Origin of the sequence: Streptomyces sp. BoleA5, from assembly GCF_000373665.1 — a bacterium.
Taxonomy (GTDB): Bacteria; Actinomycetota; Actinomycetes; order Streptomycetales; family Streptomycetaceae; genus Actinacidiphila.
Genome location: NZ_KB892146.1, coordinates 229,727 through 282,205, shown reverse-complemented (window position 1 = coordinate 282,205; position 52,479 = coordinate 229,727). Strand labels below are relative to the sequence as shown.

53 protein-coding genes (1 of these 53 running past the window's edge) are annotated in these 52,479 nt (G+C 73.1%); 20 read left to right on the top strand and 33 right to left on the bottom strand.

Features of this window, described 5'->3' with window-relative positions; all coding sequences use genetic code 11:
• Both B085_RS0136955 and sodN read right to left on the bottom strand, forming a co-directional pair.
• A partial coding sequence (locus tag B085_RS0136955) for a helix-turn-helix domain-containing protein (protein WP_018563335.1) occupies positions 1-353 on the bottom strand: 353 nt, incomplete at its 3' end.
• Between the two features lie 384 nt (positions 354-737).
• A complete protein-coding gene (sodN, locus tag B085_RS0136950) occupies positions 738-1,133 on the bottom strand; it encodes a superoxide dismutase, Ni (protein WP_018563636.1) in 396 nt (131 codons plus the stop codon).
• Positions 1,134-1,272: 139 nt separating this feature from the next.
• Between sodN and sodX the strand changes: the two genes are divergently transcribed.
• Positions 1,273-1,707 carry a nickel-type superoxide dismutase maturation protease gene (gene sodX / locus B085_RS47850; protein ID WP_078620231.1) on the top strand — a complete coding sequence of 145 codons (435 nt, stop codon included), beginning with the start codon at positions 1,273-1,275 and terminating at the stop codon, positions 1,705-1,707.
• Here the strand turns inward: sodX and B085_RS0136945 are convergent.
• A complete protein-coding gene (locus B085_RS0136945) occupies positions 1,611-2,240 on the bottom strand; it encodes a CGNR zinc finger domain-containing protein (RefSeq protein ID WP_018563635.1) in 630 nt (209 codons plus the stop codon). The genes sodX and B085_RS0136945 overlap by 97 nt on opposite strands.
• A gap of 79 nt (positions 2,241-2,319) precedes the next feature.
• Between B085_RS0136945 and B085_RS0136940 the strand changes: the two genes are divergently transcribed.
• Positions 2,320-3,084, top strand: a complete 765-nt coding sequence (locus B085_RS0136940; protein WP_018563634.1) for a class I SAM-dependent methyltransferase — start codon at positions 2,320-2,322, stop codon at positions 3,082-3,084.
• A 68-nt stretch (positions 3,085-3,152) separates the two neighbouring features.
• On the opposite strand, the gene B085_RS0136935 is transcribed toward B085_RS0136940, so the two are convergent.
• From B085_RS0136935 to B085_RS0136925, 3 genes are read right to left on the bottom strand one after another with little or no spacing between them, the layout of a single operon-like run.
• Positions 3,153-3,941: an amino acid ABC transporter ATP-binding protein gene (locus tag B085_RS0136935; protein ID WP_018563633.1), complete on the bottom strand. Its 789-nt coding sequence runs from the start codon at positions 3,939-3,941 to the stop codon at positions 3,153-3,155.
• Complete coding sequence (locus tag B085_RS0136930) at positions 3,938-4,891, bottom strand: amino acid ABC transporter permease (RefSeq protein ID WP_018563632.1); 954 nt, start codon at positions 4,889-4,891, stop codon at positions 3,938-3,940. Before B085_RS0136930 ends, B085_RS0136935 begins: the two co-directional genes overlap by 4 nt.
• Positions 4,892-4,917: 26 nt before the next feature.
• The gene (locus B085_RS0136925; protein ID WP_018563631.1) at positions 4,918-5,859 is read right to left on the bottom strand and encodes an ABC transporter substrate-binding protein; all 942 of its coding nucleotides are present in this window, start codon (positions 5,857-5,859) and stop codon (positions 4,918-4,920) included.
• 496 nt (positions 5,860-6,355) lie between these two features.
• Here B085_RS0136925 and B085_RS0136920 point away from each other — a divergent pair, with 496 nt between their 5' ends.
• Together B085_RS0136920 and B085_RS0136915 are read left to right on the top strand one after the other, a co-directional pair.
• Complete coding sequence (locus B085_RS0136920; RefSeq protein ID WP_018563630.1) at positions 6,356-7,603, top strand: NAD(P)-dependent malic enzyme; 1,248 nt, start codon at positions 6,356-6,358, stop codon at positions 7,601-7,603.
• A 133-nt stretch (positions 7,604-7,736) separates the two neighbouring features.
• The gene (locus B085_RS0136915) at positions 7,737-8,699 is read left to right on the top strand and encodes a zinc-binding dehydrogenase (protein WP_018563629.1); all 963 of its coding nucleotides are present in this window, start codon (positions 7,737-7,739) and stop codon (positions 8,697-8,699) included.
• Between the two features lie 9 nt (positions 8,700-8,708).
• Here the strand turns inward: B085_RS0136915 and B085_RS44960 are convergent, their stop codons facing one another.
• The 3 genes from B085_RS44960 to B085_RS0136900 form a co-directional block, all read right to left on the bottom strand.
• Entirely contained in the window at positions 8,709-9,047 is a 339-nt protein-coding gene (locus B085_RS44960; RefSeq protein ID WP_018563628.1) for a hypothetical protein, read from the bottom strand.
• An 87-nt stretch (positions 9,048-9,134) separates the two neighbouring features.
• Positions 9,135-10,037, bottom strand: coding sequence for a PadR family transcriptional regulator (locus B085_RS0136905; protein ID WP_018563627.1), 903 nt, complete (start codon positions 10,035-10,037; stop codon positions 9,135-9,137).
• 1 nt (position 10,038) lies between these two features.
• Positions 10,039-10,908 (bottom strand): DUF4097 family beta strand repeat-containing protein, encoded by an 870-nt coding sequence (locus B085_RS0136900; RefSeq protein ID WP_018563626.1) that lies wholly within the window; start codon positions 10,906-10,908, stop codon positions 10,039-10,041.
• Positions 10,909-11,166: 258 nt separating this feature from the next.
• Here B085_RS0136900 and B085_RS0136895 point away from each other — a divergent pair, with 258 nt between their 5' ends.
• On the top strand, positions 11,167-11,730 hold the full coding sequence (locus B085_RS0136895) for a DUF4232 domain-containing protein (RefSeq protein WP_158689905.1): 564 nt from the start codon (positions 11,167-11,169) through the stop codon (positions 11,728-11,730).
• 24 nt (positions 11,731-11,754) lie between these two features.
• Here the strand turns inward: B085_RS0136895 and B085_RS0136890 are convergent, their stop codons facing one another.
• A complete protein-coding gene (locus B085_RS0136890; protein ID WP_018563624.1) occupies positions 11,755-11,934 on the bottom strand; it encodes a DUF6104 family protein in 180 nt (59 codons plus the stop codon).
• Between the two features lie 294 nt (positions 11,935-12,228).
• Between B085_RS0136890 and B085_RS0136885 the strand changes: the two genes are divergently transcribed.
• On the top strand, positions 12,229-12,516 hold the full coding sequence (locus B085_RS0136885) for a hypothetical protein (protein WP_158689904.1): 288 nt from the start codon (positions 12,229-12,231) through the stop codon (positions 12,514-12,516).
• Between the two features lie 160 nt (positions 12,517-12,676).
• Here B085_RS0136885 and B085_RS0136880 read toward each other — a convergent pair whose 3' ends face one another.
• From B085_RS0136880 to B085_RS0136840, 9 genes are all read right to left on the bottom strand, one after another.
• On the bottom strand, positions 12,677-16,546 hold the full coding sequence (locus B085_RS0136880; RefSeq protein WP_051102255.1) for a multifunctional oxoglutarate decarboxylase/oxoglutarate dehydrogenase thiamine pyrophosphate-binding subunit/dihydrolipoyllysine-residue succinyltransferase subunit: 3,870 nt from the start codon (positions 16,544-16,546) through the stop codon (positions 12,677-12,679).
• A gap of 204 nt (positions 16,547-16,750) precedes the next feature.
• On the bottom strand, positions 16,751-17,848 hold the full coding sequence (locus tag B085_RS0136875; protein WP_018563621.1) for a HAMP domain-containing sensor histidine kinase: 1,098 nt from the start codon (positions 17,846-17,848) through the stop codon (positions 16,751-16,753).
• Positions 17,845-18,591 (bottom strand): response regulator transcription factor, encoded by a 747-nt coding sequence (locus B085_RS0136870; protein ID WP_018563620.1) that lies wholly within the window; start codon positions 18,589-18,591, stop codon positions 17,845-17,847. Before B085_RS0136870 ends, B085_RS0136875 begins: the two co-directional genes overlap by 4 nt.
• A 61-nt stretch (positions 18,592-18,652) precedes the next feature.
• A complete protein-coding gene (locus tag B085_RS0136865; protein ID WP_018563619.1) occupies positions 18,653-19,336 on the bottom strand; it encodes a hypothetical protein in 684 nt (227 codons plus the stop codon).
• Positions 19,337-19,377: 41 nt separating this feature from the next.
• Entirely contained in the window at positions 19,378-19,989 is a 612-nt protein-coding gene (locus B085_RS0136860; RefSeq protein ID WP_018563618.1) for a hypothetical protein, read from the bottom strand.
• A 32-nt stretch (positions 19,990-20,021) separates the two neighbouring features.
• Positions 20,022-21,338 (bottom strand): hypothetical protein, encoded by a 1,317-nt coding sequence (locus B085_RS0136855; protein WP_018563617.1) that lies wholly within the window; start codon positions 21,336-21,338, stop codon positions 20,022-20,024.
• Positions 21,335-22,120: an ABC transporter ATP-binding protein gene (locus tag B085_RS0136850; RefSeq protein ID WP_018563616.1), complete on the bottom strand. Its 786-nt coding sequence runs from the start codon at positions 22,118-22,120 to the stop codon at positions 21,335-21,337. The genes B085_RS0136855 and B085_RS0136850 overlap by 4 nt, the downstream gene beginning before the upstream one ends.
• Entirely contained in the window at positions 22,117-22,965 is an 849-nt protein-coding gene (locus tag B085_RS0136845) for a zf-HC2 domain-containing protein (protein WP_018563615.1), read from the bottom strand. The genes B085_RS0136850 and B085_RS0136845 overlap by 4 nt, the downstream gene beginning before the upstream one ends.
• Complete coding sequence (locus B085_RS0136840; RefSeq protein WP_018563614.1) at positions 22,959-23,525, bottom strand: RNA polymerase sigma factor; 567 nt, start codon at positions 23,523-23,525, stop codon at positions 22,959-22,961. Before B085_RS0136840 ends, B085_RS0136845 begins: the two co-directional genes overlap by 7 nt.
• Positions 23,526-23,723: 198 nt before the next feature.
• On the opposite strand from B085_RS0136840, the gene lon reads away from it, so the two are divergent.
• Both lon and B085_RS0136830 read left to right on the top strand, forming a co-directional pair.
• Positions 23,724-26,192, top strand: a complete 2,469-nt coding sequence (gene lon / locus B085_RS0136835) for an endopeptidase La (RefSeq protein WP_018563613.1) — start codon at positions 23,724-23,726, stop codon at positions 26,190-26,192.
• Positions 26,193-26,438: 246 nt separating this feature from the next.
• Positions 26,439-26,867 (top strand): MarR family winged helix-turn-helix transcriptional regulator, encoded by a 429-nt coding sequence (locus B085_RS0136830; protein ID WP_078620235.1) that lies wholly within the window; start codon positions 26,439-26,441, stop codon positions 26,865-26,867.
• 39 nt (positions 26,868-26,906) lie between these two features.
• Here B085_RS0136830 and B085_RS0136825 read toward each other — a convergent pair whose 3' ends face one another.
• A complete protein-coding gene (locus B085_RS0136825; RefSeq protein ID WP_018563611.1) occupies positions 26,907-27,752 on the bottom strand; it encodes a hypothetical protein in 846 nt (281 codons plus the stop codon).
• 357 nt (positions 27,753-28,109) lie between these two features.
• Between B085_RS0136825 and B085_RS44955 the strand changes: the two genes are divergently transcribed.
• The 6 genes from B085_RS44955 (at position 28,110) to B085_RS0136795 (ending at position 35,205) form a co-directional block, all read left to right on the top strand.
• The gene (locus tag B085_RS44955) at positions 28,110-30,749 is read left to right on the top strand and encodes a nitrate- and nitrite sensing domain-containing protein (RefSeq protein WP_158689903.1); all 2,640 of its coding nucleotides are present in this window, start codon (positions 28,110-28,112) and stop codon (positions 30,747-30,749) included.
• Positions 30,749-31,267 (top strand): roadblock/LC7 domain-containing protein, encoded by a 519-nt coding sequence (locus B085_RS0136815; protein WP_018563609.1) that lies wholly within the window; start codon positions 30,749-30,751, stop codon positions 31,265-31,267. Before B085_RS44955 ends, B085_RS0136815 begins: the two co-directional genes overlap by 1 nt.
• Positions 31,267-31,692 carry a DUF742 domain-containing protein gene (locus tag B085_RS0136810; RefSeq protein WP_018563608.1) on the top strand — a complete coding sequence of 142 codons (426 nt, stop codon included), beginning with the start codon at positions 31,267-31,269 and terminating at the stop codon, positions 31,690-31,692. Before B085_RS0136815 ends, B085_RS0136810 begins: the two co-directional genes overlap by 1 nt.
• A 1-nt stretch (position 31,693) precedes the next feature.
• Positions 31,694-32,296 (top strand): GTP-binding protein, encoded by a 603-nt coding sequence (locus tag B085_RS0136805; RefSeq protein WP_018563607.1) that lies wholly within the window; start codon positions 31,694-31,696, stop codon positions 32,294-32,296.
• Positions 32,297-32,370: 74 nt separating this feature from the next.
• Positions 32,371-33,606 carry a styrene monooxygenase/indole monooxygenase family protein gene (locus B085_RS0136800; protein ID WP_018563606.1) on the top strand — a complete coding sequence of 412 codons (1,236 nt, stop codon included), beginning with the start codon at positions 32,371-32,373 and terminating at the stop codon, positions 33,604-33,606.
• Positions 33,607-33,780: 174 nt separating this feature from the next.
• On the top strand, positions 33,781-35,205 hold the full coding sequence (locus B085_RS0136795; protein WP_018563605.1) for a selenium-binding protein SBP56-related protein: 1,425 nt from the start codon (positions 33,781-33,783) through the stop codon (positions 35,203-35,205).
• A 198-nt stretch (positions 35,206-35,403) separates the two neighbouring features.
• Here B085_RS0136795 and B085_RS0136790 read toward each other — a convergent pair whose 3' ends face one another.
• The 5 genes from B085_RS0136790 to B085_RS0136770 all read right to left on the bottom strand — a co-directional run bounded on the left by B085_RS0136790 (position 35,404) and on the right by B085_RS0136770 (position 39,536).
• Entirely contained in the window at positions 35,404-35,988 is a 585-nt protein-coding gene (locus B085_RS0136790) for a TetR/AcrR family transcriptional regulator (protein ID WP_037733211.1), read from the bottom strand.
• Positions 35,989-36,117: 129 nt separating this feature from the next.
• Positions 36,118-37,266, bottom strand: a complete 1,149-nt coding sequence (locus B085_RS0136785; RefSeq protein ID WP_037733176.1) for a C40 family peptidase — start codon at positions 37,264-37,266, stop codon at positions 36,118-36,120.
• Positions 37,267-37,549: 283 nt separating this feature from the next.
• Complete coding sequence (locus B085_RS0136780) at positions 37,550-37,816, bottom strand: hypothetical protein (RefSeq protein WP_018563602.1); 267 nt, start codon at positions 37,814-37,816, stop codon at positions 37,550-37,552.
• A 34-nt stretch (positions 37,817-37,850) separates the two neighbouring features.
• Positions 37,851-38,603 carry a TetR/AcrR family transcriptional regulator gene (locus B085_RS0136775; RefSeq protein ID WP_018563601.1) on the bottom strand — a complete coding sequence of 251 codons (753 nt, stop codon included), beginning with the start codon at positions 38,601-38,603 and terminating at the stop codon, positions 37,851-37,853.
• Positions 38,604-38,633: 30 nt separating this feature from the next.
• Positions 38,634-39,536 carry an AurF N-oxygenase family protein gene (locus tag B085_RS0136770; protein WP_026251831.1) on the bottom strand — a complete coding sequence of 301 codons (903 nt, stop codon included), beginning with the start codon at positions 39,534-39,536 and terminating at the stop codon, positions 38,634-38,636.
• A 52-nt stretch (positions 39,537-39,588) separates the two neighbouring features.
• On the opposite strand from B085_RS0136770, the gene B085_RS0136765 reads away from it, so the two are divergent.
• Positions 39,589-40,671 (top strand): ferritin-like domain-containing protein, encoded by a 1,083-nt coding sequence (locus tag B085_RS0136765; RefSeq protein WP_018563599.1) that lies wholly within the window; start codon positions 39,589-39,591, stop codon positions 40,669-40,671.
• A gap of 18 nt (positions 40,672-40,689) precedes the next feature.
• Here the strand turns inward: B085_RS0136765 and B085_RS0136760 are convergent, their stop codons facing one another.
• Positions 40,690-42,153 carry a penicillin-binding transpeptidase domain-containing protein gene (locus B085_RS0136760; RefSeq protein ID WP_018563598.1) on the bottom strand — a complete coding sequence of 488 codons (1,464 nt, stop codon included), beginning with the start codon at positions 42,151-42,153 and terminating at the stop codon, positions 40,690-40,692.
• Positions 42,150-43,559: an FtsW/RodA/SpoVE family cell cycle protein gene (locus tag B085_RS0136755; RefSeq protein WP_018563597.1), complete on the bottom strand. Its 1,410-nt coding sequence runs from the start codon at positions 43,557-43,559 to the stop codon at positions 42,150-42,152. The genes B085_RS0136760 and B085_RS0136755 overlap by 4 nt, the downstream gene beginning before the upstream one ends.
• Positions 43,560-43,646: 87 nt before the next feature.
• On the opposite strand from B085_RS0136755, the gene B085_RS0136750 reads away from it, so the two are divergent.
• The 3 genes from B085_RS0136750 (at position 43,647) to B085_RS0136740 (ending at position 46,407) form a co-directional block, all read left to right on the top strand.
• A complete protein-coding gene (locus B085_RS0136750; RefSeq protein WP_026251830.1) occupies positions 43,647-44,342 on the top strand; it encodes a pentapeptide repeat-containing protein in 696 nt (231 codons plus the stop codon).
• 70 nt (positions 44,343-44,412) lie between these two features.
• Positions 44,413-45,000, top strand: coding sequence for a pyridoxamine 5'-phosphate oxidase family protein (locus B085_RS0136745; protein WP_018563595.1), 588 nt, complete (start codon positions 44,413-44,415; stop codon positions 44,998-45,000).
• A gap of 135 nt (positions 45,001-45,135) precedes the next feature.
• Positions 45,136-46,407: a transglycosylase family protein gene (locus B085_RS0136740; RefSeq protein ID WP_026251829.1), complete on the top strand. Its 1,272-nt coding sequence runs from the start codon at positions 45,136-45,138 to the stop codon at positions 46,405-46,407.
• Between the two features lie 90 nt (positions 46,408-46,497).
• Here B085_RS0136740 and B085_RS0136735 read toward each other — a convergent pair whose 3' ends face one another.
• Together B085_RS0136735 and B085_RS0136730 are read right to left on the bottom strand one after the other, a co-directional pair.
• Positions 46,498-46,938 (bottom strand): SRPBCC family protein, encoded by a 441-nt coding sequence (locus tag B085_RS0136735; RefSeq protein ID WP_018563593.1) that lies wholly within the window; start codon positions 46,936-46,938, stop codon positions 46,498-46,500.
• A gap of 47 nt (positions 46,939-46,985) precedes the next feature.
• Entirely contained in the window at positions 46,986-48,035 is a 1,050-nt protein-coding gene (locus tag B085_RS0136730; RefSeq protein ID WP_234018732.1) for an ATP-grasp domain-containing protein, read from the bottom strand.
• Between the two features lie 250 nt (positions 48,036-48,285).
• Here B085_RS0136730 and B085_RS0136725 point away from each other — a divergent pair, with 250 nt between their 5' ends.
• The gene (locus B085_RS0136725; protein WP_018563591.1) at positions 48,286-49,272 is read left to right on the top strand and encodes an alpha/beta fold hydrolase; all 987 of its coding nucleotides are present in this window, start codon (positions 48,286-48,288) and stop codon (positions 49,270-49,272) included.
• An 85-nt stretch (positions 49,273-49,357) separates the two neighbouring features.
• On the opposite strand, the gene B085_RS0136720 is transcribed toward B085_RS0136725, so the two are convergent.
• Together B085_RS0136720 and B085_RS0136715 are read right to left on the bottom strand one after the other, a co-directional pair.
• The gene (locus B085_RS0136720; RefSeq protein ID WP_018563590.1) at positions 49,358-50,062 is read right to left on the bottom strand and encodes a 4'-phosphopantetheinyl transferase family protein; all 705 of its coding nucleotides are present in this window, start codon (positions 50,060-50,062) and stop codon (positions 49,358-49,360) included.
• Positions 50,059-50,484 carry a RidA family protein gene (locus tag B085_RS0136715; protein WP_037733209.1) on the bottom strand — a complete coding sequence of 142 codons (426 nt, stop codon included), beginning with the start codon at positions 50,482-50,484 and terminating at the stop codon, positions 50,059-50,061. The genes B085_RS0136720 and B085_RS0136715 overlap by 4 nt, the downstream gene beginning before the upstream one ends.
• Positions 50,485-50,627: 143 nt before the next feature.
• Here B085_RS0136715 and B085_RS0136710 point away from each other — a divergent pair, with 143 nt between their 5' ends.
• Positions 50,628-50,843: a DUF6296 family protein gene (locus tag B085_RS0136710; protein WP_018563588.1), complete on the top strand. Its 216-nt coding sequence runs from the start codon at positions 50,628-50,630 to the stop codon at positions 50,841-50,843.
• A 315-nt stretch (positions 50,844-51,158) separates the two neighbouring features.
• Here B085_RS0136710 and B085_RS0136700 read toward each other — a convergent pair whose 3' ends face one another.
• Complete coding sequence (locus B085_RS0136700; RefSeq protein WP_018563586.1) at positions 51,159-51,788, bottom strand: alpha-ketoglutarate-dependent dioxygenase AlkB; 630 nt, start codon at positions 51,786-51,788, stop codon at positions 51,159-51,161.
• A 34-nt stretch (positions 51,789-51,822) separates the two neighbouring features.
• A protein-coding gene (locus B085_RS0136695; RefSeq protein WP_018563585.1) for a sigma-70 family RNA polymerase sigma factor crosses the window boundary here: on the bottom strand, positions 51,823-52,479 show its 3' portion. 234 nt of this gene lie beyond the right edge of the window; the window shows 657 of its 891 coding nt (coding positions 235-891); its start codon lies beyond the right edge, outside the window — the gene reads right to left on this strand; it ends in the stop codon at positions 51,823-51,825.

Here is a 52,479-nt window from a genome sequence, read left to right as displayed (position 1 = left end):
AGGAGGGATTCGACGAGGGCGGTGACGTGTCGGCGGTCGGCTTCGGAGAGCTGCTGGACGCTGGCGATGAGGGTGGCGACCTCGGGGTCGGGGGTGGTGCCGGTGCCGTCCTCGACGTACAGGTGGATCCCGCAGGCCTCGGCCGCGGCCCGGCGTACCGCCTCCAACGGCAGTTCCAGGCCCCGTGACAGGCCCTCCAGCGTGGACTGCTGCGGCATCCGGGTCACCCGCGCGGTCGTGGCCAGGTGATGCACCGTCGACCGCGGGACACCACCGCGCCGTGCCACCTCGCCGTACGACCAGCCCCGCTGCTCCAGCCGGCGCTTGATCAGTTCCTGCAGTGCGTTCACCACGGGATGGATTCTTCCTGCTAGCACGTCGGTTGACCCGTCCGAGTGAGGCCGAGTCTACAGCGGCCCCACCCACCCGGCCCGGACCCACACCCTCCCACCTGCACCTTCACCCCGGGCCCCGGGAGCGGTTCCGCCACGGGGGCGAGTCCATCAAAACCGGGTCGCCCCGCACACGGACTTCCGCGGTTTTGCCCCCGCTCTTCCGCAGCGCGTGCGTCCGCGCGCGCGGGAGCGCGAGTGACGGCTCGGGACGGCGCGCCGGTACTCCGCGGAAGCGCCCCCGGGCCGTCACTTGCCTCCGGCCCGGGGGCGCATACGACCGCGCCCGGTCCGGGACGGCCCTCGCGGGGCCGCCCGGCCCGGGCGCGTATCGCCGACGGCAGGTCAGGCCTTCTTCGTCTCCTGGAAGATGGCGTCGATCTGGTCGATCAGGTCGAGCAGCTTCTGGCCGGTCGCCGGGTCGGTCGAGGCCTTGGCGGCGCTGCCCGCCTTCAGCGCGTCGTTGAAGAGCTGGTGCAGCTGCGGGTACTTCTCGAAGTGCGGGGCCTTGAAGTAGTCGCTCCACAGCACCGACAGGTGGTGCTTGACGAGCTCCGCGCGCTGCTCCTTGATGACGATGGCGCGGGCCCGGAAGTGCGGGTCCTCGTTGGCCTGGTACTTCTCCTGGACCGCCTTGACGGACTGCGCCTCGATGCGGGCCTGGGCCGGGTCGTAGACACCGCAGGGCAGGTCGCAGTGAGCGCTGACCTTGACCTTGGGCGCGAACAGGCGAGCGAGCATGACTGTCCTTCCTCGTGATCGTCTTTCCACCAGGGAGATTACTCCCCTGTCGAGTGGTTTTCTCGGGTGCCCCTTGGTGCTTAGGACAAAAGTCTGGTGTCACCCTGAGGCTGATGGAGGATGGAGAGGGAGGCCGAGCATGCGCGAGGCTTGGGCCGGGCAGAGGAGGAGCGTGCCGTACCAGCTGGTCGAGGTGACAGGGCCGTCGATGGTGCCGACGCTGCGGAACGGCGACTGGCTGCTGGTGCAGCACGTCAGGAGCGCCGCCGAGGTCCGCGAGGGCGACGTGGTGGTGCTGCGCCATCCGCTCCAGCAGGACCTGCTGATCGTCAAACGCGCCGTGGAGCGGCGCGAGGGCGGCTGGTGGGTGCTGGGTGACAACACCTTCGTGGAGAACGACAGCAGGGAGTTCGGCACCGTCCCGGACGAGCTGGTGCTCGCCCGGGGGCGGGGGCGCTTCCGGCCGCCGCGCGAGGTTCAGCGCTCGGTGGCGGGTGTGGCGGGCTGGCTGGCGTCCTGCGTCAGGCCGCTCAGGGCCGACCGCTCGTTCTCCAGGCGCTTGCGGGCGCGGTAGGCCGCGACGTTGGCGCGGGTCGCGCAGCGGTCCGAGCAGTAACGGCGGGACCGGTTGGTCGAGGTGTCGATGTAGGCGTTGCGGCACGTGGTGGCCTGGCAGATGCCGAGCCGGTCGACGCCGAGGTCGGTGAGCTGGAAGGCCAGGCCCATGCAGGCCGTCGCGGCGTACGAGGCGGTCGCCGTGGCCGCGTGCTCCGCGAGGTGCATGTGCCAGTCGGGCCGGCCGCTCTCGTCGAGGTACTCGTGGCCGGAGACCTGGGGGCTGACCGGGAACTCCAGCAGCAGCGCGTTCAGCAGGTCGACGGCGCGTACCTCGTCGCCCTCGGAGGCGGCCTCGAAGACGCCGCGCAGCCGGGTGCGGACGGTGCGCAGCCGCTGTACGTCGGCGTCGCCCGCGCGGCCCGCGGCCAGGCTGGACGGACCGAACAGCTCGCGTACGGCGTCGACCGAGGTCAGATTGTCGATGCCGCGTTCGGGCTCCTCGCTGTTCACCAGGCGCACGGCGTAGTCGGAGTAATAGGCGAGTTCCACTTGTAGTCCTTACGCGTGCGCTCTAAGGTCGGTAATGACTGCTCTTGCTCTAAGGGTATTACGACTGGAGGGGAACCGTATGTCCGACACCACCGCGGCGGAGACCGACTGGCAGGCCTGGCAGGACAGCTGGGACCGGCAGCAGGAGTGGTACCTGCCGGACCGCGAGGAACGGTTCCGGGTGATGCTCGACATGGTGGAGGCGCTGGCCGGCCCCGAGCCCCGCGTGCTGGACCTGGCCTGCGGCACCGGCAGCATCTCCGACCGGCTGCTGCGGCGCTTCCCGGGGGCCCGCTCGACCGGCGTCGACCTCGACCCGGCGCTGCTGACGATCGCCCGCGGCCACTTCGCCGGCGAGCACAGGATCGAGTTCGTCACCGCCGACCTGCGCGACCCGCACTGGCCGAGCGCGCTGCCGTACGACTCGTACGACGCCGTGCTGACCGCGACCGCCCTGCACTGGCTGAAGCCCGGGCCGCTGAAGGCCCTGTACGGGACGCTGGCCGGCCTGCTGCGCGACGGCGGGGTCTTCCTCAACGCCGACCACATGCCCGACGCCTCGACGCCGCGACTCAACGCGGCCGTGCGCGAGCTGGACCGGGCCCGCCGCGAGCGGCAGCGGGCGGCGGGCGGGCTGGACTGGGAGCAGTGGTGGGCCACCGCCAAGGCCGACCCGGTGCTGGCCGGTCCCACCGAGGAGCGGTTCGTGATCTACGGCTCCCACGCCGACGGCGACGAGCTGCCCCCGGCCTGGCACGCCGCGGCCCTGCGGGAGGCGGGCTTCGGGGAGGCGCGGGAGGTCTGGCGTTCGGTGTCGGATGCGATCGTCCTCGGGCTGAAGTGATCCGTACCCCGTCGCGGGGGAACGCGTGAGGGGCGGCGCCGACGGCGCCGCCCCTCACGCACGCGCGTTCAGAGGACCTTGGAGAGGAAGGCCTTGGTGCGGTCGTGCTGCGGGTCGGTGAGCACGTCGCGCGGGTGGCCGGTCTCGACGACGACGCCGTCGTCCATGAAGACCAGGGCGTCGCCGACCTCGCGGGCGAAGCCCATCTCGTGGGTGACCACGATCATCGTCATGCCGTCCTCGGCGAGGCCCCGCATGACGTCCAGGACGTCGCCCACCAGCTCGGGGTCGAGCGCGGAGGTGGGCTCGTCGAAGAGCATCAGCTTGGGCTCCATCGCCAGCGCGCGGGCGATGGCCACCCGCTGCTGCTGGCCGCCGGAGAGCTGGGCGGGGTAGTGCCCGGCCTTGTCGCGCAGGCCGACCCGGTCCAGCAGGGCCAGCGCCCGCTCGCGGGCCACCGCCTTGGCCTCCTTCTTCACCCGCACCGGGGCCTCGATCACGTTCTCGATCGCGGTCATGTGCGGGAAGAGGTTGAAGCGCTGGAAGACCATGCCGATGTCGCGGCGCTTGGCGGCGACCTCGCGGTCCTTGAGCTCGTAGAGCTTGTCGCCCTTCTGCCGGTAGCCGACCAGCTCGCCGTCGACCGAGAGCCGGCCGCTGCTGATCTTCTCCAGGTGGTTGATGCACCGCAGGAAGGTGGACTTGCCCGAGCCCGACGGGCCGATCAGGCAGAACACCTCACGCGGGGCGACCTCCAGGTCGATGCCCTTGAGGATGTGGGCCAGGCCGAAGTGCTTGTGCACCGCCTCGGCCTTGACCATCGGGTGGGCGCCGGTGCCCTTGCTGAAGTCGGTCATCGTGCCACCTCCGGGCGGCGGAAGGTGCCCAGGTTCTGCTTGATCCGCTGCCACGGGGTGGGCGGCAGGTTGCGGGTCGTCCCACGGGCGTAGCGGCGCTCCAGGTAGTACTGGCCGACCGAGAACACCGAGGTGAGGACCAGGTACCAGACCGCGGCGAGGAAGAGCATCTCCACGGTGGCACCGGTGGTGTTGCCGATGTCGGTGGTGGAGCGCAGCAGTTCGGCGTACTGGGCGGCCTGCGCGGCCAGCGACGAGGTCTTCAGCATGTTGATGAACTCGTTGCCGGTCGGCGGGACGATCACCCGCATCGCCTGCGGCAGCACCACACGGCGCAGGTTCTGGCCCTGGGTCATGCCCAGCGCGTGCGACGCCTCGGTCTGGCCCTCGTCGACGGACTGGATGCCCGCGCGCACGATCTCGGACATGTAGGCGGCCTCGTTCAGACCCAGGCCGAGCAGCGCGGCCATGAAGGGGGTCATGAACTGGTTCATCTCGTCCTTGTAGAAGCCGAGATTGATGACCGGGAAGATCAGCGCCAGGTTGAACCAGATCAGCAGCTGGACGTAGACCGGGGTGCCGCGGAAGAACCAGATGTAGCCCCAGGCCACCGAGGAGGTCACGGGGTTCTTGGACAGCCGCATCACCGCGAGGACGATGCCCAGGCCCAGGCCCAGCGCCATCGACACCACGGTGATGACGACCGTGTTCCGCAGGCCCTTGAGGACCGCGGAGTCGAACAGGAAGTCCGGGATCGCCCCGTAGTTCACGTTCGCGCTGGCGAACGCGTTGACCAGCAGGCCGAGCACGGCGAGCACCAGGATCGCCGAGATCCAGCGACCGTAGTGCCGGACGGGGATCGCCTTGATGGCCTCCGGGCGGGAGGCGGCGGCGGCGGGCGGGGTCCCGGCCGGGGTGCCGGCCGGGACCTTGTCATTCGCTTCGGACATGGAGGAAAGCCTCTTGCTGTCGTGACTCAGGAGCCGCCGTTGATCTTGGCCTCGGTGACGGCACCGTCGGTGACGCCCCACTTCTCCAGCACCTTGGTGTAGGAGCCGTCCTTGATGACGGCGGTCAGCGCGGCCTGCAGCGCGTCGCGCAGCTCGGTGTTGGTCTTGGCGACCGCGATGCCGTACGGGCCGGCCTCGACCTGCTCGCCGGCGAGCTCGAAGTCGTTGCCGCCGCCGGAGGTCTTCACCGCGTACGCGGCGACCGGGAAGTCGGAGACGTCGGCGACGACGCCGCCGGCCTTCAGGCGGGTCTGGGCCTCGGTGTCGGTGTCGAAGGCCTGGATCGACATCGGCTTGTCGCACTTCTGGGCCTTGAGCAGGTCCTGCGAGGTGGTGCCGCGCTGCACGGCGACCTTCTTGCCGCACAGGTCCGCGAGGGACTTGACGCCCTCGGGGTTGCCCTTCTTCACGATGATCGAGGAGCCCGCGGTGAAGTAGTCCACGAAGTCGACGCCCTCGCCGACCTTCTTGCCGGTGGAGGAGTCGACGCCCTCCTGGCGGTCCTTCGTGTCGCTCATCGCGGACATGACCATGTCGTAGCGCTTGGCGCGCAGACCGGTCAGCAGGGTGTCGAAGGTGCCGTTGTTGAACTCGACCTTCACACCGAGCTGCTTGGCCATGGCGTCGGCCAGGTCGGGGTCGATGCCGACGTTCTTGCCGTCCTTGACGAACTCCACCGGCGGGTACGCGATGTCCGAGCCGACCTTGAGCACGCCCGCCGACTGCACCGACTTCGGAAGCTTGGCGAAGAGGGGCGCCTTGGACGCGTCGCTCGAAGCGGACGGGGAGCCGCCCTTCTCCGTCTGGTCGCCGCAGCCGGTGAGGGCAAGGGCACCGGCGACCGCGATCGCCGCGACCGCGGCGAAGCGGCTCGTCACGGTCGAGCGACGGGTGGTACGTGCGGTCATGCTGGTTCCTCCTGCGGGAGTCCTGGGAGCAGGCGATTTTCCGGGCACACGCGTTCGGGTGTCGCGTACGCGTGTGATCTCCGCATCTTGCCATCCGGACACGTCCTCATGGGGGTCCGGATGTGTCAAAATCGCATAACGGGCGATCCCCTGGCCCCCACCAGGCCGGTACACCAAGGCCGGATCGTGGTGGGGCCGTGCTGCAAAGTTGCGTGCATCACTTTCCTTGTCCCGCTATTCGGACGACTTGTTGCGTTGTGCGCAGAAGGTCCCGATGTGCGAAGCCGTGGTGCGGCGAACAGACTCGGCAGCGGAATCCGTCTTCCGGTACAACGGACCCTCACCCCTCACCGGGGGCCCCTCGGCGTGCGTGCGGCGCGCCCGGCCTCCGTCGCACCCGGGACCACTCGAGTCCGGGTGTGCGGAAGCCAAGCCCACCCACCCCCTGTTGTAGGGGGTAGTACCCTCATAGACAATTCGGACAAAGGGGTCAACAGTGGCAGCGGAGATTGTCAATCCTCGGACCGACAGCACCGACAGCACCGACAGCACCGAACGCGCGGAGAGCACCGACGGCGACGGCCCGGACAGCCCCGTGGACCCGGTGTTCGCCCTCCACCGCGGCGGCAAGATGGAGGTGACCGCGACCGTCCCGGTCCGGAACGCCGACGACCTGTCGCTCGCCTACACACCGGGTGTCGCCCGGGTGTGCACCGCCATCGCCGAGCAGCCCGAGCTGGTCCACGACTACACGTGGAAGTCCCAGGTCGTCGCGGTGGTCACGGACGGCACGGCGGTGCTGGGCCTCGGTGACATCGGCCCGGAGGCGTCGCTGCCGGTGATGGAGGGCAAGGCGATCCTGTTCAAGCAGTTCGGCGGTGTGGACGCGGTCCCGATCGCGCTCGCCACCACCGACGTGGACGAGATCGTCGACACCGTCGTGCGCCTCGCCCCGTCCTTCGGCGGAGTGAACCTCGAGGACATCTCCGCCCCCCGCTGCTTCGAGATCGAGCGCAAGCTGCAGGAGCGCCTGGACATCCCGGTCTTCCACGACGACCAGCACGGCACGGCCGTCGTCACGCTCGCCGCGCTGCGCAACGCCACCCGGCTGACCGGCCGCGCGTTGGGCGAACTGCGCGCGGTGATCTCCGGGGCCGGCGCCGCCGGCGTCGCCATCGCCAAGATCCTCGTCGAGGCCGGCATCGGCGACGTCGCCGTCACCGACCGCAAGGGCGTGGTGCACGCCGGTCGCCAGGACCTGAACGCCGCCAAGCGCGAGCTCGCCACGTACACCAACCGGGCCGGGCTCACCGGCACCCTGGAGGAGGCGCTGGCGGGCGCGGACGTCTTCATCGGCGTCTCCGGCGGCACCGTGCCGGAGGAGGCCGTCGCCACCATGGCCAAGGGCTGCTTCATCTTCGCGATGGCCAACCCCACCCCGGAGATCCACCCCGAGGTGGCGCACCGGTACGCGGCCGTCGTCGCCACCGGGCGCAGCGACTTCCCGAACCAGATCAACAACGTGCTCGCCTTCCCCGGCATCTTCTCGGGGGCGCTGCAGGTGCGGGCCTCCCGCATCACCGAGGGCATGAAGATCGCCGCCGCCGAGGCGCTGGCAGCGGTCGTGGACGGCGAGTTGTCCGCCGACTGCGTGATCCCCTCGCCGTTCGACGAGCGCGTGGCCCCCGCAGTCTCCGCCGCCGTGGCCGCGGCCGCCCGGGCCGAGGGCGTCGCGCGCCGCTGAGCGCCGCGGCACGCCCGCTGACCACGCCGTCGCGCGGCGCGGTGCCCGCCGGTCGGGGGCACCGCGCCGCGCGGCGCGTGTCACATCCCCGCGCGGTTACGCCGGGGCGCCGTGCGGCGCTAGCGTCAAGGCCATGTTCGCTGCCTACGCCGCCCGAATCGACCGCGACCAGCCGCTGAACGGCCTCGAACTCGGGGAGCGCCCCGAGCCGGAGGCACGGCCCGGCTGGAGCACCGTCACCGTCAAGGCCGCCTCCCTCAACCACCACGACCTGTGGTCGCTGCGCGGTGTGGGGCTCGGCGAGGAGAGCCTGCCGATGATCCTCGGCTGCGACGCCGCGGGGATCGACGAGCACGGCAACGAGGTCGTCGTCTTTCCCGTCGTCGGCCTGAGCGGGCACGGCGTCGGCCCCGACGAGCCGCGCAGCATCCTCACCGAGAAGTACCAGGGCACCTTCGCCGAGAAGGTCTCCGTACCCACCTGGAACCTGGTGCCCAAGCCGAAGGAGCTGTCCTTCGAGGAGGCCGCCTGCCTGCCCACCGCCTGGCTGACCGCCTACCGGATGCTCTTCACCAACGCGGGTGTGCGCCCCGGCGACTCCGTACTCGTCCAGGGCGCCGGCGGCGGTGTCGCCACGGCCGCCATCGTGCTGGCCAAGGCCGCGGGCCTGCGGGTCTTCGCCACCAGCCGCGACGAGGCCAAGCGCAAGCGCGCCGAGGATCTCGGTGCCGACGCCGCCTTCGAGCCGGGCGCCCGGCTGCCGCAGCGTGTGGACGCGGTCATCGAGACCGTCGGCGCCGCGACCTGGTCCCACTCGGTCAAGTCGCTGCGCCCCGGCGGCACGCTGGTGATCTCCGGCGCCACCTCGGGGCCGAACCCGAAGGCCGCGGAGCTGAACCGGATCTTCTTCCTGGAGCTCAAGGTCGTCGGTTCGACCATGGGCACCAAGGACGAGCTGGCGGACCTGCTGAGCTTCTGCGCGCTCACCGGGGTGCGGCCCGTCGTCGACACGGTGCTGCCGCTGGACCGCGCCCGCGAGGGCTTCGCCAAGATGGCGGACGGCGACCTGTTCGGGAAGGTCGTCCTGACGGTCTGAGGCCCGGCGCTACGGGCGTTCGTCCCACCGGGTGAGGAAGCCGCACGTCAGTGTGAACAGCAGGACGGCGGCGCCGAGGGCGTCGCCGTCCGTCACCGAGAAGGCGGTCGTCAGGGCCGCCAGGGCGGCGACACCGACGCACGCCTGCCCCGAGCCCCACAGGGCCGGGCGTAGCACGCGCCGTGCGCGGAGGCCGAGCACGCGACCGGTGCCGAGGGCGAGCACGCCCGAGAGGGCGGCCCACAGCGCGAGGAGGCAGCGCAGGGCCGAGAACGCGATCTTCAGGGGTGGATCGTGCTCCCGCGCGTGCCCCGGCGCCAGAGGGGTGTGGAGGGCCTCGGCCGTCACGGCGCCCGCGCCCCGGGCCGGGCCCCTGACGCCGGCGTCAGGGGCCCGGCCCGGGCGGTGGGGCCTTCGCCGGTCCGGGCTCCGCGGTCAGTCCCGGTCCTTGCGCCCGCCGCGCAGCACGACGCCGATGTGGGCCGCCGCCGTGGACAGATGGCGGCGCACCTCGCGCAGCTGCTCCGCGTCCACGCCGTTGTCGCGGGCGGCGTCGCGCACGTCGTCACGGAAGCGGTCCAGCAGGCGTTCCAGGTCGCGGGCCGGGTCCTCGGTCACGGCGGCCTCCTCCGCACCCCACTCGGGCGTCTGCGCGGGTTCCGGCTTCACGTACGGCGGCCAGGTGGACGTACGGCCGAACTGGCCCAGCTCCCGGGTGAGTTCCGCCAGCCCCTCGCGGACGCCGGTCTGCCAGTCGCCGCGCCGGACGTGGTCCTGGACCTCCTCGTGGACGCGGCGCGCGATGCGCTGCACCTCGTCCCGGGCGGCGTCCTGGGCCTCGCGCGCGGCGCGCTTGGCGGTGCGGGCCTCCTCGCGGGCCTGCCGGATCTCCTCCTTCGAGCGGCGCATCTGCTCCTTCCAGTCCGCCGGGGAGGACTTGGGCTGGTTGCGCGAGGCCTGCTGGGCGGCCGCCCGGATCTCGCGCCGCAGGTCGCCCGCCGCGCCGCGCACGTCCTCGCGGATCTCGGCGGCGAGCGTGGACACGGAGTCGCGGATCTCGTTCTCCAGATCGGCGATCTCGTCGCTGCGGGAGGCGAGTTCGGCGCGGCCCGCGTCGGTGATCGAGTACACCTTGCGGCCGCCCTCGGTGGAGTGGGTGACCAGGCCCTCCTTCTCCAGCTTGGCCAGCCGCGGGTAGACGGTGCCGGCGGAGGGGGCGTACAGCCCGTGGAAGCGCTCCTCCAGCAGCCGGATCACCTCGTAGCCGTGGCGGGGAGCCTCGTCCAGCAGCTTGAGCAGGTAGAGGCGCAGCCGGCCGTGGGCGAAGACGGGGGCCATCTCAGACGTCCTTCCGGAACGGGTCCGTGTCCGCGGGTCCGTGGTCCTGCTGCGGCGGGCGGCGCAGCAGCGCGATCGCGCCCGACACCGTGGTGGCCTTCAGCCGGGAGCCGCCGGATCCCATCCGGCCGGAGATCCGCTTGGCCCCCCACTGCCCGCTGACCCGCAGCTCGTCGAAGGCGCAGGAGACGTCACCGCTGGTGGTGTTGGCGTCCACCTCGGCGTCCCCGGGGTCGGGGATGCGGATCGCGATCTCCCCGGAGACGGAGGTCAGCCGGACGTCGGCCCCGCTGCGCGGGTCCAGGTCGAGCACCATGTTGCCGCTGACGGAGTCGGCCTTGACGGTGGCGCCGCTGCCCTCGACCACGGTCAGGTCGCCGGAGACGGTGTTGACCCGCAGATCGCCGGAGACCGCCTGGGCCTCCACGTTCCCCGCGACCGTCTCGGCGGTCACCGGGCCGGCCTGGCCGACGAGCGTGATGTCGCCGTTGACGCCCCGCACGGCGGTGCGGTCGGAGATCCCGGAGACCACGGCGCTGGCCCCGACCACGCCGACCGACACGTTGGTGCGCTGCGGGACCGCGAGCGAGACGACGGCGTGCCGCCGCCAGCCCTTGCGGTCGAGCCACTTGAGCAGGCCCTTCCACGGCAGGTCCTCGTAAGTGACGGTGAGTGTGCCGCCCTCGTGCGAGACGATCAGCGGCGGGCCGTCGAGCTCGCTCACCTCCAGCCGCGCCGGGCCCTCGTCGACGCCGACCACGTTGACGGCGCCGTTGACGACCCGGACGTGCAGGGTGTCGACGCTCCCGTCGAAGACCATCTTGTGCGGCTCGGTGACCGTCCACTCCCGTGAGCCGGGGGTTCCGCTCATTTCGCCCCTCCTTGGGGTCACCCGGGCGCACCGGGGCAACGACGACAACGCAACATATCGCGTCTCTCCGAGAGACACGATATATCGCGTGGATCGGAAGTCAAGGGAGCGCCGTGCGCGCCCGGTGGCGGCCCGCAGTGGATCGCCGCCTCCGTACGGCCGGTTGTACGGCGTACGGGTGAGCTCCTTCCCGCCGGACGCGACGTCGTGCGCGCCGCGACCGGCCGCATGGGGCACCGGATGATGTGCTCGACCCCCATGCGCCCCCGCACCGCTCCGTCCGCCACCGTCCTGCTCCTCACGGGCCTCGCCCTCGCCGCCTGCGGGACCCGTGCCGACAGCGGCGCGCCCGCCGCCGAGGTGAGCCCCGCGCCCGCCCGGGTGGGCGTCTGCACGGCCGGCACGACCGCCGTGCGCTTCGTGGCCGCGGCCGTCCACGCGACCGCCTCGCAGCCCGCGGTCGCCCGGGTCGAGGTCACCAACACCTCGGGCGCCCCCTGCACGCTGACCGGCGCCACACGCCTCACCGCGAGGGACGACCAGGGCAAGGCCGCACCGGTCGAGACCGACAACTCCGCCGCCGGCACCGGGGCCGTCGACCTCCGCCCCCGCGCCACGGCCGTCGCCGACGTCGGGTACACCGACCTCGACTTCGAGGGCACCGCCTCGGCACGCGAGGTCTGCCCCGTCCAGGCCTCCCGGGTGGAGATCGCGCTCCCCGGCGACGTGGCCCGTACCGTCGAGGTCACCGGCGCCGACGGCGCCCCGGCCGTCTTCAGCGTCTGCGGCGACGGGGTCCGGTTCGGCGCCTTCCGCGCCTGAACCCGGTGGTCCCGCCGCTCGCGGCTACTCGTCCTCGTCGTCGTCCAGCCGGGCCAGCCACGTCGCCAGCCGCTCCACAGGGATCTCGAACTCCGGGTTGAGGTCGACGAACTCCCGCAGCCGCTCGGCGAGCCACTCGAAGGTGACCTCCTCCTCGCCGCGCCGGTTCGCCAGTTCCTCGATGCCGCGGTCGGTGAAGTACAAGGGGTGCTCCGGAACACTCGGTCGGACGTTTCGCCCGGTCAGGATAGGCGGAATCGGGATTCTCCCGTGCAATGGCCCGCACGGCGATCACCTCATCATGCGACATCGCTTGGGGCGGAGGGTCCGACGGGGGAGCGAGCACGGCCGATCCGGCCGCCGGACGGCACGGAGATGTCGCGGTCGACCTCGGCCGGGCCGTCGTCGTCCCGCGACGTGGGGCGCCGTGGCGCCCCTACCTCCCCTGAGAGGCGCCGGCAGCGGCTCACCGGCGCGGACCGGTCGCAGTCACCGCGCATGGCGCAGGTGGGGAGCGTGCTCGCCCGGCGCGAGATCGACGCGGGGGCCGACGGGGCGGTGCCGGTGCTCTGTCTCCCCGTCGGCGACGGCGCCGGCTGCGTCGCCGCCGGGGTCGCCCCGGACAGCGGCCGCGCGGTTGCGGTGCGGCGCTCCGACTGCCATCCCCCGGAGCGGTGCGTCGAGGACTGCGACGTCTGTTGCGCCCGCATAGCCGCAGTCCTCGCCCCGCCCGGGACCGCGGTCGGCGGTGGGTACGTGAACTCCCGCAGCATTCGCACGAGTTGAGGATCGAACTCGGCCCCGAACACCCGCACACGGTGTCCGTGCGCCGCTGTGCCCGGCCCTACCGGGACTTCGCACCACAGCCCATCTGACCCCGCGCAAGGGCAGGGGCCCCGCACTCGGTGAGTGCGGGGCCCCTCCCGTGGTGTCGCTCAGTGGTGCCTCAGAGCTCGAAGACCTCGTGCACCAGCTGCTCCTGCTCCTGCTGGTGCCGCTTGGCCGAACCGACCGCCGGCGACGAGGAGGACGGACGCGAGACACGACGCAGCCGGTCGGCGTTGTCGGGCGCGGCGCCGAGCACCAGGTCGAGGTGGTCGATCAGGTTGAGGGCGATGAACGGCCAGGCACCCTGGTTGGCCGGCTCGTCCTGGGCCCAGACGTACTTCTGGGCCTTGGTGAACGGGGCCAGGGCGGCCTGGATCTCCGGACCCGGCAGCGGGTAGAGGCGCTCGATGCGGATGAGGGCGGTGTCGAAGGCACCGCGCTTCTCGCGCTCGGCGACGAGGTCGTAGTAGACCTTGCCGGAGCAGAAGACGACCTTGCGGACGTCCTCGGGCCTGCCGGCTCCGGAGGCGAAGTGCGGGTCGTCGATGACCGGCTGGAACTGGCCGGAGGTGAACTCCTCCGTCCGCGAGGTCGCCGCCTTCAGGCGCAGCATCGACTTCGGGGTGAAGACGATGAGCGGCTTGTGGTGCGGGTTGTGGACCTGCCACCGCAGGAGGTGGAAGTAGTTCGCCGGGGTGGTCGGGACCGCGACCGTCATGTTGTTCTGCGCGCACAGCTGCAGGAAGCGCTCGATGCGGGCGGAGGAGTGGTCCGGGCCCTGGCCCTCGTAGCCGTGCGGCAGCAGCAGGGTGACGCCCGAGGTCTGGCCCCACTTCTGCTCGGCCGAGCTGATGAACTCGTCGACGACGGTCTGCGCGCCGTTGACGAAGTCGCCGAACTGGGCCTCCCAGGCCACCAGCGCGTCCGGGCGGGCCAGCGAGTAGCCGTACTCGAAGCCCATCGCCGCGTACTCGCTGAGCAGCGAGTCGTAGACGTTGTAGCGCGCCTGGTCCTCGGACAGGTACAGCAGCGGGGTGTAGTCCTCGCCGGTCTCCCGGTCGACCAGGACGGCGTGCCGCTGGCCGAAGGTGCCGCGGCGGGAGTCCTGGCCGGCGAGGCGGACGGGGGTTCCCTCCATCAGCAGGGAGCCGATGGCGAGGGTCTCGCCCATCGCCCAGTCGATGGTGTCGTCCTCGACCATGGCCGCGCGGCGCTGCAGCTGCGGCATCAGACGCGGGTGGACGGTGATCCGCTCCGGGATGTTGACCTGCGAGGCGGCGATCCGCTTCACGGTCTCCTGGCTGATCGCGGTGCCCACCGGGACGGGGAACTCGGGACCGGCGGCCTGGGTCTCCTCCTGCTGCGAGGCGGCCGGCGCGGTCGCCTCGCGGACCTCGGTGAAGACCTTCTCCAGCTGGCCCTGGTAGTCCTGCAGGACCTGCTCGGCCTCTTCCAGGGTGATGTCGCCGCGACCGATCAGGGATTCGGTGTAGAGCTTGCGCACCGAGCGCTTCTTGTCGATCAGGTCGTACATCAGCGGCTGGGTGAAGGACGGGTTGTCGGCCTCGTTGTGACCGCGGCGGCGGTAGCAGATGAGGTCGATGACGACGTCCTTGTTGAACGCCTGGCGGAACTCGAAGGCGAGCCGCGCGACGCGGACCACGGCCTCCGGGTCGTCGCCGTTCACGTGGAAGATCGGCGCCTCGATCATGCGCGCGACGTCGGTGCTGTACATCGACGAGCGCGAGGACTCCGGGGCGGCGGTGAAGCCGACCTGGTTGTTGATCACCACGTGCACGGTGCCGCCGGTGCGGTAGCCGCGCAGCTGCGACATGTTCAGGGTCTCCGCCACGACGCCCTGGCCGGCGAAGGCCGCGTCGCCGTGGAGCACGACGGGCATGACGGTGAAGTCCGTGCCGCCCTTGCCGATGACGTCCTGCTTGGCGCGGGCGATGCCCTCGACGATCGGGTCGACCGCCTCCAGGTGCGAGGGGTTGGCGGCCAGCGAGACGGTGATCTGCTCGCCGTCCAGACCGGTGAAGGTGCCCTGGGCGCCCAGGTGGTACTTCACGTCGCCGGAGCCGTGCATCGACTTCGGGTCGAGGTTGCCCTCGAACTCGCGGAAGATCTGCGCGTACGACTTGCCGACGATGTTGGCGAGCACGTTCAGCCGCCCGCGGTGGGCCATGCCGATGACGACCTCGTCCAGACGCGACTCGGCGGCCGCGTCGATGACGGCGTCGAGCAGCGGGATGACGGACTCGCCGCCCTCCAGCGAGAAGCGCTTCTGGCCGACGTACTTGGTCTGCAGGAAGGTCTCGAAGGCCTCGGCGGCGTTCAGGCGGCGCAGGATGCGCAGCTGCTCGTCGCGCTCGGGCTTGGTGTGCGAGCGCTCGACGCGGTCCTGGATCCACTTGCGCTGCAGCGGGTCCTGGATGTGCATGAACTCGATGCCGACGGTGCGGCAGTACGAGTCGCGCAGCACGCCGAGGATGTCGCGCAGCTTCATCAGCGACTTGCCGGCGAAGCCGCCGACGGCGAAGTCGCGCTCCAGGTCCCACAGGGTGAGCCCGTGCTCGGTGATGTCCAGGTCGGGGTGCTTGCGCTGCTTGTACTCCAGCGGGTCGGTGTCGGCCATGACGTGGCCGCGGACCCGGTAGGAGTGGATCAGCTCGAAGACGCGGGCGGCCTTGGTGACGTCGTCGTCGTGGCTAGCGTCGATGTCCTTGAGCCAGCGGACCGGCTCGTAGGGGATGCGCAGCGCCTTGAAGATGTCGTCGAAGAAGTTGTTCTCGCCCAGCAGCAGCTGGTTCATGATGCGCAGGAACTCGCCGGACGCGGCACCCTGGATGACCCGGTGGTCGTAGGTGCTGGTCAGCGTCATGACCTTGGAGATGCCCAGCTTGTTCAGGGTGTCCTGGGAGGTGCCCTGGAACTCGGCGGGGTAGTCCATCGAGCCGACGCCGAGGATCACCGACTGGCCGGGCATCAGGCGCGGCACCGAGTGGACGGTGCCGATGCCGCCGGGGTTGGTCAGCGAGACGGTCACACCGGAGAAGTCGTCCATCGTCAGCTTGCCGACGCGGGCGCGGCGGACGATGTCCTCGTAGGCCTGCCAGAACTCGAAGAAGTTGAGGGTCTCGGCCTTCTTGATGGCCGCGACGACCAGCTGGCGGTCGCCGTTGGGCTTGACCAGGTCGATGGCCAGGCCCAGGTTGACGTGGTCGGGCTTGACCAGCGTCGGCTTGCCGTCCTTCTCCGCGAACGACCAGTTCATCGCGGGCATGATCTTCAGCGCCTGCACCATGGCGTAGCCGATGATGTGGGTGAAGGAGACCTTGCCGCCACGGGCGCGCTTGAGGTGGTTGTTGATGACGATGCGGTTGTCGAACAGCAGCTTCACCGGGATGGCGCGCACGGACGTGGCCGTGGGCAGCTCCAGCGAGGCGTTCATGTTCTTCGCCACGGCCGCGGACGGGCCGCGCAGCGTCACGTACTCCGGGCCCTTGGGCGCCTCGGTGGCCGGGGCGGCCTTCGCGGCCGGCTGCGGCTGCGCCGGGGTGGGCTTCTCGGCGACGGGCTTCGCCGGAGCCGGGGCCGGAGCCTGGGCGGCGGGCGCGACCGGCGCGGGGGCCGGGGCCTGGGCGGCCGGGGCCGGCACGGCGGCGGGCGTCACGGGCGGCGCGACCGGTGCTGCGGCAGCGGGTGCGGCCGGTGCGGCCGGCGGCGCTGCGGGGGCCGGCTGAGGCCGGCCCGAGGCGACTGCGGAACCCGTATCCGCTCCCGGCTTGTAATCGGCGAAGAAGTCCCACCAGGCTCGGTCGACCGAGTTCGGGTCCTGGAGGTACTGCTGGTAGATCTCATCGACAAGCCACTCGTTAGGCCCGAATCCCGCGGCAGGGCCCTGGCCCTGCCCATCGGTTTCGGTCCCGGGGGTACCACCCGACCGGAGGTCGGGGGAGCTCGAGCTACTGGGGTGTGGCGACACGGCGGCAACCGCCCTCTTCCGCTTCACAAGGTGATGGACAGCGGAAATAAAGGCTACGCCTACCTGAGCGTTTCCTGCAGGCGGGGAGCCCAGTCGTCGCCTAAGTCACATCGGAAAGGCGGTTTCGGGGCGGAGTTTGGCGGGAATGGGATGCTGAATCGACTGGTCCGGTTGCCTCTGGCAACGTCTGCGCAGGCCGGAGCGTCAAGCCGGCGCCGCGGTGGACCCCGGGAGGGTGACGCGGATCCGGCAGCCGCGCGGTGACTCGGCCACCGCGATGCGTCCGCCGTGGAGGTCCACCGCCCAGCGCGCGATCGCCAGCCCGAGCCCCGTTCCGCCGTCGCCCGGTCCCGCGGTGCCGCGGTTGAACCGCTCGAAGACGCGGGTGCGCTCGGACTCCGGTATGCCCGGGCCCTCGTCGAGCACCTCCAGGTCGAGACTGCCGGGGCCGGTGCCGCGGCGCGCGCGGACGGTGACCCGGCCGCTGGGCGGGCTGTGCTTGACGGCGTTGTCGATCAGGTTCGCGACCACCTGGTGCAGGCGCTCGGCGTCCGCGTACGCGGTCAGCTCCGGCGGTGAGACGTCCAGATGGAGGTGGACGTCCTTGCGCGCCCGCCGGCCCGGCGCCTGGCCGTCCTGCAGTCCGAGGCCGGCCGTCTTGATCACGGCGGAGAGGTAGGGCCAGACCTCGAAGCGCTTGGCGTCCAGCGGCACGATGCCGTTGTCCAGGCGGGAGAGGTCCAGCAGGTGGGCGACGAGCAGGCTCAGCCGCTCCGCCTGCTGCAGCGCGGTGCGCATGGTCTCCGTGTCGGCCTCGGAGACCCCGTCGACCACGTTCTCCAGGACCGCGCGCAGCGCCGCGATCGGGGTGCGCAGCTCGTGCGAGACGTTCGCCACCAGCTCCTTGCGGTGCTGGTCCACGGCCTCCAGGTCGGCGGCCATCCGGTTGAAGGTCTCGGCCAGTTCGCCGACCTCGTCGCGGCGGACCGCGGTGACCCGCCGGCTGTAGTCGCCGCGGGCCATGGCGCTGGCGACCGAGGTCATCTCCCGCAGGGGCGCGGTCAGCCCGTGCGCCACCAGCTGCGAGATCAGCAGCGAGGCGATGATCGAGAAGATGGTGATGATCCGGATCTCGGTCGCGGAGTGCATCGCCACGAAGACCAGGCCGGTGGTGATCAGCACCGAGGCGAGCACCAGGTACTGCAGTGCCGCCTTGATCGACCGGAAGGGGTCGTACGGCCTCAGCGCGGCCCACACACGTTCCCGCAGCTTCGGCGGGCGCGGCGCGCTGTAGGGGCTCACGGCGTGGGCGTCTCGAGCGCGTAGCCGACGCCGTGCACGGTACGGATGCGTTCCGCGCCGATCTTCCGCCGCAGCGCCTTGACGTGGCTGTCGACGGTGCGGGTGCCGGAGGCGTCCGCCCAGTCCCACACCTCGGCGAGCAGCTGCTCCCGGGAGAGCACCGCGCGCGGCTGCTGGGCCAGGCAGACCAGCAGGTCGAACTCGGTCGGGGTGAGGTGCACGTCGGAGCCGCGGACCCGGACCCGGCGCTGGGCGTTGTCGATCTCCAGGTCGCCGAGCTGCATGTTGGCGCCGCGCGGGTCGCGGGCGGCGATCGTGGCGCGCTCCACGCGACGCAGCAGCACGTGCACCCGGGCGACCAGCTCGCGCAGCGAGAAGGGCTTGGTCATGTAGTCGTCGGCGCCCACGCCGAGCCCGACGAGCATGTCGGTCTCGTCGTCGCGGGCGGTCAGCATCAGCACCGGGAGAGGGCGCGAGGCCTGCACGCGACGGCAGACCTCCAGGCCGTCGTACCCGGGGAGCATGACGTCGAGGACGAGGAGGTCGGGCTGCCAGGAGGCGGCGGTCTCCACGGCGGCGGGGCCGTCGCCCGCGGTGCGGACCTGGAAGCCCTCGGCCCGCAGGCGTGCCGCGATGGCGTCGGCGATCGTCGCGTCGTCCTCCACCACCAGCACGCGGCGCTGCGCACCGGGGGTGGCCGCCACCGCTGCGGCTTCGACCGTCGTCGGCTGTGTGCTGTCCATGTGGGGTCCCCCATGGTCGTTTGCGTTGCGCTGCAGCGTACGGGGCGGGACGACGCCGCGGCTATGCGGGTTTGGTTGCCAGGTGCACGACATCCGGAACGCCCCGATTCACCGGGATCTCGATGGTCCGGACCTGCGTGAACTGCGCCGACCTCAGTGCGTCGTCGAACGCGGGGGACGGCTGGGCCGACCATACCGCCAGTACGCCGCCGGGTTCGAGCCGCTCCCTGCAGGCCGCGAGACCCGCCGGACCGTACAGGCCCCCGTTGCCCTCGGTGACCGTCCAGTCCGGGCCGTTGTCGATGTCCAGGCAAAGTGCGTCGTACGTCACGTCCGCGTTCCGGACGTAAGCCACCAGATCGCCCTCGACCACGCTGACCCGCGGATCCTCCAGCGCCCCTTCGGAGAAGGCCCCCAGCGGGCCCGCGCGGTGCCAGTCGACCACCGCCCGCTCCCGCTCGGCCACCGCGATCCGCGCCCAGCGCGGCTCGCCCGCCGCCCGCGCCAGGGAGAAACCCACCCCGAGCCCCCCGATCAGCACCGACAGACCGGTCCGGTCCGCCGGGAGCGCGGCCAGGGCCGCGTCGACCAGCAGGCGCTCGGAGCGGCCGTCGGAGGTGTCCATCAGGAAGGTGCCGTTGGCGATGATCTCGTAGCGTCCGCCGCTGCGCCGCAGCGCGACCTCGCCGTAGGGCCCGTCACGCCGGTCGAGCGTGACGGGCCGCTCGTCGTCCTCGTCGTACATGCCCACACAGCGTAATGACACGGTGGCGCGGGCTGTACCGGTTATCGGGCCCCGTCCGCGGCCGGGCCCCGGACCGCCACCAGGGCAGCGCCGGCGGCGAACAGCAGGACGGCGGTGGCCCAGGCGGCGGGCTGGGCGCCCGGCTGCATCGACCAGGCCCACACCGCGGCGGCCCCGCCCGGGGTGCGGGGGGCCGCCAGGTAGACGGTGCCGCCATAGACCACCGGCGGCAGCCAGCTGAGCCGGGCGCCCAGCAGCGCGGCGCCGGCCGCGGCGAGCCCGGTGAAGCCGAGCACGCCGCGGACCAGCGTCGGAGCCCCGAAGTGCGCCGGGTCGCCGGGCAGCGCGGTGCCCAGCCAGAGCACGGCGAGCCCGGTGAGGGCGAGCAGGTGCGCGCCACGCCACCGCCACCACGGCAGCGGGGCGGAGCGGTCCAGTTCGCCGGAGCGGCTGTGCAGCGAGAGCCCGGTGACCGCGGCGACGAGCACCGGGACCAGGACGACCACGGGCACCCGGGCGCCGGACTCGAAGAACGGCCGGTCGACCAGCCGGTCCGCGCCCCAGCGGGATACGGCGAAGAGGACGGCCAGCGCGGCGGCGGTGCCGGGCAGACGGCGCGAGCGCAGGTAAAGGGGTACGAGCGAGGGCGTCATGGCCGTGCCTCCTCGGCGGGTGGGGTTGGTGATCATGGCGCCGGGACACCGCTGGTGTCGCAGCCCCGCGCCGCGGCCATGTAGCGGCCCAGCCAGGCGCGGCGCTCGGCCGGTGCCAGCGCGCGCAGACGACGTGCCGCCGACTCCGCCTGCCGCTCCCGGCCCGCGGTGTCCGCGGACAGCGGGCGGCCGAGGCCCAGCCACTCCTGGGCGGCGTACTCGGCGGGGTGACCGGCCGGGTCGGACGAGCCCTCGCAGCCCAACGGCATGGTGACCGCGAAGACGAAGTCCCGGTAGAGCGTCTCCGGATCGCCCAGGCGCCCGCGGAAGACCCCGCCGTACAGCTCGAACCGGACCTCCCCGGGCGGTATGGCGCCGCCGGTGCCGCCCTCGCGGTAGCGGACGGGAGCCCCCGGCGCACCCGCGAGCCGGGAGTCGATCCGCGTCACCACCGCCCGCACGGCGGGCAGCGCCCCGGCGTGGGTCGCGCGGACGCACACCGCGGGCGTGCCCCGGTCGCAGACCAGCGCGGTGGCGGAGGAATCGGAGCGCAGCAGGTCGTCGCCGGTGCGGTACAGCACCGACCCGGCGGCGACCGCGGCCAGGAGCGGCAGGACGGCGAGGGCCCTGCGTCGCGCATGACCCGCCAGCAGGGCGGCGACGGCGAGCCCGGCCGTCCAGACCACGCACAGGGCCCCGGCCCACCACACGGGGACGTCGCCGAACCTCCCCCAGCCGCCGTTCGCGGGGCTCAGCCATGCCGTGCCCGGCCCGGGATACCCCGAGACTCCGGCGCCGAGCAGGACGTACCCCGCGAGGCCGACCAGCGGTGGCGAGAAGCGCCAGGGCACGGCCCGTCCCGCCGCGAAGCCGAGCGCCCCCAGGGAGCCGAGTGCCACCGCGTCCACCGCAGCCAGGTGCCAGGCGGGGTGCCCGTAGGACGCGTACGGCAGCAGCACCCCCAGGCATACGGCGGTCGCCGCCAGGTAGCCCAGCACCGGCCAGGCCACCGACGGCAGGGCCGCCGTCAGAGCCCTGCGCAGCGGCGACCGCGCGGCGGAGGCGAGCAGGTCGCCGGTGCCTCGCCGGCGCTCGCGGCCGCCCTGCAGGCAGCCCGCCGTGAGGGCGAGCGGGCCGCCCAGGAGCAGGCCCGCCTCACGGAGCGCCGCCTGGGTCGTCGCCCAGGTGTCGAACAGGGAGTACCGCCTGGCCAGCACGGCGACGATCACGCTCACGGTCAGTACGGCCGCCGCCCACACCCCGGAGCCGCGCAGCAGCTCGGTGCGGTGGACGCGGGGGGCGGCCGGAAGGGTCCGCGGTGCGCTGGTCAGGGTGGCCGTGGCGCTCATGCGGCGGCCTCCGGCGAGACCGCGCGTGCGGAGCGGTGGCGGCGCAGGGCCGCCGTGTAGCCGCGTTCTGTCGGGCTGTCCCCGGCCGCGTCCTCGTCACCGGCGGCGGCCAGTTCCGCCGAGGTGCCGCGGAAGGCGACGCGCCCCTCGTCGAGGAGGGTCACCTCGGTGCAGGCGGTGGCGACGTCCTCGACGAGGTGGGTGGAGACCAGGACGGTCGACGTGGCGCCCAGTTCCCTGAGCAGGGCGCGGAACTCCACCCGCTGCTCCGGGTCGAGGCCGGCCGTCGGCTCGTCGAGCAGCAGCAGCTCCGGGTCGTTGACGATCGCCTGGGCGATGCCGACCCGGCGCACCATGCCGCCGGACAGCGTCCTGATCCGCGCGTCGGCGCGTCCGGCGAGGCCGACCCGTTCCATCGCGCGCTCGACGGCCTCCGGCACCGCGGCCCTGGGCACCTCCTTCAGCCAGGCCATGTACGCCACGAACTCACGCACCGTGAAACCGGGATAGTGGCCGAACTCCTGCGGCAGGTAGCCCAGGCGCCGCCGCACCGAGGTGCGCCCCGCGGGGACCGCCGGATCGAGGCCCAGCAGTTCCAGCCGGCCGGAGCGGTACGGCGCCACGGTGGCCAGCACCCGGATCAGCGAGGTCTTCCCCGCGCCGTTGGGGCCGAGCAGCCCGTGCACGCCGCGCCCGATGCGCAGGTCGAGGGCGTCCAGGGCGGTGGTCCTTCGGTGCCGCACGGTCAGGCCGTCCACATGGACGGTGGTCTCGGTGGTCACGGGCGCTCCAGGTGGTCGAAGGCGGTACGGCGCAGGATCAGCAGGCAGGCGCAGGCCGCGGCCGCGGCGGCCCAGGCGGGCTGCGCCGCGGGGGAGAAGAGCAGGGGTACGGCGGCGACGGGAAGCCCGCACAGGGCGAGGGCCAGCAGCCAGGCCGCGGTGACGGCGACGGCCGCCCGATGGCACCCGGTCCAGCTGCCGAGCGCCAGGGTGGCCCCGGTCAGCACGAGCCCCGGCAGCAGCCAGGCCACGGCCGCGCCGGCTCCCGCGAGGACGCCGCCGGCGGCGCTCAGCAGCGGCACGCACACCGCCAGCACGAGCCCGGTGCGCGTCAGCAGCAGCCGCAGTCCGCCGGACGGCGTCGACGCGGCCAGTTCGTGGGCCGGGTCCCCGTACCTGCCGTAGGCGAGCGCCACCCCCACCGGCGGCAGCACCGGGGCGAGCGCCAGCAGCCAGGGGCGTCCCTCCGGGGCCCCGTCCAGCCGGGACAGGGCCACGGCCACGGCGAGCGTCAGCAGGACGGACCCGACCCAGGCCGGCCGCAGCACGCGCGCGGATTGCAGGGCCGCCCGCCAGGGAAGGGCGCGCGCGGGCCGCGGGCCGGGGGCGGCGGCGTCCAGCACGGCCTCGCGGACGCCGGTCAGGAGGGCACCGGCGTCGCCCGCCCTGACCAGCGCGGAGATCCGGACGGCGCAGGCCGTGCAGGAATCCAGGTGCTTGTCCACCGACCAGGCGGCGGATTCGGCGAGTGTGCCGTCGGCGTAGGCGGCGGCCGTGTCGTCCGGCACGTGCCGGCCGGTCCCGTCGGCCCGCCGGGGTGCGCGGGTGACTCGAAGGTTCAGCATGCGGCTCCTCCAGCGGGGCCGAGGGCGACGAGCGCGGCGCGCAGTTCGCGGCGCGCCCGCGAGGCCCGGGTCTTGACGGTTCCCTCGGGTATCCCGAGCAGACGCGCGGTCTCCCGCGTGGTGAGGCCGTCGACCACGGTGGCCCGCAGCACGGCCCGCAGTTCGGGGGAGATCCGGTCGAGCGCGGCGCCCACGTCGCCGTACTCCAGCCCGGCGAGGACGTCCTCCTCGGCCGAGGGGGCGGTGCCGGGTTCCTGCGTGGCGAGCAGGTCGCGGCTGCCGGCCCGGGCGGCGGCGCGACGGGCGTCCGCCAGCCGCCGGACGGCGATCACCCACAGCCAGCCGCCGGCCGCGCCGCCGCCGTGGCCGGCGGCCGAGCGCCAGGCCGTGACGAAGGTGTCCTGGAGGACCTCACGGACGGTCTCGGGGTCGGGGCAGCGCCGGGTGAGCCGGGCGTGCAGCCAGCCGGAGTGGCGGTCGTACAGATCCGCGAGGGCCTGCGAGTCCCCCCGGGCGATCGCGCGCAGCAGCGCGTCGTCCCCGGGGGGCTCGTGGCTCATGGGTCGGAAGAGTCTCACACCCCTCTATCGCCGCCGCCCCCGCGCGCGGTTCTCGGGAGGGGACGACGGGGACGCCCGGACCACGGGCACGGTGGTGCTCCGCGGCCGATCGCTCAGAGCGAACACGACCCGGGGAACACCAGGGGCATCAGATGCATTGAGTCTGCGTAGCTCAACTTCATTGCTTAGGGAGAGATAATGGCTCAGTCGTCTTCGTCGGCGTTCGCGCCGCTCACCCTGCCCGTGCTGCCCCTCGACGACGAGGTGGTCCTGCCCGGCATGGTCGTGCCGGTGGACCTGACCGACGCCGAGGCGCGCGCCGCGGTCGAGGCGGCACAGGCCGCCCAGCGGTCCGGACAGCCCGGACTCGGCAACAAGCCGCGGGTGCTGCTCGTTCCCCGGGTGGACGGGGACTACGCGGGCGTGGGCACGCTGGGCACCGTCGAGCAGGTGGGACGTCTGTCGGACGGCGATCCCGGTGCCGTCATCCGCGGTGTGAGCCGCGTGCGCATCGGCGCCGGCACGACCGGTCCCGGCCGTGCCCTGTGGGTGGAGGGCACCGAGCTCTCCGAGCCGGCACCCGCCGAGGCTCCCGGCACCGTCGCGGAGCTCATGAAGGAGTACAAGGCCCTGGCCACCAGCTGGCTGCGCAAGCGCGGCGCCTGGCAGGTCGTGGACCGCGTCCAGCAGATCGAGGAGGTCTCGCAGCTGGCGGACAACGCCGGCTACTCCGGCTTCCTCACCACCAGCCAGCGCATCGAGCTGCTGGAGACCGTCGACGCGGCCGCCCGGCTGCGGCTGGCCACGCAGTGGCTGCGTGACCACCTGGCCGAGCAGGACGTCGCGGAGACCATCCGCAAGGACGTCCAGGAGGGCATGGAGAAGCAGCAGCGCGAGTTCCTGCTCCGGCAGCAGCTGCAGGCGGTCCGCAAGGAGCTGGCCGAGCTGAACGGCGACCCGGAGGACGAGGCGGACGACTACCGTTCCCGCGTCGAGGCCGCCGACCTGCCCGAGAAGGTGCGCGAGGCCGCCCTGAAGGAGGTCGAGAAGCTGGAGCGGTCCAGCGACGCGTCCCCCGAGGGCGGCTGGATCCGCACCTGGCTGGACACCGTCCTGGAGCTGCCGTGGAACACCACGACCCAGGACGCCTACGACATCCCCGGCGCGCGGGCGGTGCTGGACGCCGACCACGCGGGCCTGGAGGACGTGAAGGAACGCATCACCGAGTACCTGGCCGTGCGCAAGCGCCGCACCGACCGCGGTCTCGGGGTCGTCGGCGGCCGCCGCGGAGGCGCGGTGCTGGCCCTGGTGGGTCCGCCCGGCGTCGGCAAGACCTCGCTCGGCGAGTCCGTGGCCCGCGCGATGGGGCGGAAGTTCGTGCGCGTCGCGCTCGGCGGCGTCCGCGACGAGGCGGAGATCCGCGGCCACCGGCGCACCTATGTCGGCGCGCTGCCCGGCCGGCTGGTGCGCGCCATCAAGGAGGCCGGGTCCATGAACCCGGTGGTCCTGCTGGACGAGATCGACAAGGTGGGCTCCGACTACCGGGGCGACCCGGCCGCGGCCCTGCTGGAGGTCCTGGACCCGGCCCAGAACCACACCTTCCGGGACCACTACCTGGAGGTCGAACTGGACCTGAGCGACGTGGTGTTCCTCGCCACCGCCAACGTCCTGGAGGCCATCCCCGAGCCGCTGCTGGACCGTATGGAGCTGGTGCGGCTGGACGGCTACACCGAGGACGAGAAGGTCGTCATCGCCCGCGACCACCTGCTGCCGCGCCAGCGCGAGCTGGCCGGGCTCGGCGAGGACGAGGTCGCCGTCGACGACGCGGCCCTGCGCAAGCTGGCCGGGGAGTACACCCGCGAGGCGGGGGTGCGCACCCTGGAGCGGTCGATCGCCCGCATCCTGCGGAAGGTCGCCGCGAAGCACGAGCTCGGCGAGCGCGAGTTGCCGTTCACGGTGACCCCGCAGGACCTGCGGGAGCTCATCGGGCGGCCGCACCACGTGCCGGAGTCGGCGCAGGACCCGCAGGAGCGGCGCACGGCGGTGCCGGGCGTGTCCACGGGCCTGGCGGTGACCGGCGCGGGAGGCGACGTCCTCTACATCGAGGCGTCGCTGGCCGACCCGGAGACCGGCGGCAGCGGCCTGCAGCTCACCGGGCAGCTGGGCGACGTGATGAAGGAGTCCGCGCAGATCGCGCTCTCCTTCCTGCGCTCGCACGGCGCCGAACTGGAGCTGCCGGTCGGCGATCTGAAGGACCGCGGCGTCCACATCCACGTCCCCGCGGGCGCGGTCCCCAAGGACGGCCCGAGCGCGGGTGTCACCATGACCACCGCGCTGGCCTCGCTCCTGTCGGGGCGCCGGGTCCGCACCGACGTCGCGATGACCGGCGAGGTGTCGCTGACCGGGCGGGTGCTGCCGATCGGCGGCGTCAAGCAGAAGCTCCTGGCCGCGCACCGCGCCGGGATCACCACCGTGGTGATCCCCAAGCGGAACGAGGCGGACCTGGACGACGTCCCCGCCGAGGTCCTGGAGAAGCTGGAGGTCCACGCGGTCTCGGACGTCCGGCACGTGCTGAAGCTCGCCCTGGAGCCGGCCGTCACCGGCGCGGACTCCGGCCTGGAGGACGGCCCCGCGCCGTCGTCGGCGGAGCCCTCGGTCGCGGCCTGAACGAGGCCCTGACCGGGTGAACGGAGAGCGGCCCCTCCCACGGCCTGAGGAGGGGCCGCTCTCCGTGCGTGCCGCCGGCGGCGGGACACCCGGTGTGGAAGTGCCCCTGGTCACGCCGTTGGTCCGCGCCTGCGAAATACTGGGGGCGCTGCGCACACGGCGGCCGGAGACGAGACGTTTTCACGACGGAAGGCGGGTGACCAGGTGGCCGGAACCGCCGGCTCCCCCAGGGAGGCGGACCCCGTGATGGAGGCGCTCGAACGCGAGCTCACCGTCCTGTTGCGGCGTGCCCGCGCATCCTCCGGGGAGATGGCCCGCGAGGTCCATCCCGACCTGGAGCCCGCCGCGTACGGGATCCTCGCCCGGCTCGCCGAGACAGGTCCCGAGCGGGCCACCGTGCTCGCCGGCTACTTCGGCGTCGGCAAGGCCACGATGAGCCGTCAACTGCGCGCCCTGGAGGACCTCGGGCTCGTCCGGCGCGAACCGGACCCCGCCGACGGGCGGGCCTTCCTGGTGCAGCTGACCACGGAGGGCGCCGAGCGCTTCTCGCGCGTCCGGCAGGCGCGCAGGGCCCGCTACGTCAACCGGCTCAGCGGCTGGGACCGCGACGAACTGCGCGAACTGGCCCGGCTGCTGGGCCAGCTGAACTCCTCGCAGGAGCAGGAGAGCGCGTGACCCGGGCGGCCCTCCGCCCGGCGTGCCGGCCCGCCGCCGTCACCATTGCGCCAGCACCGCGGTCGCGTCGTCGCGCACCTTGCCGCGCGGGAAGCGGGTGCCGTCCGGGTCCGCGGCCTCGGCCGCGCGCACGCGCCGCAGGAGTTCCTCGGGTCCGGCCTTGCGCAGCAGTGTGAACGCGCCCTGCCAGTCCTGCTCGTGGAAGACCTCGACCAGACGGGCGGCGCCGTCCGTCAGCGCCGCGACCGCGCGGACCCGCGAGCGCGGCCGGGTGCCCGTGACGGCGCGGTCCGCGACCGCCGGGTCGGCCGCCGCGGTGAAGAAGCCGCCCTCGGCGTTGCGCAGGGCCTCCACGGCCCGTCCGTACTCCGCGGCGGCCTCGGCGCGGGCGGCCGTGCCGCGCGGCAGGGCCCGTACCGCGGCGCGCAGCGCGGTCACCGGAGCGGGCAGCCGGTCCAGCCGGTCGTCGCGCACGGCACCGACCTGACCTGCGGTGTCCTCGATGAGCAACACCGAGTCGGATAGCACCAGATGCTCCACGGTGTCCGCATTCCACCGGACCGCCACCACGGTGGCCTGCGGAGTGCGGCGGTGATAAAGGTCACAGGTGCCGCGGTGCGCGTCGGCGGTGCGCAGGACGGCTTCCGCGAGACACTGCGCCAAGCTCGGGGCCGTGGGCGAAACGGACAGTTCGATCATGGATCCGCCCAGGTGGGCGACGTACCAGGGGACGTCGTGACGGCATCCCGTGGGGCCGTCGGGAGGGGTCACGCCGTCCAGCAGGACCAGTGAACCGCCGCCGCCTGACGCGGGCATGGCCACCGCCGCGAAGTCCTCGTTGGGGCGCCCGGGGCTGCCGGGCTCGGTCGCCGTCTCGATGCGCATGCGGTCAGTCTGCAGCAGCCGCCCGGGAGAGCTGTTCGAGCCCCGGGGGCGCCCGCCGGGGGTTACCGGCGAGTGAAGGTGCGCATCCTGCCAGGGCGGCGGCCGCGATGCCAGTTCCTGGTCCGGTCGGCCGGAACGCGCGCGCGTAACGATCCAGCCGGGGAGTTGAACGTCAACTTGTCGGTGCGATTCACTCGTTCGGGTGTCGAGGCGGGGGACGCACATCTGCATTCCGGGTCGGCCTGAGAAGGTCGGCACGATGCCGGGATGAGGCCAGACGTTGCCGTGCTCGGTGCCCGGCCGATGTGTCGTCATCTCGGGACCAGTGGATCAGGCGAGACGGGATAGCGAGCACCGGTGCGAACACGACGTAACCCGCGGACCAAGCGCGTACGGCAGAGACTGCTGGGCGCCCTGCTGATCTGCGCCGTCACGGTCCTGGCCGCCTCCGCTCCTGGCGTTGCCACGGGCGTGCGCGATCTGGCCGAGGCGCAACGACTGGTCGGCATGGCGCGACTCGGGGCCCAGGCGGTCTCGCTGTCCCACGCCCTGGCCGACGAACGCGACGGCATGGCCGTCTTCGTGGCCGGCGGCCGCTCCACGGAGGGCGGCAACGGCGTCTCCGAGACCCAGCGGGTGCGGGTCGACCGCCAGGCCAAGGAGGTGCTGGCGGCGGCGGCCGACGCCGACACCGACGACGCCCCCGCCTTCGCCGACGCGACCGCCGAGGTCGTCCGGCAGCTCGGGGAACTCCCCACCGTCCGGCAGAAGGTGCTCTCCGGCCCCGGCTCCGTCGAGGCCGCCGCGGCGGCCTACGACCCGGCGATCCGGGCGCTGCACGGGATCGGCTCCGCCGTCGCCCGCTCGCTGCCCGCCCGCGGCGCCTCCGCCGACACCACCGCGCTGCCCGAGCTCGCCCGCGCAGTCGACCAGGCCTCCGTCCAGCGCGGCCTGCTGGTGGGCGCGCTCACCGCGGGCGGCGGGCAGTCCGGCCTGGTGGGCGCCGCGCAGACCGCCGCGGTCAGCGAGCGGTCCGCACTCGCCGAGTTCCGCGGCGGGGCCTCGCAGGCCGCGGTCGAGCAGTACGACCAGACGGTCACCGGATCCGACGTCAACCAGGCCGACAAGCGGCTCAAGCAGCTGCTGAACGACTCCTCGCTGTCCGCCGCCGACCGCGCGCTCAAGCCGCGAGTGGTCCAGGCGGCGCTCTCCGCCCGGGTCGACATGATGCGCGGTGTCGAGTCCTCGCTCGCGGCGGCCGCCGCCGACCGGCTCGCCGCGTTGCGCGACGACGACGTGACGGCCCTCGAACTCCACGTCGCCCTCGCCTCGGTGTGCTTCCTGCTCGTCCTCGGCGTCGGCGTCTCCACGGCCCGCTCCATCACCCGCCCGGCCGCCGCCCTGAACCGCTTCGCCCGCGGGGACGTCCCCGCCGACGAGCAGGTCAGGATCGTCGGCTCCGACGAGTTCGCGGCGACCGCCCGGGCGGTCAACGCGCTCCGCGCCGAGGTGAACGGGCTGCGCGGGCGCGTCGCCGCGCAGGACGCCGAGCACACCAAGCTCCAGGGCGTCCGGGACGCCCTCGCCGCGGAACGCGAACTGCTGCACGGCCGGCAGGACGCGCTCACCACGCGTCTGGGCTCCCTGCAGGACAACGTCCACGGCACCTACGTCAACCTCACGCTGCGCACCCTCGGTCTGGTCGAGCGCCAGCTCACACTGATCGAGCGGCTGGAGGAACTGGTCCACGACCCGGACGAGCTCTCCCAGCTGTTCAAGCTGGACCACCTGGCCACCCGCATGCGCCGCAACAGCGAGAACCTGCTGCTGCTCGCCGGCGCCGAGCACGGCCACGCGCACCCCAAGCCCGTCCCGCTGGTCGACGTGGCACGCGCCGCGGTCTCCGAGATCGACACGTACGAGCGGGTCCGCATCCACCAGCTGCCCGCCGGGCGCATCGCCGGGTTCGCCACCGACGACCTCAGCCACCTGATCGCCGAGCTCCTGGAGAACGCGGCCGCCTTCTCGCCACCGGAGACCGAGGTGCAGCTGTCCGGCTGGATGCTGGAGAGCGGCGAGCTGATGCTGTCCGTCGAGGACCAGGGCATCGGCATCCCCACGGCCCGGCTGGACGAGCTCAACGCGCTGCTGACGCAGGCCGACCCCGCGGAGCACCCCGCCGTCGCCGAGGCCACCGGCATCGGCGTGTACGTCGTCGCCCGGCTCGCCGCCCGGCACGGCATCCGCGTGCAGCTGCGCGACGCCAAGCGCGGCGGCACCACCGCCGTGGTGGTCGTCCCCACGGCGCTCACCGCGCCCGCGGAAGACCCGGACGGCCCGCAGACCCCCGTGGAGGCGGCCGTCGCGGGAGAGCCGTGGCAGCCGCGCAAGGCGCTGCGGCGGGCCCGTGAGGAGCGCGCCGGGGAGCCGGAGCGCACGGCACCGGCGGCCGTGGAGCCGGTGACGCAACCGACGCCACGGACGCAACCGGCCGGCGAAATGCCCGGGGAAGTACCCGGTGAAGCGTCCGGCGAGGCGTCCGAGCCCGGGGGCGAGGCCATCGAGCACGCCCGCGCCGACCGGCCTGCCCCCGTGACCCCGGCACCCGAGTCCGCACCCGCACCGGTCGTGGCGACCGAGGCACCGGCTCCGGCCCAGGCACCGGCTCCGGCCGTCGCCGAGACACCGGACGGCGAGGGGCTCACCGCCAAGGGGCTTCCGCAACGGGTGCCCCGGTCCACGGGGCTGTCGGGCGAACCGCAGGTCCGGGGAAGGGCCCGCCAGGGGGGCGGGGTGGACCCGGAGGAGCTGCGGCGCAAGCTCGGCGGCTTCGCCCAGGGCCTGCGCGAGGGCCGGGCCGAGGCCCAGGCCGAGACGCAGGAGATCCGGCGCGGCCTGCCCGCGCCGAGGAAGGCCGCCGACGCGGCCGCAGCAGAAGGCAGTTCGGGGGGACACCAACAAGTCGAAGCCGAAGGCGTCGAGGAGGCACGCGGTTGATGTCGGCCGGTACGGACACCCAGAGTGAACGGGGCCTGAGCCACGAGGCACGTAACCTCCAGTGGCTGCTGAGTAATTTCGTGGAGGACGTGCCCGGGGTCCGCTCCGTGGCCGTCGTCTCCTCGGACGGGCTGCTGCTGCTGACCTCGGAGCCCGAGGACGAGGCCGCGACGGAGGACGAGGGCGCGGCTGACGGTGCGGCCGGACGGCCGCGCCGGGGCCCGGCGGGCACATCCGCCGACCTCGCCACGGTGGTCTCCGGCATCGCCTCGCTGACCGACGGCGCCGCGCGCCTGATGGACGGCGGCGGGGTGCGCCAGACGGGCGTGTCGATGGAGAACGGCAGCGTGTTCGTCATGACGGTCGGGGACGGTTCGCTGCTCGGTGTCCACGCGGACGCCGAGTGCGACATGAGCGTGGTGGCCTATCACATGGCCCTGTTCGTGGGCCGGGCCGGCCATGTGCTCACCCCGGCGCTCCGCACGGAGCTGCGCCAGGCGATCGAGGAGGGCCTCTGATGCGCCGTCCGGTGATCCCCGCGGTGCAGGCGGCGGCCGCCCTCCCGGTACGGGGTGCCGGGCGCAGGGCCGCCCGTGTGCGGCCGTACGCGCTGACCGGAGGACGTACGTCCTTCGGTCACGTGCTGCTGGTGGAGACCTTCGTCGCGACGATCGACGCCTCCGCCGAGCACCGTGAGCTGACCTCGGGCGGCTGGGCCGAGCGCGTCATGCCGGAGATGCGGGCCATCGTGGAACTGTGCCGCCGGATGCGCTCGGTGGCGGAGATCTCGGCGCTGCTGCGCATGCCGCTCGGCGTGGTCCGGGTGCTGCTCAGCGACCTGGCCGATCAGGGACGGATCCGCGTGTACGGGACCGGGCACGGGCCCGGCGCCCCGGATCGCGCGCTGCTGGAGAGGGTGCTCGGTGGACTTCGCAGGCTCTGACATGGCGTCCCTCGCGGAAGAAGACGGCCTGCAGGAGTGGCAACTGGACGTGAGCCACGCCCCCACCTCGACCAAGATCGTGGTCGCGGGCGGATTCGGCGTGGGCAAGACCACTTTCGTCGGCGCGGTCTCGGAGATCACCCCGCTCACCACCGAGGCGGTGATGACCCGCGCCAGCGAGGACATCGACGACCTCGGTTCCACCCCGGACAAGACCACCACCACGGTGGCGATGGACTTCGGCCGCATCACGCTCGACCGGGAACTGGTGCTCTACCTGTTCGGCACCCCCGGCCAGCAGCGCTTCTGGTTCATGTGGGACGACCTCGTGCGCGGCGCGATCGGCGCGGTCGTCCTCGCCGACACCCGCCGGCTGGCCGACGCCTTCCCGGCCCTGGACTACTTCGAGAGCAGCGGCCTGCCCTACGCCGTGGCGGTCAACCACTTCGAGGGCACCACCGCCTACGAGGAGATCGACGTCCGCGAGGCGCTCGCCGTGCCGGACGAGGTACCGGTGGCGATATGCGACGCCCGTGACCGCCAGTCGGTGATCCAGGTGCTGCTGGCCCTGGTCAAGCAGGCCCTCGTCGCCCAGCCGGAGTAGCAGTTCTCCGGGGGGAGTCGTGGGGACTCCCGCCGGACGCACCCAAGCCGCACCGCACGAGAGAGCATGCCGCCTTGCGCAAGATACTGATCGTGGGAGCCGGCCAGTCCGGGCTCCAACTGGCCCTGGGCCTGCAGTCCCGGGGATACGAGGTCACCGTCATGTCCAACCGCACGGCGGACGAGATACGCCAGGGGCGTGTCATGTCCACCCAGTGCATGTTCGGCACGGCACTGGCGCACGAGCGCGACCTCGGCGTCGACTTCTGGGAGGACCGGACCCCCCGGATCGAGGGCCTGGGCGTCTCCGTCGCCGCCCCGGACGGATCGCGGCCGATCGACTGGGTGGGACGGCTCGACGCGTACGCGCAGTCCGTCGACCAGCGGGTGAAGATGGCCGGCTGGCTGGAGACCTTCGTCGAGCGCGGCGGCAAACTGGTCGTCCACGGCGTGACCGTCGGGGACCTGGACTACTTCGCCCGCGCCTACGACCTGGTGATGGTCGCGGCGGGCAAGGGTGAACTGGTCTCCCTGTTCGGCCGGGACGCCGGGCGCTCCCCGTACGACAGCCCGCAGCGTTCGCTGGCCGTCGCCTATGTGCACGGCCTGGCCCCGCGCCCGGAGCACCCCGACTTCCACGCGGTGCGGCTCAACATGGTGCCCGGCGCCGGCGAGCTGATCGTGATCCCGGCGTTCACCACCTCGGGCCCCTGCGACATCCTCTTCTGGGAGGGGCTGCCGGGCGGTCCGCTCGACGTCTTCGACGGCGTCAAGGACCCGCGGGAACACCTGCGCATCACCCTGGAACTGATGGAGCGTCACCTCCCCTGGGAATACGACCGCGCCCGCGACGTCGAGCTGACGGACGCCGGCGGCACCCTGTCCGGGCGGTTCGCCCCGGTCGTCCGGCACCCCGTCGCGGAACTGCCGTCCGGCGGGCTGGTGCTGGGCGTCGCCGACGTCGTCGTCGCCAACGACCCGATCACCGGCCAGGGCTCCAACAGCGCCTCCAAGTGCGCGGCCGCCTATCTCGACGCCATCGTCGAGCAGGGCGACAAGCCCTTCGACCGGGACTGGATGGAGTCGGCCTTCGCCCGCTTCTGGACCACCGCGGAGCCGGTGACCAAGTGGACCAACGCCCTGCTCGGCCCGCCGCCGGAGCACGTCCTGGGCCTGATCGGCGCCGCCGGGCAGCTGCCGGCCGTGGCGAACCGCTTCGCCAACGGCTTCGACGACCCGTCGGACTACGAGTCGTACTTCTACGACCCGGAGGCGGCCAGCGCCTACCTGGCCTCGGTCGCCGGAGCCTGACCGTTCGCGGCGCCCCCGCCAGGGGTTCCGCCCTGGCGGGGTCCGCGGGGCTGTGAAACGCTCGTCGTACGGGACATCCGTCCGTTTTCCGCACACGGATCCCGTACGGGTGGGCCCGGCCGTCCGCCGCGTGAGGCCCCTGGCCCGGGCTCCCGTACGGGAGAGGGAACGGCCATGACGACGACCGAGCACGACCTCGACGGCCACCTGGACCCCACCCTGTACCGCACCCCGGCGGACGCGGTCGCCGGGCCACCGGAGAGGCTCGCCTACGTCGCCGGGTTCGACCCGGCGGGCGAGCGCCCGGACGCGCTGTTCACCGTCGACACCGACCCGGGGTCCCCGGCCTACGGCCGGGTGGCCGCCCGGGTCGAGCTGCCCGACCGGGGCAACGAACTGCACCACTTCGGCTGGAACGCCTGCTCCAGCGCGCTGGCCCACCCCGGCCACCACCACGCCGCGCGGCGCTACCTCATCGTGCCGGGACTGCGTTCCTCCCGGCTGCACGTCCTGGACACCGTCCCCGATCCGGCCCGCCCGCGCCTGGTCAAGGTGGTCGAGGCCGGGGAACTGGCCGCCAGGGCCGGCTACTCGCGGCCGCACACCCTCCACTGCGGTCCCGACGGGGTCTTCCTGTCCTGCCTGGGTGGCGCCGACGGCGAGGACGGGCCCGGCGGCGTCGCACTGCTGGACCACGAGACCTTCGACGTGCTGCGCGCCTGGGAGACCGAGCGCGGACCGCAGCGGCTCGCCTACGACGTCTGGTGGCACCTGCGGCAGAACATCGCCGTGACCAGCGAGTGGGGCAGCCCCTCGATGATCGAGGACGGGCTCGTCCCCGAACTGCTGCTGGACCGCCGCTACGGGCACGCGGTGCATTTCTGGGACCTGGAGACCGGCCGCCACCTGCAGCGCGTCGACCTGGGCGACCGGAACCAGATGGTGCTGGAGCTGCGTCCCTCCCACGACCCCGAGGCGACCTGGGGGTTCGTGAACACCGTCGTCGACGTCGAGGACCTGTCGGCCTCGGTGTGGCTGTGGACCCGGGAGGGCGGGGAGTTCACGGTCCGCAAGGTGATCACCCTGCCCGCCGAGCCCGCCCGGGCGGAGGACCTGCCCCCGGCGCTGCGGCCGTTCGGCACCGTGCCGCCGCTGATCACCGACATCGACCTGTCGGTGGACGACCGGTGGCTGTACGTGTCCGCGTGGGGGACCGGCGACCTCCTCCAGTACGACGTGCGCGACCCGCTCCGCCCGAGCCTGACCGCGTCCGTGCGGCTGGGCGGCATCGCCGGCCGGGGGACCCACCCGGCGGAGCCGGACGTCCCGCTGAGCGGCGGATCGCAGATGGTCGAGCTCAGCCGCGACGGACGGCGCGTGTACGTGACGAATTCCCTGTACGCCGCCTGGGACGAGCAGTTCTACCCCGAGGGCATCGACCCGTGGATGATCAAGCTCGACGCCGACACCTCGGGCGGCGGGCTCGGTGTCGACGGCGGCTTCTTCCCGCACGGCGCCGACTTCGGGGGACTGCGGGTGCACCAGATCCGCCTGGAGGGCGGCGACGCGTCCTCGGACTCGTACTGCTACCGCCGCTGACCACCGGGCCGCGTCACCCGGCCACGTCGACGACGACCCTGCCCCGGCCCTCGCCGCACTGCGCCGTGCGCCCCGCCGGCCGTGGCCGGGGTGAAGCGGCGCGGGGCCATGGGACGTCCTTTCAAACAGACAGGTCTGTTTGATTCGGGCCGAAGGCACGCCCTCGTCCCCGTGTGCGGACGAGGGCGGGGGTCGTGATCAGGCGGTGGGCGGGCAGGCCCGCTCGACCACGGCGCGTGCCGCGGCCTTGGCGGCGGCCGGCATCGCGGGATCCTGTTCGAGCTTGCCCGCGGCCAGGGTGCCGTCGACGAGCAGGGTCAGTTGCAGCGCGAGCGCGTCGGGGTCCGCGGCGCCGGCCGCCTGGGCCAGCCCGCGCACCCACACCCGTACGGCCCGCTTGTGCGCCACGGTCACCTCGTGCGGCAGGCTGCCCGGCTCGCTCTCCGCGGCGGCGTTGATGAACGGGCAGCCGTGGAAGCCGTGGCGCTCGTACGAGGCCGAGACCGCGTCGAACAGGCCGACCAGCTGCTCGCGGGGATCGTCGCCCGCCGCGAGCGCGGCGGCGCGCAGCCTGCCCCGCCAGGAGTCGTCGACCCTGCGCAGGTACGCGGCGGCCAGCTCGTCCTTGGAGGGGAAGTGCACGTACAGGGTGGACTTGGCCACGCCCGACTCGGCGATGATCCGGTCGACGCCCACACCGCGCAGGCCGTGGGCGGCGAACAGCGCCTCGGCCGTGGTCAGTATGCGCTCGCGCGCCGGGGGGCGCTTCGCAGTCGTGGGCATGGTGTTCACCGTGGTCCTCGCCGGGGCCCGGCGGCCCCCTCACGGCAAAACTAACAGACAGGTCTGTCCGAGGCAGGTGAGGCCCCGGTCACCGGGGCCGGCTCCCGCGCGTGCGGGGGCGCCGCGGCCTCAGGAGCGCGAGGCGGTGCCGAGCGGGGTCGGGTCGTGGGCCGACTTGGGGGCGACCGGGGAGACGTAGTGCTTCATCGACGGGTCGTCCGCGTCGGGCCGGACGGCGCCCAGGACCGGGTTGGTCGCGATCGGGGAGATCTTGACGACGCCGCCCGGGCGCGGGGCCTGGATGACCATGCCGTTGCCGATGTACATCGCCACGTGGGTCGCGCCGGGGAAGTAGACCACGAGGTCGCCGGGGCGCAGCAGGTTCAGCGGGACGTGCGGCAGCTGCTTCCACTGCTCCTGGCTGGTGCGCGGGATGGTGGTGCCCGCGTGCTCCCAGGCCCGCGAGGTCAGGCCCGAGCAGTCGTACGCCTTCGGGCCCTCGGCGCCCCACACATAGGGCTTGCCGAGTTGGGCGTAGGCGAAGCTCAGCGCCCTGTTGCCGGCCTTCGACGGCGTGAGCGCCGCGCTGCCGAGCCTGCCGGAGCGCAGGAAGGCCGCCTGCGCCTGGTCGATGCCCTGCTGCTCCAGCCTCTGGAGGTCCTCGATCTGAGTGCCGGTCAGACCGGCGAGGATCCGCTCGACGTCGGCGAGCTGCCGCTCGACCTCCTCCTTGGCCTTGTGCTGCTGCTCCTCCAACTGCTCCGAGTCGTCCAGCGCGTGCTGCTGGGCCCGGTTGAGCGCGGCGATCCGCTTCTCGCCGTTCTCCAGCTGGGCGACGAGCTCGGCCTGGCTGCCCGCGGCGCGGTCGAGCATGTGCCCCTGGGTGAAGGCGTCCTGCGGGTTGTTGCTGAGCAGCAGGTTGAGGTAGGGGGAGACGCCGCCGGACTTGTACTGCTCACGGGCCAGCTGCCCGGCCAGGGCGCGGGCGTCGCTGAGCGCGGTGCGCTCCTCGGCGAGCTGGTGGTCGAGGCGGTCGGCCTTGCTCTGGTTCTCCTCGAGTTCGGCCTTTGCCTGGTCGTAGGTCTCGGTGGCCTGTTCGGCCTTGAGGTAGAGGTCCTGCAACTGCTCCAGCAGCACGACGAGCGTCCGGTTGTCCGGCGCCGGGTCGTCGGGAGCGGCGTACGCCTGGGCGGGGATCCCCAGGGCCGCGGCGGCCAGCAGCGCCCCGCAGACGAGTGCCCTGCGCACCCACTCCTTGGGTCGGTGTGCTGCTGACATCCCGTCACCTCCGCGTGTCCCGCCTACACCTGCGGGTAGATCCTTACATGATCGGGTCGGCTGCGACAGAGGGACGGGCCGGAACAAGGGGCTCCACCGGCCGTGGAGCCACCCGTTCGTCCGGCGTCAGCCGAGATAGCCGGCGAAGTTCCGCTGGAATTCCCAGTTGCCGAACTTGTCCCAGTTCACCGACCAGGCCATCAGCCCGCGCAGCGCGGGCCAGGTGCCGTGGGTGGTGTAGCCGCCGCAGTGCGGTCGCCCGGGCTACCGCCACCGGGGCGGCTCAGGCCCGCGGTTTCGACCAGGGCCAGCGCGGCTTCTCCGGCCGGTTCCCCTCCGGGTCGTAGACGAAGACCCAGCGCGTACGGCGCTGCGCACGCGCGCCGGGACTGGGCTCGCGATGATAGACGTGCACGACGGGGGGTGCGCCGTCCTCCTGCGGCACCGGTACCTCGTACACCTTCGGGGGCTGCCCGGTGATGCCCGTCAGCACCCCCAGCACGCGGCCGTCCAGCGGCCCTCCGACGAATTCCGTGTCCTCATGCCTCACGGGCTCAGGGTAGGCCCAACGGAGGGGGTCACGTTCAGGAAACGGCAGGTGGGAGCAGATGTGCGACTGCCTGGGCCAGCGGGGTGACCCGGCGGGCCAGGTCCCCGGCGGGGCTGCCGGCGCTCTCCCGCTCCAGTGCGGCGAGCGCGACCCCGGCGGTCTCCTCGTCGGTGGTGGAGCTGACCAGCAGCAGCGCGACGAAGTGGTCCACCAGCCACCTCCGCAGCTCCTGGGCGGGGGGCCGCTTGCCCTCGTCCAGCCAGGTCAGCGAGACCGCCTCGACGCTGGCGATCCAGGAGCGGACCATCATCGCCAGCCGCGGCCCGGGGCGCGGGGCCCCCAGGTGCATCAGGATCTGCTCGGCCGCGCCGCGCCGGACGCCGTCCACGATCGCGTCGGTCCGGCTGGTCTCGGCCACGCTGCCGCCGCGCAGCAGCGCGGAGTACGCCGCGTCGTGCTCGTCCACGAAGGCGAGGTAGCGGTCCAGCGCGTTGGACAGGCGCTGGGTCATCCCGCCCTCCGCGGGCTCGACGAAGCAGGCCCGCAGCTCCTCGGCGGCGTTGCGCATGGCGGCCTCGTACAGCTGCTGCTTCCCGCCGGGGAAGTAGCGGTAGACCAGGGGGCGCGAGACCCCGGCGGCCGCGGCCACGTCGTCGACCGAGACCTCCTCGGGCCTGCGGTGCCCGAAGAGGTCCACCGCGGCGGCGAGCAGCTGGGTGCGGCGCTGCTCGACGCTCAGCCGGCGGTAGGCGGGAGCGGCGGGCGCCGGCGTCGAACGGCCGTTCATGGACGCCAGCGTATCCGCCCGCACGGCGGGCTACCCGAGAAGCCCCGAGCTGCGCCACATGCGCCGTACGCCCGGACCCTCGAACATGCCGATCTCGTCCAGGAAGTCCATCAGCTTCCGCGCGGCCTGCCGCATCACGTCCCGGCGGTGCGGGCTGGTGCGGGCCAGCTCGGCGGCGTACCGGGGGTCCAGCCCCACCGAGGCGTAGATCCGCGGGCTGATCAGCGACCGGGCGATCACCCGGGCGGCCTCGGCGGACGACACCCGGGTGAAGGCGATCTCCCAGCGCGGCGCCGAACTCATCTGGCGGCGCAGCTCCTCGCGGGCGTACCGGATGTGCCGGGCCTCCTCGACCACGTGGATGCGCGTGACGCCGCGGGTCAGCGGCTGCACGCGCTCGTCCGGGAAGGTCAGCCGCTGCATCCAGTCGAGGATCTCCTCGGCGAGCAGGGTGCCGGTGAAGGAGCCGGGTGTGGTGGAGACCGTCTTCAGCACCCGGCCGAGGTTGTGGTCCAGCCGCGACGGCTTGTACACGGGCGTGCCGAGCCGGGTCACCAGCCGCGCGAACATCTTCGAGTGACGGCACTCGTCGGCGATCTCGGTCAGCGCGTAGCGGACGTGCCCGCTGGTGGGGTCCAGGTCGTAGGAGTGCCGCAGCAGCAGCTGCATGAGGATGATCTCGAACCAGATACCGATCGAGGCGAGCGACGCCGACTCGTGCCGGCTCAGTTCGATCCGCTGCTCCTCGGGCATGTGCTTCCACAGCGGGGTGTCGTACAGGGAGCACAACTCGGGCGGCCAGAACCACTTGCCGTCCTCGAACGGGGCTTTCCAGTCCAGCTCGGTGTCCGGGTCGAAGGAGTGTTTCGCGGAGGCGTCGAGCAGCCGCTCCGCCACTTTCTCACGCGTTGCAAGAGGGGTGCCAGCGGTCATGCTCTTATGAGACTGTGTGTCAGCAAGCCCGTCAAGAGTCGAGGAGACGCCAATGCCGTCGCAGGACAACCTGTGGGAGATCCCGGCCTCCGGAGCCGCCCGCTTCTCCTGGGAGTACGACGACGGGCGCGACCGGCTGCTCGCCCTCTACCAGAAGGGCAAGGACAAGCAGTGGGACGCGGTCACCCGCATCGACTGGGACATCGAGGTCGACCCGTACGACCCGCTCGGCGTGCCGGACCAGAACATGACCGTCTACGGCACGCCCTACTGGGACAAGATGTCCGAGCGGAACAAGCGCGACATGCGCCGCGCCTACGCCTCGTGGCAGTTCAGCCAGTTCCTCCACGGGGAGCAGGGCGCCATGGTCTGCGCCGCCCGCATCGTGGAGTCGGCGCCCGACCTCGACGCCAAGTTCTACTCCGCGACCCAGACGATGGACGAGGCCCGGCACGCCGAGATCTACTCCCGCTTCCTGCGCGAGAAGGTCGGCATGACCTACCCGATCAACGACTCGCTGCAGGCACTGCTGGGCGACACCCTGCGCGACTCCCGCTGGGACATGCCGTACCTGGGCATGCAGGTGCTCATCGAGGGCCTGGCGCTGGCCGCCTTCGGCATGCTCCGCGACACCACCGACAAGCCGCTGCCCAAGCAGATCCTCGCCTACGTCATGCAGGACGAGGCCCGGCACGTCGCCTTCGGGCGGATGGCGCTGCGCGACCACTACAAGCAGCTGTCCGACGCCGAACTGCGCGAGCGCGAGGAGTTCGTCATCGAGGGCTGCTATCTCATGCGCGACCGGCTGCGCGGCGCCGAGGTGCTGGAGGACTTCGGCATCCCGCGGCAGGAGGCCGAGGAGCTGAGCGAGCGCTCGGAGTACCTGCAGCTCTTCCGCAAGCTGCTGTTCAGCCGCATCGTGCCGTGCGTGAAGGACATCGGGCTGTGGGGCGAGCGGTTGCAGCGCGCCTACGTCGACATGGGCGTCCTGGAGATGGGCGACTCCGACCTGGACCTGCTGATGGCCCAGGACGAGGAGATCGCCGAGAAGCTCGACGCCGAGCGCTTCGCCCAGGAGGAGACCGCACGGGCCGCCGAGGTCGAGGAGGCCATCGCGCTGGGCGCCCAGGACTGACCGGGGCCGCGCACCGGTTCAGGGCCCCAGCACCGCGCGCATCACGGCGCGGGCGACCGGCGCCGCCTTGCCGCCGCCGCTGATGTCGGCGCGGTCCGCGGCGGCGTCCTCCACGACCACGGCGACGGCGACCTCCGCGGGGGCCCCGCGGCTCTGCTTGGCCCAGGAGATGAACCAGGCGAAGGGGTTCCCGCGGTTGTCCTCGCCGTGCTGCGCCGTGCCCGTCTTGCCGCCCACCAGCGCGCCGGGGAGCGCGGCGTTGCGGCCGGTGCCGTGCCGCACCACGGCGACCATCATGTCCTGCATCGCGAACGCCACGGCCGCGTCCATGACCTGCCGGTAGGCCCGTTGCCCGGTGATCTCCAGCGGAAGCCCGGCGCTGTCGGTGGTCCGGTCCACCAGGTGCGGGTACATCAGCGTGCCGTCGTTGGCCACGGCCGCGGCGACCATCGCCATCTGCAGCGGGGTGGCCCGGGTGTCGTACTGCCCGATGGACGACAGCGCCAGCTGCGCCCGGTCCATGCGGCGGTCGAAGACGCTGACCGCGGGGTGCGAGGGCACCCCGATGGAGGGGTCGTTGAAGCCGAAGGCCTCGGCCGTCTCGCGCATCGCCCGCAGCCCCACGTCGTCGCCGAGCTTGCCGAAGACGGTGTTGCAGGAGACGACGTACGCGTACCGCAGCGGCGCGTCCTCGCAGCCCGCGGACGCCGACTCGTTGCCCAGCGACGTCGTGGAACCCGGAAGGGGGTAGGGGTCCGGGGAGTCGGTGGGCCTGTCGACGTCGGTGACCACCCCGGAGACCAGCGCCGCGACCGCGGTCACCGTCTTGAAGGTCGAACCCGGCGGATACGTCTGGCGCAGCGCCCGGTTGAGCATCGGCTGGTCCTCGGCCGTGACGAGCCTGCGCCAGGCGCCGAGCGCCTCCGGGCCGGTGCCCGCGATCGTCCCCGGGTCGTAGGAGGGCGTGCTGACCAGCGCCAGGATCCGGCCGGTCGCCGGGTCGAGGGCGGCGACCGCGCCCTTCTTGTCGCCGAGCGCCTTGTACGCGGCCTTCTGCACGGCCGGGTCGATGGTGGTGCGGACGTGGCCGGGGCGCTGCGGCTGCCTGCTGATCGCGTTCCACAGCGGGAGCGCGGACAGGCCGGGGGAGGAGCCGGAGAGGATGTCGTCCTCGGCGCCCTCCAGCAGGGCCGTGCCGTACGTCTGGGAGGAGAAGCCGGTCACCGGGGCGTAGAGCGGGCCGTCGGCGTAGGTGCGGACCCAGTCCAGCTGGGCGCCGGTGGACCGGGAACCGGTCACGGGCCGGCCTGCGACCAGGATGTCGCCGCGCGGCTGCCCGTAACGCGCGATCGGCACGCGCCGGTTGGCGGGATCGGCGTCGTACGCGGGGGCCCGCACCACCTGGATCCGGACGGCGTTCACCAGCAGGGCGACCAGGAGCAGCAGGCACAGCGCCGCGGCCCGGCGGGCGTGGGGGATCACCCGGCGCCCGCCCCGCCGGTGGCCTTGCCGGTGGCGGTCCGGCCGGCGTCCGGGCCGGGCAGCGGACGGCGTGCGGTGTCGCTGAGCAGGATCAGCAGGGCGACGATCACCCAGTTGGTGACGACCGACGAACCGCCCTGCGCCAGGAACGGCATCGCCATCCCGGTCAGCGGGATCAGGTCCGTCACCCCGCCGGCGATCACGAAGACCTGCAGCGCGACGATCGAGGCCAGTCCCACGGCCAGGAGCCTGCCGAACGGCTCCCGGATCGCCAGCCCCGCCCGGTGGCCCCGGGCCACCAGCAGCCCGTACAGCAGGAACAGCGCCGTCAGGCCCGCCAGCCCCAGCTCCTCGCCCGCCGTGGCCAGGATGAAGTCGGACTTGGCCGCGAAGCCGATCAGGATCGAGTGCCCCTCGCCCAGGCCGGTGCCGAGCAGCCCGCCGGCGGAGAACGCGAACAGCGACTGCGCCAGCTGGCCCGGCCCCTGGCCGGCCTCGATGCCGGCGAAGGGGTGCAGCCAGTCCGCCACCCGGGAGTGCACATGCGGTTCGAGTGTGCCGACGAGGAAGGCGCCCGCCGCCGACAGCAGCAGCCCGATCGCGATCCAGCCGGTGCGGCCGGAGGCGACGTAGAGCAGGATCACGAAGAGGCCGAAGAACAACAGCGAGGTCCCCAGGTCGCGTTCCACGACCAGCACGCCGAGGCTGATCGTCCAGACCGCCAGCACCGGGCCGAGCACCCGGCCGGTCGGCAGCTGCAGCCGGCGGAACCGCCACACCCGCCGTCCGGCGTACGCGAGCGCGGCGCGGTTGTCCGCGAGGTACGCCGCGAAGAACACCGCCAGCAGCACCTTCGCGAACTCGCCGGGCTGCAGGGACAGGCCCGCGACCCGGATCCAGATCCGCGCGCCGTTCACGGCGGGGAAGCAGCTCGGCGCGATCATCAGCACCAGGGCCGCCAAGACGCCGAGGTACGCGTACCGGGCCAGGGTGCGGTAGTCGCGCAGCAGCAGGACGACCGCGGTGAACAGGGCGACGCCCAGCCCCGACCAGATCAGCTGCGCCGGGGCGGCGGCGTCGGCGGTCTCCAGGTCGAGGCGGTAGATCAGGACCAGGCCGAGGCCGTTGAGCAGCACCCCGATCGGCAGCAGCAGCGGGTCGGCGTACGGGGCGCGCAGGCGCACCGCGAGATGGGCCACCAGCGCCAGGCCGCCGAGCGCCGCGCCGTAGCCGGCCGCGCCAGGCGGTACCGCCCCGTCGTGCGCCAGGCCGACGGCGCAGTAGCCGTACACCGGGATCAGCACCGCGCCGACCAGCAGCGCCAGCTCGACGCCCCGGCGCCGGGGCAGCCGGACGGCGGGGACGGCGAGGGCCGGCGGCGAGGTCCCGGGGGCGGGGGCGGTCATGGGACGCAACGTAGCAAGACATCCAGGACAAATGGCTCATATTCATCGAGGGTGGCGCTGTCACAGGGGGCCACTAGCGTGGCCGTCATGACCTTCAAGGCACCGCAGTCCCTGTCCGAGCTGCCGTACGCGCAGGCGCTGGAGCCCTTCGACGGGTCCGGGCTCGACGTCGAGGAGCGCTACGACACCGTCCACTTCGACGGCCTGTCCCTCGGCGAACAGGACGCCGGTGGTGCGGTCTTCCTGGAGTGCGCGATCACCGACACCGTCCTGGAGGGCGGCAGCCTGCGCCGGGCGCGCTTCAACGAGGTCTGGCTGCAGGGCGACCGCTTCGTCGGCGCCTCGGCCGCCGAGACGAACTGGATGGACGTCACCGCGGACTCCTGCGTGCTCGCCGGGGTCGAGGCCTTCGGCGCGGTGCTGCGGCGGGTGGTCTTCCGGCGCTGCAAGTTCGACTCCGTCAACCTGCGCGCCGCCCGGCTCCACGAGGTCGTCTTCGAGGACTGCGTGCTGCGCGACGTCGACCTCGGCGGCGCCTGCCTGCGGGACGTCTCCTTCCCCGGCACCGCCCTGGAGCGCCTGCGCCTCGGCCGTGCCGAGCTCGACGCCACCGACCTGCGCGGCGCCACCCGCCTCGACCTCGCCGACGGCCACGACTCGCTGCGCGGCGCCGTCATCGGCAGCTCCCAGCTGCTCGACCTGGCCCCGGCGCTCGCCGCCGCGCTGGGCATCGCCGTCCGGGACGGCGAGGACGAGCGCCCGCGCCGTCCCCGGCGGAGCTGACCCGCCCGCTGCCGGGGCGCGGCCGAAAAGGTGCGGTGCGGGCCCGGTCCGGCCCCGCAGAATCACAGGCATGGGAAAGACGTACGAGCGCATCGAGGGGCGTCTGCGCGCCTTCATCGAGGAGCAGAAGGTCTTCTTCACCGCCACCGCGCCCCTGTCCGGCGACGGGCACGTCAACGTGTCGCCCAAGGGACTCGACGGTTCCTCCGCCCTCCTCGACGACCGCACCTTCGCCTACGCCGACCTCGGGGGCAGCGGCGCCGAGACCATCGCCCACCTGCGGGAGAACGGCCGCATCACCCTGATGTGGTGCGCCTTCACGGGGCCGCCCACCATCGTGCGGGTGCACGGGCGCGGCGAGCCCGTCTTCCGTGACGACCCGCGCTGGGACGGCCTCCTGCCGCACTTCTCCGACGACATCCGCAAGCGGACCGACCTGCGCGCCGTCATCGTCGTCACCGCCGAACGCATCAGCGACAGCTGCGGATTCGCCGTCCCCGCCATGGACTTCCGGGAGGAACGGCCGCTGCACACCCAGCGCTTCGCCCGGGAGACCGAGGAGTCCTTCGGCGACTACTGCGCGGGCAAGCCGTACGTCGCGACCAGCCTCGACGGCCTGCCGGGGCTGCCGCTCCCGCTGCCGCCCCGCACCTCCTGAGGGGCGCGCCCGCACCAACCCGGTTCCGGGGCGCGCGATTTGGGACGACAGAGTCTCAAAAGCACCCTTGCGGCGACAAGATCCCTCTGTCGTACTTGTACGGCCGTGTGTCCGGAACCGAGAGGTGGTCCCCCCATGCCCGTACGGTCCGCGCGCGGTCGCCACCGCAGACCCCAGCCGCCGAGCCGGCTCTCACCGGTGTCCGTCGCCGTCACCGCCGCCTCCGGCGCGGGGCTCGCCCTGCCCTTCATCGCCGCCTCGGGCGCGGGCGCGGCCACGGCCGGCACCTGGGACAAGGTCGCCGCCTGCGAGAGCAGCGGCAAGTGGCACATCAACACCGGCAACGGCTACTACGGCGGGCTGCAGTTCGCCCAGTCGACGTGGAAGGCGTACGGCGGCACGAAGTTCGCCGCCCGGGCCGACCTGGCGACGAAGGCCGAGCAGATAGCGACAGCCGAACGCGTGCTGGACGGGCAGGGCCCCGGGGCATGGCCCGTCTGCTCACAGCGCGCCGGGCTCACCCGGGGCGGGCAGGAGGCGCAGGACCAGCCGCGACGCGAAGCCGGCACCCCGGCGAAGGAGACCGGGAAGAAGGCCGGGAAGGACGCCGGGCGGAACGCGGATCGGAAGCAGAAGCCGGAGACGGACCGCCGGCCCGAGGCGCGGGGCGGGTCCTACACGGTCGTCAGCGGCGACACCCTCTCCGGGATCGCCGACGAGCAGGACGTCCGAGGCGGCTGGCAGCGGCTCTACGCCGTGAACCGCCCGGTCGTCGGAGCCGACCCCGACCTCATCCTCCCCGGGCAGGAACTGTCGGTGCCCGGCGCGAAGCCCGCCGGTTCCTCCAAGCCGTCCAAGCCGTCCAAGCCGTCCACGTCGTCCAAGCCGTCCACGTCGTCCAAGCCGTCCAAGCCGTCCAAGACCTCGAAGTCATCGAAGCCATCGAAGCCGGCCAGGAGCGCGAAGCCCGCGGAGCGGCACGCCGCACCCGCCTCCGCCCCGCGGGCCTTCGTGGCGCCGGTCAGCGGAGGGCTCGGCACCCCGTACCACCGCAGCGGATCCCACTGGGCCAGCGGCTACCACACCGGCCAGGACTTCACCGTGGCCACCGGCACATCCGTCAGGGCGGTCGCCGAGGGCACCGTCGTCGAGGCCGGCTGGGGCGGCGCCTACGGCTACCAGGTGGTGATCCGCCACGACGACGGCATGTACACCCAGTACGGCCACCTGTCCTCGCTGACCGTGCGCGCCGGCCAGTCCGTGGCCGCGGGCCGCCAGATCGGCCGCTCGGGTTCCACGGGCAACACCACCGGACCGCACCTGCACTTCGAGGTGCGCACCGGCGAGGGGTACGGCTCCGACGTCGATCCGGTCGCCTACCTGCGGCGGCACGGGGTGCGTCTCTAGCCGGCAGCGGGACCCGGCCGTCGAGGCTCGGCGGCACCAGCGGCACCGGGCGGCCCCGGCAGTCCGCCGCACGGGCCGCTCGGAGTCCGGCTAGTGCTCGCGCTCGACGAGGTCCTTGAAGCGTTCCAGGTCGCCGCGGACCGTGCGCTCGATCGCGCTGACCTGGGCGAAGCCCTTGGGGCCGCCGAAGGCGTCATGGATCTCGGCGGGGTCGTACTCCATGCGGACCTGGACGCGGCTGTGCTGCTCGTCGATCGGGAGGACCGAGCACGTCCCGGTGATCTCGGCCCCGCCGCTGGTGCGCCAGGTCATCTCCCGGGTGTCGCTCCGGGCCTTGGTGCGGTCGGAGAACTCCGCGTCGAGCGAGTCGCCGCCGGTCCCCGACACGCCGAGCCGTGCCCTGCCGTCCCCGGCGGCGCTCGCCTCCCGGACGCCCCCGACGAACTGCGGGTAGTCCTCCAGGCGGTGCAGGTGCCGCCACGCCACCTCGGTCGGAACGTTCAGGTCGATCTGCTCTTCGAGTCTGCTCATGAGCTGCCACCTGCCTTCCTCCCTCCAGCGTGCCTCGTGCCCCCGGCTCACGCCACGCTGACCTCCGGGACGTCAGGGACCTCGGTGACCGCTTCCGTCACGGCGACGCGGCCGCCGAGGCGGGGGGCGGTGAGCAGGCCGGCGTCGCCCCGGGTGAGGAGGCGGACGGCGGCCCAGGGGAGGTTCACGCCGGTGAAGGCGGTCTGGAAGATCCCCGCGGAGGGGCGGGGGTTGGCCTCCAGGAGGACGGGCTCGCCGTTGCGGTGGCGCAGCTGCACATTGGAGAGGTAGGCGAGGCTGAAGTGCCCCACGAGGCGGCGCGCGATCTCCGTGATCCCGGGGTCGTCCAGGAGCAGCCGGTAGCGGCCCTCCTTGGCCCGGGGGATCGCGGCCAGGAGCCGCCCGCCCGGCGCGGACAGGCAGTCGACGCTGATCTCGGGGCCCTCCAGATACGGCATGACGATCATGTGCGGAACGTGCTCGCCCTCGTCCGCGGCCCGCTTCATCGCCTGGGCGACCGCGTCGACCGAGGCCATGGGTCTGGCGGGGGCGAGCAGGTCGCGGATGCCCATCGGCCGGTCCTCCAGGATCCGGAAGCCGAAGGCCGAGTACTCGCCGGCGGGCTTGATGCACAGGGTCTCGCCGGTCGCCGCGAGTTCGTCCACCGCGGCCCGCAGGCCGTCGGCGTCCCGCACCACCCGCCACGGCGGCACCGGGATGCCGGCGGCGAGCGCCTCCTCGTACGTACGGCTCTTGCTGGTCAGCACCTTGACCGAGGTGAGCGGCGAGCACATCAGCCGGGTGCCCTCGGCGGCGAACGCGTCGGCCCGTCCGGCCAGCGCGGTCAGCCGGCGCGGCGGCACGAGGACGTCGATCCCGTGCCGGCGGCAGAAGTCGAGGGCGAAGTCGGCATAGGCGTCGTCACCGACGTGACGGGGCTCCACCTCGGCCACGTCGCACGCGGCAAGGGCGGGTGCCGAGCGGTCGACGTTGGTCCCGTGGATGCGGACGTCCACGGAGTCGGGGTTGCCGCGCAGCATCCGCATCACCTGGGTGGTGGCCACCCCCGCGCTGCTGAGCCATATTCGGAGGGCCAACGGACGCTCCCCTCATGCATGGGGCGCGGCAGGAAGGCATGCGGAAGCGCACGTTTTCCGGCCGTCCGGGATCTTGTGTGAGGCGGATCATATCCGTGTTCGATGACGCCGGTGTTTCGCGTCCGCGGAGCGCGGGGGAAGTGCCGGCGACCCGCCGTCACTCGTCCGTCCCCCGGGAACGGGCGGGACGGGCGCGGCGGGCCAAGGCTGGGAGGCGACAGCAGTCCCTCCGGCCGGAAGAGAGAGCAGCATGGCTGGGCCTTCCTCCCCCGCACCGCTGAACCGACGTCACATAGCGCGCGCGGGCTCGCTCGTCGCGGCGCTCGCCTCGACGGCGCTCGCCGCCGCCCCCGCCCTCGCGGCCTCGGTCGTCGCCGACGGCGCCGCGGGCGGGGCCCGGCCGACCGTCGTGCTGGTGCACGGCGCCTTCGCCGACGCGTCGAGCTGGAACCCGGTCGTCGAGCGTCTGGAGAACGCCGGCTACAAGGTCGTCGCCCCCGCCAACCCGCTGCGCGGGCTGGTCGGCGACTCCACCTACACGGCCAGCGTGCTCAAGAGCATCGACGGCCCGATCGTGCTCGCGGGCCACTCCTACGGTGGCGCGGTGATCAGCGGCGCCGCGGCGGGCAACCCCAACGTCAGGGCACTGGTCTACGTCTCGGCGTTCATGCCGGACGCCGGGGAGAGCCTGGGCGCGCTCGCCTCGCGGTTCGCGCCGAGCGAACTCGACTCGGCCCAGCGTCCCGTGCCGTACCGGGACGGGACGGGCAGCGGCACCGACATCTACATCCGCGACTCGGTCTTCCGCAAGGTCTTCGCCGCGGACCTGCCCGCGGCGGCGACCCGGCTGATGGCCGCCGAGCAGCGGCCGATCGCGCTGCGGGCGTTCACCGACAAGGCACCCGGCGCGGCGTGGCGGACCATCCCCTCCTGGGCGCTGGTCGCCACCCGCGACCACGCCATCAACCCGGCACTGGAGCGCTTCGGGGCCGAGCGGGCGGGCTCGCACACCGTCGAGATCGACTCCTCGCACGTCGCGATGCTCTCCCACCCCGACGCCGTCGTCCGGATGATCCGCGAGGCCGCCGACAGCACGGCGTCCGGTTCCGCGGAAGGCCCCGCGCTCGCCGACACCGGCCCCCGGGGCCGGGTCCTCACCGGCCTGGGCGGCGTCGCGAGCGTCGCCCTCGTGGCCGGCGCGGTCCTCGTCGCGGCCGTGCGGCGCTACCGCCGCTGAACGCCCGCGCGGTGGGGGTTCGCGCCCCCACCGCGCCGCGCTCCGAAGGACTCCCCGGCACCGGACCGGGCCGCGGGAGGGGACCTCAGCCCAGCCGTACGGCGACGGCCGCGCGGTGGCCGTCCCCGACGGCGACATCCGAGAGCGACCAGCCCTCCGGGCCCGCGGCCGGGGCGGTGCCGGAGCCCACGTAGTCCTCGGACGGGTCCCTGGACAGGCCCGTTCCCAGGCCCTTCAGATACGCCTCCTTGCGCGCCCACGCCCGCGCGAAGGCCTCCCGGCGCTCCACCGGAGGCAGCACACCGAGCTCGTCCACCTCCGCGGGGTGCAGCGAACGCCACACGCCGTCCACGGCCTCCTGGCCGGGCAGCGCCTCCACGTCCACCCCCACCGGGGTCGCGGCGAAGGCCAGCAGCGTCAGCTCCCGGGAGTGCGAGAGCGAGAAGTGCGGACTGCCGCCCTCCACGGCGGGGCGGCCGTGCGGGCCGCCGCAGGACGGGCAGGTCTCCCGGGTCAGCGGCACCGCGCCGGGCCGCGTCCCCAGATACGCCGCCAGCAGCAGGCGCAGCGCCACGTGCGCGGTGACATAGCTGGTGCGGTCGCGGTCGAAGTGGAAGGCGGAGGCCCGCTCGCGCTCCTCCCGGTCCAGCAGTCCGGGCGCCAGATGGACGGCGGCGGCCGCGTTCGCCGCCGTGTCCACCAGGCACAGTCGCGGCGGATCGCCGGGCCCCGGCGGGGTGAGCCGCCGGGCCGCCGCCGCCACGGTGAACCGCTCCGGGACCAGGGTCACGGCCGGGCCGCCGGGCCCGTGGACGCGGCCGGGACGATCGCGAACGCCTCGACCTCCAGCAGCAGTTCGGGCCGGAAGAGGGCCGCCACCTGTACCGCCGAACTGGCCGGGGGCCGCTCGGTGTCGACGTACGCGTCGCGCGCCTCGCGGACCGCGGGCAGGAAGGCGACGTCCGTGACGAAGAAGGTCAGCTTGACCACGTCGCCCCAGCCCGCCCCGGCGGCCGCCAGGCAGCGGTCGAGGTTGGCGAAGACCTGGCGCGCCTGGGCCGCCGGGTCGCCCGCTCCGACGAGCTCTCCCCGCTCGTCCACCGCGATCTGGCCCGACACGGCGACGAACCGGCCCTCGCCCCATACGACGTGGCTGTAGCCGGTGCCCGGGAGGACACCCTCCGGAGCCGCGACGTGGGTGAGGTGCGTCATGCGTTCCCCCTTGATGATCGGCACCGCTCCATGCTCTCCCACGGGGTCGATCCGGCGCCACAGCGGACGTCATGACCGGTGTCATTGGCCAGGGATTCTCTGGGCATAAATCGTCATATGGGCGGAGACAGGAGGTTCCCCTCATGAGTCATGCCGAAACCTACGATCTGACCTTCCCCGTCTCCGGCGACACCGTGGTCGTCAAGCGCACCGAGCGCAAGGGCGCCGGGGGGCACCCGGTGTACAGCGACGACACGGGCATCGTCCAGGCCGAGATCAGCGACCGGGGAGAAGTCCGCATGCTCGCGACGGGGGGGCACCAGCGCCACGACGTCCCCTCACGGGCGACGCCGCACTGAGCCGCCCGCCGCCCGCGGCATCCCGGACCGGCCGCGGACCGGCCGCGCCCCGGCCGCCGGACGCCCGCGCGGCCCACCCGCCCCGGTCGCCGTACGTGACCGCGCGGACCGGCTCGGTCGCCGGCGCCCGGCCCGACGTCGCCACCCGGGTTCCCGCCGGCGTCCGGCGCGGCCGTGGCGCGGTGCGGGGTCAGCCGATCTCGGCCCCGTACACCGCGAGGGCGTCCGTCACCGGCTGGAAGAACGTCTCCCCGCCGCCGGAGCCGTCCGGCCAGCTCTTGATGTCCACGCCGCAGTGACCGGGCGGTGAGGAAGTCAGCGGACGCCGCGCGTGCGGAACTGGATGCTGATCCGCGGCCCCACGGCGCGGGTGCTCTTGGGGATCGCGTGCTCCCACGTGCGCTGGCAGGAGCCGCCCATCACCACGAGGTCGCCGTGCCCCAGCGGCAGCCGCATCGCGGCCGCGCCCCCGCGGCGGGGCCGCAGCGCCAGGTCGCGCGGGTCGCCGACGGACAGGATCGCCACCATCGTGTCCTGGGTCGCCGACCGTCCCGTCCGGTCGCCGTGCCAGGCGACGCTGTCCCGGCCGTCCCGGTAGAAGCAGAGCCCCGCCGTGACGAAGGGTTCGCCGAGCTCGTCCGCGTAGTGGGCGTCGAGGGCGGCGCGGGCCTCGTCGAGGACGGGGTGCGGCAGCGGGTCGCCCTCCCCGTAGAAGGCCAGCAGCCGGGGCACGTCGACCTCCCGCTCGTACATCTGGCGCCGTTCGGCCCGCCACGGCACCGAGCCGGCCAGCTCCCCGTACAGGGCGTCGGCACCCCGCAGCCATCCGGGCAGCAGGTCGAGCCAGGCCCCGCCGCCGAGCGCGGTCCGCCGGAGGCCGTCCAGCGGACCGAGCAGCAGCTCGTCGGTCTGGTCGAAGAGCGATCCCTGGAGCGGTGCGGTCATGGTTCCAGGGTAGCCCCTCAATCGAACGTGTGCGCTATTCTCCGAACGCGGCCGGGTCGAGCCCGGCCAGCCGCTCGGGGTCGGCCAGGATGTCCAGCTCGACGACGAGGCCGTCCACGATCGTGAAGCCCAGCACCGACACCACCCGGCCCTCCGCCACGGTGACCACCCCCGGTGCCCCGTTGACCAGCGCCGGCCGCGCGTGCAGCGCCGCGTGCCGGAAGGTGAGCGCCTGGCTCGCGACCGTCCGTGCGCCGCGCACCTCCCGGGTCGCCCCGGGGAAGGCGGCGCCGGTGTCCGCGCGCAGCACCACGTCCGGATGCAGCACCGCGACCAGGGCCTCGAAGTCACCCGCGTGCGAGGCCGCCAGGAACGCCCTGACGACCTGCCGCTGACGGCCCAGGTCGGCGTCCGGCGCCGGGGCGGCCCCCTGCACCCGGCGCCGCGCCCGGCTGGCCAGCTGCCGCGTCGCCGTCGGCGTGCGCCCCACCATCGGGGCGATGTCCTCGAAGGGCACCGCGAACATGTCGTGCAGCACGAAGGCGAGGCGCTCGGCGGGCGACAGCGTCTCCAGCACGACCAGCAGCGCCAGCCCCACCGAGTCCGCCAGCAGCGCCGCCTGCTCCGGGTCGCCGGCCGCGTCCGGCGGACTCACCACCGGGTCGGGCACCCGCACGTCGTCCAGCGGCGA

Coding starts and splice junctions, on each gene's coding strand:
- B085_RS0136715 (WP_037733209.1), bottom strand. CDS start 50,484: ATGACGCACCTCACCCACGTCGCGGCTCCGGAGGGTGTCCTCCCGGGC.
- B085_RS0136770 (WP_026251831.1), bottom strand. CDS start 39,536: ATGACCGCTGGCACCCCTCTTGCAACGCGTGAGAAAGTGGCGGAGCGG.
- B085_RS0136775 (WP_018563601.1), bottom strand. CDS start 38,603: ATGAACGGCCGTTCGACGCCGGCGCCCGCCGCTCCCGCCTACCGCCGG.
- sodX (WP_078620231.1), top strand. CDS start 1,273: ATGCGCGAGGCTTGGGCCGGGCAGAGGAGGAGCGTGCCGTACCAGCTG.
- B085_RS0136790 (WP_037733211.1), bottom strand. CDS start 35,988: ATGCCCACGACTGCGAAGCGCCCCCCGGCGCGCGAGCGCATACTGACC.
- B085_RS0136810 (WP_018563608.1), top strand. CDS start 31,267: ATGCGCCGTCCGGTGATCCCCGCGGTGCAGGCGGCGGCCGCCCTCCCG.
- B085_RS0136860 (WP_018563618.1), bottom strand. CDS start 19,989: ATGACGCCCTCGCTCGTACCCCTTTACCTGCGCTCGCGCCGTCTGCCC.
- B085_RS0136895 (WP_158689905.1), top strand. CDS start 11,167: ATGCGCCCCCGCACCGCTCCGTCCGCCACCGTCCTGCTCCTCACGGGC.
- B085_RS0136785 (WP_037733176.1), bottom strand. CDS start 37,266: ATGTCAGCAGCACACCGACCCAAGGAGTGGGTGCGCAGGGCACTCGTC.
- B085_RS0136930 (WP_018563632.1), bottom strand. CDS start 4,891: ATGTCCGAAGCGAATGACAAGGTCCCGGCCGGCACCCCGGCCGGGACC.
- B085_RS0136855 (WP_018563617.1), bottom strand. CDS start 21,338: ATGAGCGCCACGGCCACCCTGACCAGCGCACCGCGGACCCTTCCGGCC.
- B085_RS0136710 (WP_018563588.1), top strand. CDS start 50,628: ATGAGTCATGCCGAAACCTACGATCTGACCTTCCCCGTCTCCGGCGAC.
- B085_RS0136870 (WP_018563620.1), bottom strand. CDS start 18,591: ATGGACAGCACACAGCCGACGACGGTCGAAGCCGCAGCGGTGGCGGCC.
- B085_RS0136885 (WP_158689904.1), top strand. CDS start 12,229: ATGGCGCAGGTGGGGAGCGTGCTCGCCCGGCGCGAGATCGACGCGGGG.
- B085_RS0136745 (WP_018563595.1), top strand. CDS start 44,413: ATGGGAAAGACGTACGAGCGCATCGAGGGGCGTCTGCGCGCCTTCATC.
- B085_RS0136925 (WP_018563631.1), bottom strand. CDS start 5,859: ATGACCGCACGTACCACCCGTCGCTCGACCGTGACGAGCCGCTTCGCC.
- B085_RS0136795 (WP_018563605.1), top strand. CDS start 33,781: ATGACGACGACCGAGCACGACCTCGACGGCCACCTGGACCCCACCCTG.
- B085_RS0136845 (WP_018563615.1), bottom strand. CDS start 22,965: ATGCTGAACCTTCGAGTCACCCGCGCACCCCGGCGGGCCGACGGGACC.
- B085_RS0136750 (WP_026251830.1), top strand. CDS start 43,647: ATGACCTTCAAGGCACCGCAGTCCCTGTCCGAGCTGCCGTACGCGCAG.
- B085_RS0136825 (WP_018563611.1), bottom strand. CDS start 27,752: ATGCGCATCGAGACGGCGACCGAGCCCGGCAGCCCCGGGCGCCCCAAC.
- B085_RS0136700 (WP_018563586.1), bottom strand. CDS start 51,788: ATGACCGCACCGCTCCAGGGATCGCTCTTCGACCAGACCGACGAGCTG.
- B085_RS0136805 (WP_018563607.1), top strand. CDS start 31,694: ATGGCGTCCCTCGCGGAAGAAGACGGCCTGCAGGAGTGGCAACTGGAC.
- sodN (WP_018563636.1), bottom strand. CDS start 1,133: ATGCTCGCTCGCCTGTTCGCGCCCAAGGTCAAGGTCAGCGCTCACTGC.
- B085_RS0136940 (WP_018563634.1), top strand. CDS start 2,320: ATGTCCGACACCACCGCGGCGGAGACCGACTGGCAGGCCTGGCAGGAC.
- B085_RS0136915 (WP_018563629.1), top strand. CDS start 7,737: ATGTTCGCTGCCTACGCCGCCCGAATCGACCGCGACCAGCCGCTGAAC.
- B085_RS0136740 (WP_026251829.1), top strand. CDS start 45,136: ATGCCCGTACGGTCCGCGCGCGGTCGCCACCGCAGACCCCAGCCGCCG.
- B085_RS0136735 (WP_018563593.1), bottom strand. CDS start 46,938: ATGAGCAGACTCGAAGAGCAGATCGACCTGAACGTTCCGACCGAGGTG.
- B085_RS0136755 (WP_018563597.1), bottom strand. CDS start 43,559: ATGACCGCCCCCGCCCCCGGGACCTCGCCGCCGGCCCTCGCCGTCCCC.
- B085_RS0136840 (WP_018563614.1), bottom strand. CDS start 23,525: ATGAGCCACGAGCCCCCCGGGGACGACGCGCTGCTGCGCGCGATCGCC.
- B085_RS0136815 (WP_018563609.1), top strand. CDS start 30,749: ATGTCGGCCGGTACGGACACCCAGAGTGAACGGGGCCTGAGCCACGAG.
- B085_RS0136905 (WP_018563627.1), bottom strand. CDS start 10,037: ATGGCCCCCGTCTTCGCCCACGGCCGGCTGCGCCTCTACCTGCTCAAG.
- B085_RS0136830 (WP_078620235.1), top strand. CDS start 26,439: ATGGAGGCGCTCGAACGCGAGCTCACCGTCCTGTTGCGGCGTGCCCGC.
- lon (WP_018563613.1), top strand. CDS start 23,724: ATGGCTCAGTCGTCTTCGTCGGCGTTCGCGCCGCTCACCCTGCCCGTG.
- B085_RS0136865 (WP_018563619.1), bottom strand. CDS start 19,336: ATGTACGACGAGGACGACGAGCGGCCCGTCACGCTCGACCGGCGTGAC.
- B085_RS0136935 (WP_018563633.1), bottom strand. CDS start 3,941: ATGACCGACTTCAGCAAGGGCACCGGCGCCCACCCGATGGTCAAGGCC.
- B085_RS0136765 (WP_018563599.1), top strand. CDS start 39,589: ATGCCGTCGCAGGACAACCTGTGGGAGATCCCGGCCTCCGGAGCCGCC.
- B085_RS0136725 (WP_018563591.1), top strand. CDS start 48,286: ATGGCTGGGCCTTCCTCCCCCGCACCGCTGAACCGACGTCACATAGCG.
- B085_RS0136900 (WP_018563626.1), bottom strand. CDS start 10,908: ATGAGCGGAACCCCCGGCTCACGGGAGTGGACGGTCACCGAGCCGCAC.